Below are 57,671 nucleotides of genomic sequence, written 5' to 3' on the forward strand. Positions count from 1 at the left end.
CAACGAAACATAAGCCTCTCCTTTACCATAGTGAAAATCGAACTGCTTATTCATACATCACTGTTTTTATTACGAAACAGCATCAAGGTGATGCCGAACCGCTCGCGTTAAGATTTCACCTTCAGGTCATTCTTCACGCTTTTCACGCCTTCAATGGCTTTGGCGATTTTCTCAGCACGATCAGACTGTGCCTGAGTCGCCACGTTCCCTGATAACTGCACCACGCCGTCGTTGGTTTCCACCTTCACGTTGCGCGATGGCACAATGTCATCTGCTAAAAGCTTAGCTTTGATTTCACTGGTGGTTGCGGTATCACCCGCATAACCTTTCAATGTTGTCTCTTTGCTGTCTTTCACGTGTAGCTTGTCACTGACGGATTTCACACCCTCAACTTTTTGCACCAGCGCCACGGCTTTTTCCGCCTGGTCCTGTGAAGCGACAAAGCCGCTCAGCGTGACCACGCCCTGATGGGTTTTTACTGAGATATCCGTACTTTTAATCGCTTCATCATCCACCAGCGCTGCTTTGGCTTTGGCGGTGATGCCGCTGTCATCCATAAAACCATCGACTTTTTTCATAGAACTATCGATTTTGGAACCCGTGCTACTGGTATCCGCAGCCAACGCCGCACCACTCAGCAGGACCGAACTGGCGAGTGCAGCAATCAGGGTTTTGGCAATCTTAGTCTTATTCATCGATATCATCCTTCTATCAGTTAACTCACTCGCAACTGCGAATGCGTCAGCAACAAACGGCGTTGCTGCGTTGATTGGACGTAATGAAACCTAAAGGTCTCTTTTCTCGTCCGACAGGATAATCATAGTAGGGATTACAGGTTTTGCTGGCTTTTGTGGTTGATATCTCGCCAAAAAGCGATAAACGTAGCGTAAATAGGAGGAGTCTGTAGGAGAAAAACAGGGCCAGTGAAAACCACTGGCCCAGCTGTGAGGCGTGATTAATGCTCGCGCGTTTTGCGGAACGTCACATCAGGATAGCGTTCCTGAGTGATGTTGAGGTTAACCATGGTGGGGGCGATATAAGTGAGGTTATCACCGCCATCCAGCGCCAGGTTTACTTCGTTTTTGCGTTGGAAATCGTCAAATTTCTTCGCATCGCTGCATTCAACCCAGCGGGCAGTGGCGACGTTAATGGCTTCATAAATCGCTTCAACGTTGTATTCGCTTTTCAGGCGCGCCACAACCACTTCAAACTGCAGCACACCGACCGCACCGACGATCAGATCGTTGTTGTTTACCGGACGGAACACCTGTACTGCGCCCTCTTCCGACAGCTGAACCAGCCCTTTCAGCAGCTGTTTCTGCTTCAGCGGATCGCGCAGACGGATACGGCGGAACAGCTCCGGGGCGAAGTTCGGAATACCGGTGAACTTCATGTTCTCACCTTGGGTAAAGGTGTCGCCTATCTGGATGGTGCCGTGGTTATGCAGGCCAATGATATCGCCGGGGAAGGCTTCTTCCACGTGAGAACGGTCGCCGGCCATAAAGGTCAACGCATCCGAAATCACCACGTCTTTACCGGTACGCACCTGGCGCAGCTTCATGCCCTTCTCATACTTGCCGGAAACCACACGCATGAAAGCAACACGGTCACGGTGTTTTGGATCCATATTCGCCTGGATCTTAAACACGAAGCCGCTGAATTTCTCTTCGCTGGATTCCACCAAACGCGCATCGGTTTTACGCGGCATTGGCGTTGGCGCCCATGCCACTAAACCGTCGAGCATATGGTCAACACCAAAGTTGCCCAATGCGGTGCCGAAGAACACCGGGGTGATCTCGCCGCTCAGGAATAGCTCCTGATCGAACTCATGGGACGCGCCCTGCACCAGTTCCAGCTCATCACGCAGCTGCTGTGCCAGGTCTTCACCGACCGCGGCGTCGAGATCCGGGTTCGCCAGACCTTTAACGATGCGCACATCCTGAATGGTGTGGCCCTTACCGGTTTGATACAGGTAAGTTTCATCTTTGTAGAGGTGATACACGCCCTTGAACAGCTTACCGCAGCCGATTGGCCAGGTGATTGGCGCACAGGCGATCTTCAGCTCGCTTTCAACCTCATCCAGCAGCTCCATCGGATCGCGGATGTCACGGTCAAGTTTGTTCATAAAGGTGATGATCGGCGTATCGCGCAGACGGGTGACTTCCATCAGCTTGCGGGTACGATCTTCAACACCTTTCGCGGCGTCGATGACCATCAAACAGCAGTCAACCGCCGTCAGGGTACGGTAGGTATCTTCGGAGAAGTCTTCGTGTCCCGGGGTATCCAGCAGGTTCACCAGACTGTCGCGATACGGGAACTGCATCACCGAGGTGGTGATGGAGATACCACGTTGTTTCTCCATCTCCATCCAGTCGGATTTTGCATGCTGGCTGGAGCCGCGGCCTTTGACGGTACCGGCGGTTTGGATCGCCTGTCCGAACAGCAGCACTTTTTCGGTAATGGTGGTCTTACCGGCATCCGGGTGCGAGATGATCGCAAACGTACGGCGGCGCGCCACTTCATCTAAAAAGGAAGCAATAGACATGTGTGAATTCTTCTTCAAGGGCAGCACGCGGGCGGCGCGCTGCGAATAAATCGTTCCGGGCAAAGCCGGGGGATAACGGAACCAATGGTGACGCAGTGGCGTCAGTTCACAGCATGATGTGCGCGATCTACATTGGCGGCAGTCCGGTTATCCAGTGAGCGTTGAGGCGGCATAGCATACAATATTTCGGCAGACGGGGAAATCGTGGGATTGATTGAACGCCAAGGGCGTTTTGGTGCCAGCCGGGAGAGGTGTATAGGCGCCAAGGGGCATCCATGCCGCCTTGGCAAAGTGAAGGCCGTTAGCCCAACACGCGAACCACTGCTGCCTTAAAGATCTTCACCCCGATCTCCAGCGAACTCAGTTCAAAACGCATATCCGGATGATGCAGGCCCGGCACCAGATTCGTCCCTAAACCCCAAAAACCGGCTTTTACCTGCGGTTTTTTCACCGGATAGTAGAAGAAATCTTCACTACCTGGCGTGGTCTTGGTCTCCAGCAGCCCTTCTTCGCCCAGCACATCGACAATCGCTGCACGGATCACCGCCGTGGCTTCATCATGAATCTCTGCCGCAGGCATCTCTTTCAGTACCACCACTTCCGCCGTTGCGCCCAAGGCCGCCACGCTGTGCTGGATCGCCTGAGTGACTTTTTCCTTAAGCACATCCATTGGCCCGTTCTCCTGCGAACGCAGATCCCAGACCACACGAGCCTCATCCGGCACCGAATTGGTCACACCGGCATCGCACAGGAAACGCGTCGCTTTCACGCTCCAGGTTAAACCCGGTGCGAGATGGATACTGTTCACCGCCTGTACCGCTTGCACCGCAGCATCCAACGCGTTCACACCCAAATGCGGACGCGCGGCATGGGCTGGCACACCTTTAATCGTCGCTTCCAACGTGCTGCACGCCGAATAGAGCACCGCTGGCGTGGCTTGCCCGACATGGCACTCTTCCAGTGGACGCACATGGAAGCCGAGGATCATCTCGACATCATCCAGCGCGCCGCCTTCAATCATTGACAGCGCACCCGCCCCCAACTCTTCAGCTGGCTGGAATAACAGCTTAAGTTTGCCGCGCTTGATCGCACCCTCTTTCAGCAACTCCTGCGCTGCCGTCAGCACCACCGAAGAGTGCCCATCATGGCCGCAGGTATGGCGCGCACAGGCGACGCCGTTAATGATATGACCAAGTGCATCCATATCCGCACGCAGCGCCAGTACCGGCCCCGGCACGCCGCTGTCAATTTCCGCCACAATGCCGGTGGTGTTGTTAATGCCGCGCGTCACTTTGATGCCAGCCTGCTCAAGCTGGTCAGCGATATAGGCGGAAGTTTTGAATTCTTCGAATCCCAGTTCCGGGATTTCATGCAGGTAATGGTAATGATCTAATACGTTCGACACCGCTAAGCTCCTGACAAGTAAAGGCTCGCTCCAGCATCCACCGATGCGCGACTATAATCAATCCAGCTTGAATGAAAATGAGTCAAAACTGAGAATTCTTCGCATTCAATAAATGGAATAATTCCATTTACAATCAATAAGATAATTTCAACTTTTTAACGAAAAAGCCTTCACAAAAAAGTATAGATTGATGCATAATTCACCGTACTTCACCTGACAAATTAAAAAGGAATCAGCCATGTTAACTGCTGAAATGACCTCCCGCCTGAACGATCAACTGAACCTGGAATTCTTCTCTGCCAACCTGTACCTGCAGATGAGCGCATGGTGCAGCGACAAAGGTTTTGAAGGTGCCGCTTCATTCCTGAAAATGCACTCTCGCGAAGAGATGGAACATATGCAGCGCCTGTTCGATTACGTCAGCGATGCCGGATCTCTGCCGGTGCTGGGCAGCATTGCCGCCCCTGCCGTGAGCTGGAATTCACTGAATGACGTGCTGGAAGAAGCGCTGAAGCATGAGCAGCTGATTACCCAGCGCATCAACGACCTGGTGCACACGGCACTGATGTCGCAGGATTACTCGACGTTCAACTTCCTGCAGTGGTATGTGGCTGAGCAGCACGAAGAAGAGAAGCTGTTCAAAACCGTACTGGATAAACTGGCACTGGTGGGCAATAAAGGCGAAGGCCTGTTCCTGGTGGATAAAGACCTGGGACGTATGAACGTCGAAGGCCACGGCCAGTCATAACAAAGATTACACACAGCAAAAAACACAACGCCCGGCATTGCCGGGCGTTTTTTTATTCCAACGTTTTCAAACGCAGCTCGGAAGGCTGTGGGCGACCAAAGAAATAGCCCTGGAACAACGTACACCCCTCATCACGCAGTTTGGCGAACTGCTCACTATTTTCCACACCCTCAGCGGTGATCTGAATATCCAGACTGCGGCTCATACCGGTGATCGCCCGGATAATCGCCATGGCTTCACGGCTGTCACCCATATCGTTAATAAACGACTTGTCGATTTTGATCTTGTCGAACGGGAAGGAGCGCAGATAACTGAGCGACGAATAGCCGGTGCCGAAATCATCCAAAGCAATCTGTACGCCGAGCGTCTTCAGGCTTTGCAAGGTGCGGATATTGCCCAGCGTATCGTCAAGCAGTACCGATTCGGTGATCTCGACTTCGAGGCGATGCGGTGCCAATCCTGACTCACGCAGCGCGCCTTCCACCACTGAGACCAGTGAGCTGTTCTTAAACTGCAACGGTGACAGGTTGACGGACACCGATTGCTCCGTGCCCCAGCTCTGTGCCTCGCGACAGGCTTCATACAAGGCATAGGCACCGAGCATATGAATCAGCCCGGTCTCTTCGGCAATCGGGATGAAGTCATTCGGCATGATCAATCCCTTGATCGGATGGTGCCAGCGCATCAACGCTTCGTAGCCAATAATGCCTTCTTCGTTGGTGATCGGCTGATAGTAGAGTTTCAACTGACGGCCAGTAATCGCGTCACGCAGATCGTTCTCAATCACACGGCGACTACGCGCCACGTCATCCATCTCCAGCGTGAAGTGTTCAAAGCGATTACGCCCATTACGCTTGGCCTCGTACAGCGCCATATCAGCACAGCGCAGCATATGCTCCGGCGTGTTAGTAGCCTGCGAGGTTAACGCGATCCCGACACTGAGCCCCACAGAGAGATTGTGCCCCTCCACGTTGATCGGCGGTCGAATCGCCTCGATCAAGCGTTGTGCCACCACTGCCGCTTCTTGGGCATTGTTGATACTGGGCAGCACAATGGCAAACTCATCTCCACCAATACGTGCCAGCGTGTCCTGATCGCGCAGCGCAGTGCGCAGGCGTTTCGCCACCACTCGCAGTAGATCATCACCAATCTGATGCCCCAGCGCGTCGTTAACGTTTTTGAAGTTATCGAGATCGAGGCACAAGGTGGCACTCAGCGAGTTGCGCTGATTATCCACCCGCAGCGCTTCGCTCAGCTTCTGTCGGAACAGAATACGGTTAGGCAGGCTGGTGAGATTATCGTGATGCGCCATATGATGGATACGCGCGTCAGCTTCACGCTGATCGGTCACGTCCTCCACAATCAGCATCACGTAATTCTGCCGCATATCTTTACCGCTGATGGTGGTGGCGCGGGTATGCAGAATACGCTCTCCGGCAGCGGTCAGCAGCAGCTGCTCACGCGAATGAAGACCTTCGCTGCGCAGCGCGATATCCGCCAGGCTGTTGAAATAGTCGCTTAGCTCCGCAGACATACATTCGTGCGGGCGTTTGTGCATAATCAGCGACTTACTGACGCCAAACAGCTGCTCCGCTTTGTCATTCACCATCAGAATTTCGCGGCTGATGGCATCTTCAACAATCACGCATGACGGGATGCTGGAGATGATGGTGTCGAGGAAGGTGGAAAGCTCCGACATTTTTACGTTTTGCGCCTGCGCCAAATCCCGCGCTCGCAGCAGTTGCTGCTCATTCTCACGGCGTTCAGTGACATCACGGGTGATTTTGGCAAAGCCAATCATCTTACCCTCTTCGTCATGAATCGCGTCGATCACCACATGCGCCCAAAACGCCGAACCATCTTTGCGATAGCGCCAGCCTTCATCCTCGAAGCGACCGGTTTTCAACGCAATGCCGAGGTTAGCTTCCGGCGTATTGGCGTTACGCTCCTGTGCACCATAGAACACGGAGAAGTGTTGCCCGACGATCTCTTCAGACAGATAGCCTTTGGCGCGCTGTGCGCCGGCATTCCAGTTCACCACCCGGCCCTGTACGTCCAGCATGTAGATGGCGTAATCCGTAACGCCCTCCACCAGCAGACGGAAGGTTTTTTCATGTTCACGCTGTTTACGCTGCAACTCGCGCTGCTCGGTGCAGTCACGGGTAATTTTGGCGTAGCCAATCAACTTGCCAGAATCATCACGAATCGCATCAATGATGACATGTGCCCAAAACGCGCTGCCATCTTTACGGTAACGCCAGCCTTCGTCTTCAAAACGTCCGGTCTTGAAAGCGGTAGTGAGGTTCTTTTCTGGGATATGATTTTTGCGGTCTTGCGCGCTGTAGAAGCGCGAGAAGTGCTGGCCGACGATCTCCTCAGCCACATAGCCTTTGGCACGCTGTGCTCCGGCATTCCAGTTTTCGACGTTGCCGTCGAGATCAAGCATATAGATGGCGTAGTCCGTTACGCCTTCAACTAATAAACGGAAACGTTGCTCCTGTTCCTGCTGCTTGCGCTGCTGCTCCTGCTGGATAGTGCAGTCGCGGGTGATTTTGGCAAAGCCGAGCAGCTCGCCGAAGTCGTCGCGAATCGCATCGATCACCACATGCGCCCAGAAGGCGCTGCCATCTTTGCGATAACGCCAACCTTCCGTCTCGAAGCGCCCCACCGCTGTCGCTACAGAAAGCCCACGCTGCGGTGCGCCATTTTTCCGATCTTCTTCGCTATAAAACAGCGCGAAGTTTTTGCCGACGATTTCGTCCGGCGTGTAACCTTTGGCACGCTGTGCCCCAGCATTCCAGTTTGCTACGGTGCCATCGGGTTTGAGCATGTAAATGGCATAATCCACCACGCTCTGCACCAGTAGCCGGTACATGACGTCAGAGTTATTATTCATTGTTGTTCGCCTATTGCTGGCCTGGTATTGGTGCTTATTAAGAAAATTCTTAATCTCTGTGCAGACTTAAACGCAAAAGCGCTTGGCTTACAAGCGCTAATCGCCCACAGACAAAAGTTGGTAGTCAGGTTATCGGCAATGGCTAAAAAACATTCAGCGGGATACTCAAAATATTGTGCTGCGTTGACGCTGTTCCTGTGGGAAGCGCGGGCTGTCGAGATGGCATTGCAGAGGGATATGCGACTGCCAGCATAACGGCGCACTGGCGGCCAACTGCGGGCATTCACTGGCGGCGACAAATGCCGGGATAACACGCTGCGCGCCGGTTTTGCCAATCAACCATAACTGATCGTCCAGGGTGGGGTGCACGTTCCACGGCAGCCAACGCGCCTGCTGGGTGGCCAGCAAATCGGCCGCGTGTGTGCCCGGTGCTACATGGCTGCTGAAAATCAGGCGAAAACCGGGTTGACCACTGAGCTGTGCAGCTAACCCCTTATCGGCGACCGCATCAGCAGCCACAATCACACTGGAAGGCAACCATTGTTCCGGCTGCGGCTGCTTTAACAGGCGCACCAAGCCCAACGCCGTGGTGGCTGGCAACTTGTCCATCGCCAGCAACTGTGTCACTTCGCTGCGAATTTGTGGACACAGCTGCACCGCAAGCCCGCGCGCTACCAGCTGTAAAGCCACTTCCGGCCCGCGCCCGTGTTCTGGTACGGCGATCACGGCACCCTGGCTAGCGGCGATGGCTAACGCATCCATCTGTTCACTCAAACGTTGTGAGCGGTCACCGTAGGAGGCGTCAGTAATCAGCAGCTTCGCCTGCGGTGGACAGTCAAAGGGCAGCAGCAGCGCCTCGCGGCTCCAGTCCCCCATATAAGTGATACCGCCCGCCACGGGCAGGTGAAACCACACCGAACCGGGAGAATGACCACTGCGACCGGTGAACAGATTAAGCGGGCCAATGGCGCTCTCGCCGCGCAATGGCAGCAAACGACGCGCATACATTGGCACATCCACATTTCCCAGCTGCAGCCAGGTTTGTTCAGTGGCATACACCGGAGGCGAACCAATTTGCGCCCAGCAATCGAGTGAAGCGGCGTGATCAATATGCGAATGTGTCAGGCAGAGCGCATCAACGCGCCCGATAGCATCGATGTCGGGACGCACGCCAGGCTGTGGCCCCGCCCCCAAATCCAGTAATACGCGATAGCCTTCCATCTCCAGCAAAAATGCTGCGGGCAGTTTGCCGCCGACACCGCTGATCACCGTTACGCTTGCCATGGTAAAACCCCTTGCGGCAGTCGCCGCGCCAGCCGTGTTGCCAATCCCATCAGCAAACAAACGACCAGAATCATCAGGCAGCCTACCGCGGCCGCCAGCGAGGCGGAGCCCCCTTCGTCAAGGAACACGATGGTGGGTCCGATGGTCTGGGTTTGCGACGTCACCAACAATACCGAGACCTGGATTTCATTGAGTGCGGTGAGGAACACCAGCACCGTGCCAGCCAGCGCAGAAGGCGCCGCCAGCGGCAGTAAGATGTCACGCATGCGGCGGATAAAACCGGCCCCGCACAGTCGCGCGGCTTCGTCGAGTGCCGGCTCCAACTGGGCAAAACCTGCCAGCGTCGGTCGCAAGACCAGCGCCAGAAAATTGGCCAAATAGGCCGCCAGGATGATCCACACTGTGCCATACAGCGACACGTTGATGATCGGTAGCGGACGCAGGAAAAACAGTATCGCGGCGACACCGGTGACAATACCCGGAAGTGCATACGTCAGTTCACTGGCCAGCCACAGGCCGCGTACTAGCTTGGTGCGCCGCCAGCTGAGGAAATAGGCGAGAAACAGCGCGGTGGCGGTCAGGATGATCGCCGCCAGCGTGGTTAAGCCAAGGCTGGTCATAAACGCATGCCGCACCGCCGGATAACCCCACAGCGCGCTGCGGAAGTTCTCCAGTGTTAACGTTTGCCACGTCAGTGCCTGACCAAAACCACGGGTGAGCGCCGTCATCAACAGTGCGCTTACAGGCAGCAACAGCGTCAGCGCCATCCACAGCCAGGCAACACCTTCAATCGCGATACGTCCACGTCCTAGCGATTGTTGCCACAAGCGCGGCGCACCGTTGACGCGTACATCGTGGCGGCCGCCAAGCCAGGCGCTGGCCGCCATGCCCGCCAACGTGATCACCGCAATCAACAGCGCGTACACCGCGGTATTCGGCAACGCGCTGGGACCGATGCCGTTGAGCTGTTGATACACCAGTGTGATCAGCGTTGGTACACGTGCCGGAATGCCCAACATCGCCTGGATACCGAAATTACCGGCCGCAGCCACAAAGGTCAGCGCGGCTCCGGCAAAGATCGCGGGACGGGCCAGCGGCAGAATGATGGTGAACAACACGCGCATGCGTGAAGCCCCGCTCACTTGAGCAGCTTCTACCAAATCAGCGGGCAAACGACGTAAACCAGCACGCACGGTGAGAAACACCAGCGGTGCATTATGGGTGCCGAGCAACAGCACAATGCCGCTCAGCGAATAGAGTGGCTGCTCGCCAGGGGCAAACCACGGCAGTCCGAGTGCGCCAAACAACAGCGCCAGCGGACTAGAAGGCGCCAGCGCCTGTAACCAGGCGAGCGCCGTTACCTGCGGTGGGATCATCAGCGGCAAAATAAACGCGAATACCCAAGCGATTTTGGCGCGCAGATCGCTGAGTGCCACCAGCCAGGCGGCGGCTGTGCCGAGCAGCACGGAAATCAGCGTCGAGCTAAAGGCGATGAGCAAGGTGTTGCCACTGGCGATCAGTACGCGATCGCTGGCAATCAGGCGCGTCAAGCGTGCCAGGTCCGGCACGCCCTGCGGCGCAATCGCCGTCCACACCAGTCGCAGCAGTGGCGCGACCGACAGCAAGCCAATCAGTAGCACCATTAGCGCTAAGATCAGTTTCTCACTGTTGAGACGGAAACGTTGACCGCCGCGCGCCAGTTGGCGCCACTCGTTGCTCACCACGCTCATGCTTAGCCGCCAAACAGCGCGGTGAACTGATCGCGCACCGTGGCATCTTCCTTGATGGCTTTCGCCACATCCGGCGTCAGCAGTTTAATTTTGTTGATGGGCGTGAAGCCTGCGGGCGCAGAAACGCGATCGTCCACCGGACGGTTGCCCTGCTCGACCACCAGCTTCTGACCTTCCTCGGACAGCATAAAGTTCACGAAAGCTTTAGCGGCGGGCAGGTTATGCACCGATTTCATGATCGCCACTGGCTCGGTCACGTAAGACACGCCCTCTTTCGGGTACACCAGATCGACTGGCGAGCCCTTTTTCTTCGCCAAAATCACGTCTGCGTCAGTGATGATGCCGTATTTATCCAAGCCGCTGGCGACAGCTTTCAGCGCCGGGCCGTTACCGCCTTGCGGTGCCACGCCAATCGCTGCCAGCTTCTTGTAGAAGTTCCAGCCGATGGTTGGCGTGTTGATGTCGGTGTGCAGCTTGTACAGCGCCGCGCCAGAGTACAGCGGGCTTGGCACGGCGATCTGGCCTTTGTTGGCTTCTACGGCCAGCGCGTTCCAGCTATCAATCGGCTGCGCGTGTTGGGTGTTGTAGGCGATGACCGTGGCGATGATTTTGGTGCCGAAGAAGGTTTTATCTTTGTCGTAGAATGACGGATTGATATGGCTCAGCGGCGCGTCGGTGTAGCTGTAGAGCTGGTTCTGATTTTTCAGCGCTCCCAGGTTGATGGCATCGGCAATCAGCAGCACATCCGGCTTCGCACCACCACTCATCATCTCGGTCTGCAACACGTTCATCAACTGGGTGGTGCCGTTACGCGTCCACTCGACCTGCACGTTGGGATAAGCGGCTTTAAACGCGTCCACGGTTTGCTGCGCGATTTCCGGCGCCTGCGAGGTGTAAATCACCAGCTTACCTGAGGGGGCATCTTCCGCCTGGCTGGTGGCGGCAATCAGTAATCCACTGGCTAACATCAAAGCGTTAAACGACGTGCGCATAGCAATTTCCCTAAGTATCTAAACGTTATGAAGGAAGGATCCAGCCGTCGCGCAGCGCCACACCAAGAGTCGCGTCAACAACGGGTAAAAGGGTATCGGACACCTGTAGCGTGATGCTGGTGTCGGGTGCCGCGACGGGCGCGACATCAATCTGGTAATGGCTGCCGCGATAGATCACGCGCTGCACACGGACGGCAAACTGGGGTTCGTCCGGCTCGGCTAAGCGGAAATCCACCGCGTGAAAACTGGCTTGGCCGTTTGGCAGCGGACGCTGCTCGGGGGCGCAACGCAAGGTAACGCGCACGCCACACAGCGTGGCGAAAGCGCGACCGTCGCCGCAGGGTTCGATATCGCTAACTGGCAGCACTTTGCCGTCATCAATAAATCCGGCGACCATTGCATTGGCCGGTTCACGCCACAGGGTTTGCGGCGTGGCGAATTGCATCACGCGGCCTCCGTCCATCACCACAATGCGGTCGGCCAGCGCCATCGCTTCGTGCTGGTCGTGGGTGATGTAGAGCAAAGTGGCGTGGCTGTGGCGATGGAAGCGGCGGAACTCCTCTTCCATGGTGGCGCGCAGATGTACATCCAGGTTGGCAAGCGGCTCGTCCAGCAGCACCAGCGTCGGCTGGGCAACCAGACAACGAGCGAGCGCCACACGCTGACGCTGACCGCCAGAGAGATCGGCTGGACGGCGCGCGGCAAAATTTTCCAATCCCACCAGCTCCAGCGCCTGCTGCGTACGGCTGTCACGCTCATGGCGGGCAACACCATTGACCTTCAGGCTATAGGAGACGTTTTCTGCCACCGTCATGTGCGGCCACAGTGCGTAGCTCTGAAACACCACGCCAAGCTGACGATCCTCCGGTGGCAAATGCACACCCGGTGCAGCAAAGCAGCGTTCGCCGACGTGGATTTCACCGGCATCAGCGGTTTCAAAGCCTGCCAGCAGACGTAATAAGGTGGTTTTTCCGCAGCCCGAAGGACCGAGCACGGCGATAAATTCGCCCTGCGCAATCTGCAGAGAGATATCCTGAAGTACCGGCTGGGCGGCGAAGGATTTGCACAACCCGCGAAGTGTGATCGTTGCCATGTTTCTGGCCTTTATCTGACAGTCCGGCTAAGACCCTACGACACGACGATGACGATTACATGACATTGGCAAGTGATGTTGATTGCGCTTAAAAGGACCTACATTTTGTGGATGATATTAGGTAGTGTGCTGAACGAGACGCCATTCGTTTCACTGGACAAAATTAATCCAGACTAACAAGGGACTAAGATAAATGCCGAAGGATTACGCAGCTAAAATGCGGATAGGAAAGCGCATCATGTACAGCCTGATCGACGCTTCCGGTTCGATACTGGGTGGAGCATTAGTCATGCTCTGCTGCTACTGGTTTTTCCATTTCGAAAGCTGGCATGAGCGCTTTATTGCGATCGGGCTGTCAGTTTTAGTGGTGTATATTATTGGAAAAATTTTGCCTGAGCGGCCCAATCAGTAACAAAAAAAATCCGTATTCAAGCTGACTTGAGTACGGATTTCCAGATGCTATAAAGCAAAGCCCCTAGGGTTTCCCCTGCCTCTATTCCGCGCTCTCAGCCTGCAGATGCATACCGATATAGCGCTCATATCGTGATGGCTTGACGCGTGACAGATCCACCAGCACCAGCCCGTCGATACAGTTGTTGAAATCGGGATCGCTGCCGAAATCGATAAACTGCACGCCGCCCGGTTCGCACACTTCGGAGTATTGCTTGTAGAGCGTGGGAATCGCGGTGCCGAGGTTAGCCAGCAGATGTTTAAGGCGGCGCAAATCTTCCGTGTAATTGTCGCCGGTGAACTGCGCCAGCACTTCCGGCAGCGAAGCTGGGTAAGGACGACGTGACTTCGCCAGCGGTAGCTCCGTGGGGAAATACATGCGGTAGAACGCCACTAACAAATCGCGTGCCGCCAAGGGCATGCCGCCAGAGATCGACACCGGGCCAAACAGATAGCGCGTTTCAGGGTATTTGGCGATGTAGGCACCAATCCCCATCCACAGGTAATCCAGACCGCGTTTACCCCAGTAAGCGGGCTGGATAAAGCTGCGCCCCAGTTCCAGCCCCTGATTGATGATCGGCAGCATGCGCTCGTCATAGTGGAACAGGCTGTCGCTGTAGATACCTTCCAGACCACGACGCTCCAGCTGCTCAGCGCCCGGAATAAAGCGGTAAGCCCCCACGATCTCTAGCGCATCGTCATCCCATAAAATCAGGTGGTAGTAATCGTCATCGTATTTGTCGAGGTCACGGCGGCGACCGCTGCCCTCGCCCACGGCGCGGAACGCGATTTCACGTAAGCGACCCAGTTCACGCAGCAGCGGCACCCAAGTCGCGCCGTTACGACGCCACAGGTAGATCTGTTTGCCATCCGGCAGCGAGCCCAGACGCTCACTCTCCATCAGCGCCTTTTTCAGTTCGGCCCGGTCTTCCGGGCGCGCAATCGCCGCTTCGGTCTGGAACAGGCCGCGCCGTCCCTGACCGATGCGATAGAGATGCTTGCGCAGCCGCTTCGCCAACTCTTTACCTGGCGTGTGACCATCGTGCCAGTTAGCAAATGGGATCTGCTCGCCAATGTGCAGCTTGATGCGAGAACCCCGCTGGCGGAACATCTCGCGCACCAGCATCAGCAGTGCCAGCGGTGAGGCAATTTTTGCCGCTGCGTAAAAGGCGAGACTATTACGCCCGACCACATGTACCGGAACAATCGGAGCACGCGCACGCGCAGCCAGACGCAGGAAGCTATGGTGCCACTGATTATCACGCACGCCACGACTCGAAAGACGTGACACTTCCCCCGCAGGGAAGATAATCAGCGCACCTTGATTGTCGAGGTGCTGCTGCATGCGCGTCAGCTGTTCACGACTGGTGCGGTTACCCATGTTATCTACGGGCAACATCAGGTTGTTGATCGGTTCCAGCATCATCAGCATGCGGTTAGCGACGATCTTCACGTCGCGGCGCACCTGCGAAACCGCCGCCAGCAGTGCCAGGCCGTCCAGTGCCCCCAACGGATGGTTCGCGATAATCACCAGCGGGCCGCTGGTGGGGATCTGCTCCAAATCGCGTTCACTCAGCTCACAGCGCACATCCAGGTGCTCCAGTACTTGCTCGACCATATCCACCCCTTTCAGGTGGCGATAACGGTCAGCAAAGGATTGGAATTCATGTTCGCGAACGGCCCACTTCAGCAGGTTTTTCTGCCAGTTCGCGGGGTGATGGCCTGGCCAGTAAGTATCGAGAAGCTGATCAACAGAGAACATCTTTCACCTTTTGTGCGCAGCGGTTTATGGCACCGAAGTTAAAGGGGCTTGTTTTCAGATTTATGACCAGTATAGAAGCGGAGCGGAAAAAGCGTGGGCGAGAAGGTTGCGCGATAAATTGCGTAATGCCGTTCACTTAAGCCAATGAGTGATTATTTAGCCCGGTACGCATGAATGCGTACCCTACGAAAATCACACGGAACAATGTAGGGTCGCCATTAATGGCGACCGAAACGCACCTAAGCCAGTGAGTGTGTATTTAATTACAGTTTTAACGGCGGCAGCTGAGAGAATACGCTCAGCAAACCTTTGCTCCACAACTGACGAATCTGCGAAAAATAGGGATGCTGTTCAGTGATGTGATGCTGCTCGTTATCGCTGAAACTGTCGGTGTGATAGACCATCACATCAAGGGGTAATCCCACAGAAATATTACTCGCCAACGTCGAGTCCATGGAAATCAGCGCGCACTGCATCGCCTGGCTGAGCGGGGTTTCATAGCGCAGCACGCGATCAATAATCGGCTTACCGTATTTGCTTTCACCAATCTGAAAGTACGGGGTATCGACGCTGGCTTCGATGAAATTGCCCTGCGGATAGATTTGGAACAAGCGAGGCTCTTCACCGCGAATCTGGCCACCCAGCAACAGCGTGCCGCCAAACTCTTCACCATCGCGCTTGATCACCTCGCGCAGTGTTTCGCCCACCAGCAGTGCAATGTCATACAGCGATCGTCCATTGAGTAAATTGGGCTGATCGTTGTCGTGGCTATTACGCCGCAGCAGGCTCATCACGCTTTGCGTGGTCGCCAGATTACCGGCGCTTTGCAGCACCAGCGTGCGTTCATCATCTACCTGAAACACGTGCAATTTACGGAACGAGGAAATATGGTCGACGCCCGCATTGGTGCGTGAATCCGACACAAAAATCATCCCTGACGATAAACGCATTGCCACACAATAAGTCATAGTCACGCCTGCAAAAAATTACTGCTGCGCATGCACCTGCTGCACCGCGGCCACCGCCAGCATATCTTCACCGCCACCACCCAGACGCATACCGCGTACCGGACAAGCATCGAGATAATCGACGCCCACTGCCAGACGCAAATGCTGACGCGTGCTGCGGGTGTTATTGGTGATATCAAAGCTGTGCCAACTGCCATCGAGCCAGGCTTCAACCCAGGCATGCGTGGCAACGTGTTCAACGTTATCAGTATAGAGATAACCGCTGACATAGCGCGCCGGAATACCCAAGCTTCGACAGCAGGCTAAAAACACGTGGCTGTGATCCTGGCAAACACCGCTGCCCGCCGCAAATACTTTCGCTGCGGTATCACTCACCTGCGTGCTGCCGGGCTGATAAGGCATTTTCAGCAATAGCTCGCCCATCAGTTTTTCCAGGCTCATCAATGGTTTCTCAGCGTGCCAGTAACGCAGCGCAAAGTCGCGAATGGCAGCATCTGGCAAGGTCAGCGGCGTCGCACGTAAAAAGACTAACGGTGAGAGCGTAGACTCCGGATCGGGTGACAGTTCCCCGGCATCCAGAATCTCCACCACACCGCGCGCCGCAATCTCCAGCTGCTGATGTGGCGTATCCAGCGTCAGCACATGCATCACGTTGCCATAGGCATCCAAGGTGCGCGTGGCTTCACATGGCAGATCAAGATCCCATGACAGGATCTGCTGGTGCACCGAGTTTTGCGGCGTCAGGCGCAGATACTGGGTGCTGAGTTTCACCTGCTGCTCATAGGCATACCAGGTTTTGTGCTCGATGTTCAGTCTCATTTCGCCTCCAGATAGGTTTGATTGATGCTTTCCGCCAGCGCATTGATCTGCGAAAGAAAGTGGTTAAGCCAGCTGTACAACCCTTCTCGCGTCAAACTTTCCCAAGTGCTGAAGCGCATTTCGGCCAGCAGCACCGTGACCAGATAGCGTGGGCGATCCTCGCCACTGCTGCCGATCTGCTCCAGTTGGATCGCGATCTCTTCAATGCAGGAGTGCAGCGAGCGCGGGCTTTCACTGCGCAGGATCAGCATCTCATTCACCAGATCCGGCATCAGTTGCTGCTTGAAGATCGCGTTGTAGGCTTCGCGCGCCGACACCGCGCGTAGCAGTGAGTCGAGGCAATAGTATTCGCGCACCGAGTCTGGATTTTGCTCCAGTAGCTGCTGATTCACACTCAGCAGCCGCGCGGTGCCGTCACTGCGCTCCATCAAGGTACCGATGCGAATAAAACTCATCGCATCGCCACGCAGCAAGGTGCCAAACATCGCACCACGAAACAGATGCGAGCGCTCTTTTACCCAGTCAAAAAAGCTGTCGGCATTGGCGCTGGTAATGCCGCGCCGCCGCATATTGCGCATCTCGATCCACGTCGAGTTAATGCTCTCCCACACCTCCGATGACAAGCTGCCGCGCACGGCATGGGCGTTATTCCATGCCTCCTGCCAGCAGCAAAAAATACTGCTGGGATTGCGATCGTCGAGCGCAAAGAAGTTGAATAACTGCGGCATAGTGAAACGCCCGTTAATGGTTTCAAATAGCTGTCGCGTGCCGGTGAGATTGAGCGGTAACAGCAACTCATCAGCGTGGCTATTTCGCACCGGCATCAGCGAAAGCCGGTTGGTGACATCCAACACCCGCGCGAGTTGTTCTGCGCGCTCCAGATAGCGCGCCATCCAATAGAGGCCACTGGCCGTGCGGCTTAGCATGATGCGTCATCCTCCAGAACCCAGGTGTCCTTGGTGCCGCCGCCCTGCGACGAGTTCACCACCAGCGAACCTTCGGTCAGCGCCACGCGGGTCAACCCGCCAGGCACTAAACGAATATCCGCACCGCATAAGGCAAAGGGACGCAAATCGATATGGCGCGGCGCGAGGCCGTTGTCGATAAAGGTTGGGCAGGTGGAAAGCGAAAGCGTGTCCTGTGCGATGTAGTTGTCCGGTCGCGCTTTCAGCCGTTCTCGGAAATCACTCAACTCTTGCTGGCTGGCCACCGGGCCAATCAACATGCCGTAACCGCCTGCACCGTGTACCTCTTTCACCACCATTTTGCTGAAGTTGGCCAGCACGTAGGTGAGATCCTGCGGTTTACGGCACTGCCAGGTTGGCACGTTGTTGAGGATCGGATCTTCATCGAGATAGAAGCGGATCATGTCGGGTACATAGGGATAGATCGACTTGTCATCGGCGACGCCAGTGCCAATGGCATTCGCCAACACGACGTTGCCGGATCGATATACCGACAATAAGCCTGGCACGCCGAGCATCGAATCCGCGCGGAACGCCAGCGGATCGAGGAAGGCATCATCGACGCGGCGATAGATCACATCGACTTTGCACGGCCCAGCGGTGGTGCGCATCAGCACCGCACCATCTTTGACGAACAGATCGGCGCTTTCCACCAGCTCCACACCCATCTGCTGCGCGAGGAAGCTGTGCTCAAAATAGGCACTGTTAAAACGACCAGGCGTCAACACCACGACCACCGGGTCGTTCACTGGGGAGCTTTCACGCAGCGTTTGTAGCAGGTGTGATGGATAGCGCTCAACCGGGGCCACATGCTGTTCCGCAAACAGCTCTGGATAGAGCCGCATCATCATCTTGCGGTTCTCCAGCATGTAAGAGACACCTGAAGGCGTGCGCAGGTTGTCTTCCAGCACGTAGTAATCGCCATCGCTGTTACGCACCATATCGACACCGGTAATGTGCGCATAGATGTTGCGATGCAAATCAACGCCTTGCATACAGGGTTGGTATTGATCGTTCACCAGCACCTGTTCGGCGGGTACGATCCCAGCTTTGAGGATGTGTTGTTGATGGTAAATGTCGTGGAGAAAGGCGTTGAGAGCTTGCACACGCTGGCGGATGCCACGATCGAGCATCGCCCATTCACCAGCCGGTATGATGCGCGGCACGCTATCGAACGGGATCAACCGCTCTGCGCCGCCATCGTCCCCATAGACGTTAAAGGTGATGCCCACGCGATGAAACAGCAGTTCCGCCTCTTCACGCTTACGCGCCACTGCCTCTTTATCCGCCTGTTGTAACCACTCCCAATAATGCTGATAGTGCGGGCGGTGTTGGCCATCGCTCAGCAACATCTCATCATAGAAGTGTGACGCTATCTGGTAGCTTTCTTTCATGATTTACCCGGCGCTTGTCAGAGGACCTGTATCCTCTCCTGCACAAAGTGTGCCAGAGGCTCATGCCCCAAACGGCACACGCGCCCCGATAGCGGAGCAGCGCCGGATAACCATGAATTGCACCTTACTGGTGCATTAACTGCTGCGCAATTGGCAGCCAGATATCCGTCATCGCTCCCTCGCCGCCGGTGAAGGGATCACGGTGTGGGAGCGGCACGCGCGCGATTTCATCTTTCGCGGCGCGCAAACGAGAAGGCTCATCACGCACAGTTTCAGGCGACATCCCTTCAGGATAGGCGCCAACGGCGAAAAAATCGTCCGAGGCAAACACCTGCTTATGGCCGACACCGGCCGGGATCAGCACCGCATCGCCTTCACGCAGCGTCACCATGCGGCCACTGTCACCGCCAAACAGGACTTCAGCCCAACCCGACGCCACACCCAGCACTTCATGGGTATTCGGATGGTAATGGGTGTAGGGAAAGATCGGTGCGCGCCAGGCTGCGGGCCAGCCGTTCTCCGTAAAGGTTTTTTCGAACCAGGCCGCGCTGTCACTTTGCTCTTCTTCATCATAGTCCGGCGCAATACCGGGCCAAATAATCAAGGGCAGTAAGTTATTAGGCACGCCACCAGAAGGTTGCGATAGCATCAGATGTTGCGGATTACTCGATGAACCTGCTGCAAAGGTACCGGCGGCGAAAGACATCAGTAACATCAGGCTGGAAGTGTTGGCAGTCATACTCTTTCTCCGGGAAGCCACGTTGCTTAATTGTGGCAAAGCCGGGCGGCATTGCAATGTGCGCCCACCGACAAAATTCACATAAAAGAATGATTTACCTTACTAAAGCCAAATTAGTTGGCAACATATTTAACATTTTGTGGCGGGCAAAAGTTGGCGCCATCCATCTTGAGAAACTGTTATAAAAAAACACGCCAGATCTGTATCTGATTCACTTCACTGTTATGTGCTTAACTGGCAGGCAGTGATAATTAGAGGTGAACAATGGACACGATCAAACAAATCCTGCTCGATGAAATCGCCACGCTGAACCGTGAAGGCCAGCGCGATAATCTGCCCCGCTTTAGCTTCTCTTTCCTGAAAACCCACCCTGGGCTATGGGCCATCATGTACCTGTGTTACGCGCTGTGCGTGGCGCTGATCTTCTCCACCGACATGCTCGGCTGGCCAGCATTCTGGTTTGCCACCGTGTTTGTGCTGGTGATGAGTTTTCTGATGCTGATGGATATCAATCCCAAATATCGCTTTGAGGATATCGACACCTTGGATCTGCGCGTTTGCTACAACGGTGAGTGGTATTACGTACAGCCAGTCTCACAGCAAGCGCTGGATAAGATTATTGATAATCCCGGTACGCCAGACAGAGTACGCAGCGGTATCGATCGTTTGATGAAGCAGAAAGGCGAAGTCGATTTTTACGATGTGTATTATCTGACATGGGGCCATAAGCAGGCTTCAACTGTCTGAATAATAGCCATTAATCGGAGGTGCGCATAAATGCGCACCCTACGACCGCATCAGCAATGTTTCCGGAATACGCACCTTACAATCGCATGAGCAATTTTCCGGATCGCCATTTAAGGCTGCCGCAGTTCGGCAATCAATTTGCCCAATGTTTCCACCGCCGCCTCGGCACGTGCATCCCATGGCCAGGCGGTATTGAAGCGGAAGCAGTGGCTGAATCCTTCGCTACCTGAAAAGAGCTGGCCCGGCGCGATACTGATGCCCTGCTTCAAGGCCAGATGATACAACTGCGTGGTGTTGATCTGCCCCGGCAGCGCAATCCACAGGAAATAGCCGCCGGGGGTATCGCTGATCTGGGTTTCCGCAGGTAACACGCGGCGCAGCGCCTGCTGTGCCTGCTGTTTACGCTTCGCCAGCGTCTGACGCAGCTTCTTCAGATGCGTGTCATAGCTGCGCGTGCTGAGGAAATCCGCCAGCGCCAGCTGCATCGGCGCACTGGTTGAAAGCGTGCTCATCAGTTGAATACGCTGGACGCGCTGCGCATGACGCCCGGCGGCGACCCAACCGACACGAAATCCCGCCACCAGATTTTTCGAAAAGCTGCCGCAGTGCAAAACATTGCCATCTTGATCAAAGGCTTTGGCGGGTAGCGGCTTGTCGTGCCCACTATAGAGATCGCTGTAAACGTCATCCTCAATCATCGCCACTTGATAGCGTGCCAGCAACGCCACCAGTTGCTGCTTACGTTCGACGCTGAGCGTGTACCCAAGCGGGTTTTGCCGATTGGTCATCAGCCAGCAGGCTTTTACCGGCCAACGTTGCAGCGCCTGCTCCAGCTCCGTGAGGTCGATACCCTGTTCAACATCGCTGGCGATGGCAATCGCGTTCAACTTCAGGCGTTCAATGGCCTGTAACGCACCGTAAAAGGAAGGATTCTCGATCACCACCCAATCACCCGGTTCTGTCACCGCCTGGAGGCTGAGATTGAGCGCCTCCATTGCACCGTTGGTGATGACAATATCGTCTGGCGACAGGGTAATACCCTGCTGTGCGTAGCGCTGGGCCAGTATTTTGCGCAGCGCTTCATTACCTGGTGGCAGGTTGTTAAGCGCATCGGTGGATTTAAGGCTGTGCGAGACTTTAACCAGCGAACGCATCAGTTGGCGTTGCGGAAAGAGTTCAGGATCGGGGAAGGCGGAACCAAACGGCATGATGGCCGGATCGCGCGTCGCTTGTAGCACGTCAAAGACGAAACTGTTGGTATCAGCCTGGTCGGTCTTCGCGATAGCTTGGGTAGGAAGTCGCGGGCGACTCTCCGCCGCGCGCGGTGCAACGTAGTAGCCAGACTGCGGTTTGGACAGGATCCAGCCTTGGCTTTCCAGCACTTCGTAGGCGTGCATCACCGTCATCAAACTCAGGCCACTCTGCTCCGCTTGCTGACGTAAGGAGGGTAGCTTTTCGCCAGGCGGCCAGATGCGCGCTTCGATTTGCGTCCGTAACTGGTCAACCAAATGCTGATATTTCGCCACCCGACCTCCGATGTATAGGATTTTGCGGGGCTATTTTCCCCTACCCAATCCTCTCCCGCAAGCGAGAGAGGGGATTGTTGGGCAAGGATTTTGACTACGAAAGCTGCGCCAGCTCCCGCTCATCTTCCACAAAATTCGGCAGTTCGTGGATACGGTCGGGCGGCACCGGTTTGCCTAAGAGATAACCTTGTAGCGTATCGCAGCCAAGACCGGTGAGAAACGCCTGCTGATCCTGCGTTTCCACTCCTTCCGCCACCACTTTGAGATCCAGCGATTGTGCCAATGCCACGATCGCCGAAACGATGGTGGCATCCTCGGATTTTGCCTGCAGCTCATTCACAAAGGCGCGGTCAATTTTCAACTCACTGGCCGGTAAGCGCTTGAGATAGAGCAGGCTGGAATAGCCGGTGCCGAAATCATCAATCGAGGCTTTCACCCCCATGTTGGTGAGTTCGGTAAGAATACGGACACTCTCTTCCGGATCACGCATGGCCGTGGTTTCTGTGACTTCCAGCGTCAGGAGCTCAGCCGGAATCTGATGTTTCGCCAGCGCTTGTGTCACGGTTTCCACCAGATTGCTCTGCTCGAATTGCAACGCAGAGAGATTCACCGCCACCGACCAGTGCGGATGGCCCTGCAGATGCCAGCTATGCAACTGACGGCAAGCTTCGTTGATCACCCAGTTACCGATATTGATGATCATGCCGGTCTTCTCAGCAATCGGCAGGAATTTATCCGGTGCCAGCAAACCACGCGTAGGATGTTCCCAACGTAGCAATGCTTCAAAGCCGATGATTGGGCCGCTCGGCGCACAATATTTCGGCTGATAGAACAGACGCAGTTCACCGTTGTCCAGCGCTTGCCACAAGTCATTGTTGAGCTGCAACTGGGACTGTGCCAGCGTGTTCATTGAGGGCTGGAAGAAGTTGTAACCGTTACGGCCGTTATTTTTCGTGTGGTACATCGCCGCATCAGCGTTGAACATCAATTCGCGTTCATCTTTGCCATCGCCAGGATAGACCGCAATGCCAATACTGAGTGACACCACCAGCTCATAACGTGAGATATCAAACGAGCGATCGACCGCTTTGACGAGGGCATCGGCCACGGCTGCCGCATCGTTGGGCTCATCGATCTCAATCAGCAGCACAAACTCATCGCCCCCCATACGCGCCAACGTGTAATGGCCCTTCATCTGACCAATCATGCGTTCGGCAACCGCAATCAACAGGTTATCGCCCACGTGGTGGCCGAAAGCATCGTTGACCGCTTTGAAACCGTCGAGATCCATAAACATCAACGCGAACTGCGACTTCTCGCGGTTGGCTTTATTGATAGCCTGTTCCAGACGATCTTCCAGCAAAATGCGGTTTGGCAGGCGCGTGAGATTATCGTGTAACGCCAACTGCGCCAGTTCACGATTCGCTTCTGCCAGCGAACGGGCGAGGATAGAGGTGCGTGCCTGCATCCGCGCGTCGAGCATCGAGACCAGCAGCGTGATCCCTAGAATCGCCAGTGTAACCACCGTGACCAGTATCGCCAGCCAGTTGCTATTCACCCCCATATGGGTAGCGTGGCTCATCATCGGGAAATCAGCCGCCGCCATGCCGGTATAGTGCATACCTGCAATGGCACAACCCATCACCACCGACGCACCGAGACGCAGAATCGTCACGCGTCCATGTCCTTCACGCAGGTTAAAGGCCAGCCATAGCGCGGCGCCCGATGCCACCAGCGCAATCACCACGGAAGCCGCAACCCAGCCCCAATTCCAGGTGATGCCCGGCGAGAACATCAGTGCCGCCATGCCGGTATAGTGCATCGCCACCACGCCAGAACCCAGTACAAAGGCGCCGCCGAGCAGTCGTCGCCACGGCAAATCACGTGATGAACACACCAGCCACAACGCAAAGATCGAGGCCAGTATCGCGACCACCATCGACGTTGCAGTCAGCAGCGGGTCGTAACTCATCACCATGTCGAGACTCATCGACAGCATGCCGATGAAGTGCATCGCCCAGATGCCCACGCCCATGGCGAATCCGCCGCCAAACAACCAAACCAGCGCCACCTTGCCGGTTGAGGAAGCTACGCGTCCTGCCATGTCTAGCGCAGTAAACGAAGCCAGCATTGCCACCAGAATCGAGACAATGACGGTAAACGAATCGTACGAAGTCACTAACATAGTGATTTCCCATGTTAAAGCCGTTCTAAATCAGCTGTGGTGTAATAAATAAAGAGTCAATTTAATTGGTTTTATTGTAGAAATTATCGGCAGGGTCGCTGCCGATTTGAGTCTTTGAACGATGAAACCTTCCGATGCGGAAGAAAAATAAAATTGTGGGTTACGCACCCGCCAACGGCAGCACAGTATCAGAAAATGCCAGCGGTACGTTAAGTGATGCGGTAAATTCACCGATGCGATCTGCCGGGGTCGGTTTGCCCAGTAAATAACCTTGCAACGTGTCAAAACCGAGGCCGGTCAGCAAACGTTGCTGCTCCTCTGTTTCCACCCCTTCTGCCACCATGCGCAGGTTAAGACTTTGCGCCAGCGTCAGCATTGCACTCACGACCGTGGCATCTTCGCTGTCAGCACGCAGGCTGTTGATAAAGGCACGGTCGATTTTCAGTTCGGTCGCTTCCAAATGCTTGAGGTGCAGCAGATTGGCGTAGCCAATACCAAAGTTATCAATCGCGACTTTCACACCAAGCCGATGCAGTTCGGCAATGCGTTGCTGGCTGAACTCCGGATCGCGCATGGCGATGTTCTCGGTGATTTCCAACATCAACGCCCCTTCCGGCAGTTGATGGCGCAGCAAAGCATGGCGGAGGGTGTCGATCAGATCGCGCTGATGAAATTGCAGTGCCGAAAGGTTGACTGACACACTCCACTCTTTGTTGCCTTCATCGTGCCACTGTTTCAACTGGCGACAGGCTTCGTTAATCACCCAGTTACCCAGCGCAACGATTTGCCCGGTTTTTTCCGCGCGAGGCAAGAACATGTCTGGCATCAGTAATCCGCGGCGTGGATGTTGCCAACGTAGCAAGGCCTCAAAGCCCATTAACACCGTGCCGCCAGCACGGAACTTTGGCTGATAGAACAGGCACATCTCTTGATATTCCAGCGCATTCCACAGGTCATTGGCCAGCGCCAACTGATGCTGTGCCACAGCGCTCATGACAGGTTCAAACAGGCACCAGCCGTTGCGGCCACTGTGTTTGGTGTGATACATGGCAGAGTCCGCATTGAACATCATCTCCTGCTGGCTGCGACCATGCTCTGGGAAGGTGACGATACCAATGCTGAGCGATACGCGCAGCGAATAGCGATCCAACTCAAAGGGGGCATCAATGGCACTAACCAGACACTGTGCCAGTGATGAGGCTTGCAGTGCGTTATATTGTGGGCAAAGCAGAACGAACTCATCGCCACCCAGTCGTGCCAGCAAAATATCCTCGCCAAGTTGCACACGCAGACGCTCAGCCACGGCGATCAGCAAGCGGTCACCCACGTGATGACCCCAGGTATCATTGACGGCTTTGAAACCATCCAGATCCATAAACATCAGCGCAAAGGTTTCGTCTTGCAGGGTCGCCTGTTTAATCTGCGCGTTGAGCTGCTGTTCCAGCATGACTCGGTTCGGCAGCGTGGTGAGATTGTCATGCATCGCCAGCTGACGCAGTTCATTGTTGGCACGTTTTAGTTTCGCGGCCAGTCGTGAGGCGCGCAGTTGCGCATCCAGCATCGAAACCAACAGCGTCAAACCGAGAATGGTTAAGGTAATGATGGTCACCCAGACCGCCAGCCCTTCTTCACTGACACCATGGAGATGGCTCATGGTGCTCGGCATCGCGTACTCTGCGGCTGCCATACCGGTGTAGTGCATGCCCGCGATAGCAATCCCCATCACTAACGCAGCGCAGACGCGCATCATCAGCACGCTCTCCCCCTGACGCAGATGGAAAGCCAGCCACAATGCCGCGCCGGAAGCCGCATAGGCAATGATCACCGACAGCGCCACGAGTAGCGCATCCCAGCGGATCGCCGGTTCAATCATCAGCGCGTTCATGCCGATGTAGTGCATTGCCACCACACCGCTGCCGAGTATCAAGGTGCCGCGCACTAACCGACGCCGAGTGAGATGGCTGCCCTGCACGCCCTGCGCAAAAGCAAAGATCGACGCCACAATCGCCACCAGCAGAGAAATCGCCGTAAGAGGGATGTCGTAACGCATTGTCATTGGCATCATCATGGCCAGCATGCCGATGAAGTGCATCGCCCAGATGCCAATTCCCATAGCCGTGCCACCGGCCGCCAGCCACAACTTCGCCAGACAGCCACGCGATACCGCCACGCGCCCGGCAGTATCCAGCGCAGTAAAGGCGGCAATAAAGGCCACAATCAGTGAAACCGTAACCAGAACGCTATCCCAGGTAACCAGCAGCATGTGCGCTCCTAAACTCCACCTGCCGCAGAGCAGGTGCTATAAAGTCAAAAAAGGTCAAAGAAGATGAGAACATTGATTAAGGGCGAGTAATGGCTGCACACGATGAAGCAGAGAGCAGAAACGATCCAGATAATTCTGCAGGTACCGCACTGTGTTTTTTTATTTTCATCATCTGTCGCAGCCAGAAAAATTAATAATATCTGATTAATGCACGAACATAGCATTGAACCGTGGGTCGCGGTAGAGGGTTAAATCACTGGTTGTTTAGTTTTTTTAACACGTCGTTATCCCTTGTAGACCCTAAGTTATCGGCGAAAAGTGTGAATTGATTAAGGAAAAATCTAAGCGCAGCATCACAACCACTGATTTACTGATCTATAGTAAAGAAAACTGATATAAATCATAAACCCACCAGCTAAGATTATTCTTAGGTGGTGGGGTCTTAACAAGTGCGCCTAATCGCGGCTTTTGAATGAATTTGGATTCAATCGATAAATGTGTCACCAGGTGGAAAAGCACTGACCTTGGATAATCAGTAAGGAATGATTATGAAACTCAAGCTTTTTCTTTTGGCTTCCAGCCTAACCATGGCGTTGCCTGTTACGACTTATGCAGCGTCAACCACCGGGACCATTGCCGCCACGCTGACGTTGACCACCGGGTGTTTGGTCAATGGTCAGTCCGCCACCACCGGCGTTAACTTCGGTAGCCTGAACTTCGGAACCAGCGCCGCAACCTTTGATTCATTGGGTGCGACATTAGTAGGTTCATCCGGCAACGGTATCTATGTGCGCTGCACCACTGGCCAAACCTTTAATGTGCAGGTGACGGGCAGTAACACGGCACCCGCCACGGTCTATGGTACGGTGAGCACGCAACCTCGTTATCTACGCCTCGGTTCGGACAATACCCAAGGGATCGCCTATACCATTTACAGCGATGCTGCTTACACCACCGCCATTGCCAACAATACTAACATTGCCGCCAGCGGCACCACGGACGCCACGCTCGGTACCAACTACGCCATCTATGGCCGAATTGTCGGTGGCGGTTACAACCCGATCATTCCAGCAGGTACCTACACGGATACCATCAACGTCTCCGTGAACTACTGATTTGGTCTATTGGAGTTAACCAGTGGCGTTAATCCGTCTGCGTTATACGCCGACCGTGATTCTGCTGCTGTGCAGTGCATCGGCCTGGGGGCTGCCGACGGCATCCTTCCAGGTCTCTGCCTCCATCGTAGCGGGATGCGTGGTCTCAGGCACGAATACCGGCGTGTTTGGTACGCTTGATTTTGGTACTCAATCGGGGGTTTCCAGCAGCAGTGTCAGTGCCAGTTATGTGCAAAGCACCACGATCACGCTCGCCTGTACACCCGGCACCAGCCTGAGCATGATGATCAATGGCGGGAGTAACTACACCACAACACGAAATCTAAAACAGGCAACGTACGGTAATACCGTCGCTTATTACCTCTACTCTAATGCCGCCCGGACGACGGCCATCCCTGTCAATCAGGCAGTTGCATTGACTTATAGCAACGCGAACAGCATTACGTTGCCGATTTATGGTCAGTTGCAGCTGCCTGGCCCTACGCGTGCAGGGAGTTACACCGATACGCTCACCGTGACCCTGAGTTGGTAACGGATTTATTGATGAAGGATTCTGACTATGAGATCGCACGCCCTCCTCCTTGTGTGTCTGGCTACATTGATGCCATTGGCGCATGCCGCTAACTCGGTCATGATTTGGCCGATAGACCCCGTGATCAACCCCGACGATAAAGCAGCAGAACTGTGGCTGGAGAATCGTGGTAATGCCACCACGATGATGCAGGTTCGCGTGTTTAGCTGGCAGCAGGTGAATGGCCATGACCAGTATCAGACACAGCAGCAGGTTGCCGCCAGCCCGCCGATGGTACGTATTGATGCAGGCCAGAAGCAATTGATTCGCCTGATAAAGCTGTCACCGGTACCTGCAGGCAAGGAGCAGGCTTATCGTGTGGTTTTGGATGAAATCCCTACGCCCAAAACGCCTTCGCCTAATCAGGCAGGACTCAATTTTCAAATGCGCTATTCAGTGCCACTTTTTACCTATGGCAATGGCATCACCGCCGAAAGCGCAAAACCACAGCTTAGCTGGCAACAAGTGACCCAGGACGGTAAGCGCTGGTTGCAGATCACCAACCAAGGTGATGGACATGCTCGCCTGAGTAATCTCAGCATTGGTGGCCGTGGGCAAGGTCAGGGCCTATTTGGCTATGTCCTGGCACACGGAAGCAATCGCTGGCCGCTGAGTACCGCCGTCAGTGGGGAATTGCAAACAGAAGTGAATAAAGGGCACTGGCGTGGTAACGCTAGCCAGTAAGCGCTGACCGATGCGGCCACTTCCTACTCCCTGTGCCTTAGCCGTTGGTAGCGTTTTGTGCTGCCTGTCGCCCGTTGCCGCGCTGGCAGAGTCTTATTCGGAACTGCCCCCTCCCCCCACGCTGGAAAACAATGCCAGTGGTCAGCAACTGCTGCTTGAGTTGGTAGTAAACCAGCAGGCACGCGGTCAGATTGTTCCCGTCAACGTACGCAACGGGGATTACTGGGTGCGCAGTGCCGATCTGCAACAGGCGGGGATACCGGCAGAGAAGCTGAATGGGCAGCAGGTCGATGTGAACCAACTACCAGGCAGCCAGGTGGAGTATGACAATCAACGCCAGCGGCTGCTGTTGAGCGTTCCTGCCGGTTGGCTGCCTAATCAGAATCTGGGAGGGGCCACCAATGGCCCTCGCTATCCAGGACGGAGCAGCAGTGGCTTGCTGTTTAACTATGACCTCTACGCGACGCGGACCGGCTCAGCGGGTTCACGCCTTTCTGGCTGGAATGAGCTGCGCTACTTTGGCAATCAGGGGCAAATCGCCACCACCGGCGTCTGGCAACAGCAGTTAGAGGGCGAAGCCATTGGTCAGAACAAAGGCTACATCCGCTACGACACCTGGTGGAGTAATGAGGATGAGAACAACATTGTCAGCTGGCGCTTAGGGGATCTAACCACCGATGCTCTTGGCTGGAGTAACAGTGTACGTCTGGGCGGCATACAGTTTGGTCGTGACTTTGGTCTGCGCCCAGATTTAATCACCTACCCGCTTCCGGCGTTTTCCGGGCAGGCAGCTGTCCCCTCAACGGTTGACCTGTTTATTAATGGCTATCGCTCTAGTCAAAATCAGGTGCAGGCAGGGCCGTGGTCAATCACGAATGTGCCCTTCGTCAACGGTGCGGGCGAGGCTGTGGTCACCACGACAGATGCCCTTGGGCGACAGGTCACCACAACGTTACCGTTTTACGTGGCCAGCACGCTGCTGAAAAGCGGGCTGTCAGATTACTCGGTAGCCGCCGGTGCGCTACGCCGAAATTACGGTTTTGAAAGCTTCGATTATGGCGCAGCCGCCGCCAGCGGATCCTATCGTTATGGCCTGACAGACTGGCTTACCGTGGAAGGCCATGCAGAAGGCAGCGATAGTCTTGCAACCGGCGGCGTCGGTAGCGTAGTCCGCCTCGGAAGTTTGGGCGTGGTTAACGGTTCTGTGGCAAAGAGCCAGATGTCGAGCCAGCCGGGCACGCAGTACAGCTGGGGCTATCAGTACAATAATTCCTGGTTCAATCTGGGGATGCAACAAACCCTACGCAGCAGCCAGTATGGCGATCTCGCCTTAGCGAGCAGCCAAGGGTATGACAGCACCAATAACAGTTACACCCTCGCACGGCGCAGCAGCCAGTATAACGCCAGCGTATCGCTGGCCGATTACGGCAGTCTTGGCGCGGCCTATATTGATATCTCATCCTCCGATGGTGAACGCACCCGGTTATGGAATCTTTCATGGAGTAAGAATCTCTGGGGTAACAGTAGCCTGTACGTCTCTGCCAGCCGCGATCAAAGCAGCGGTGAATGGAGTGGTGCCATTTCTCTGATGATTCCATTTGGGGAGCGATCTTCGGCGTCCTTCAGTGTTGAGCGTGACCAACAAGGTGGCAGTGCGCAGCGCGTTTCAGTATCACGTGCCATGCCAACCGACGGCGGCTTCTCCGCTGACGCTTCATGGGCAAACCAGAGCAGCGATAGCGGGCAGTATCGCCAGGCCAGCTTGCGCTGGCGCAATAATAAAATCGATACCTCGGCGGGCTTCTATGGCGACGATACCTACAGCACGCAATGGGCCGATGTGACCGGTTCACTGGTGATGATGGATGGCGGAATTTTTGCCGCCAACAGCATTAATGATGCCTTTGTGCTGGTTAAAACCGACTATCCCGACGTCACCGTGCGCTACGAAAACCAGTCAATGGGCCGCACCGACAAGCAAGGTTATTTGCTGGTGCCGTCAATTAGCAGTTATTACGCGGCGAAATACGATATCGACACACTGGATCTGCCTGCCGATATGACCGCGCCCAGAGTTGAGCAGCGATTTGCTGTCAAACGCCAGAGCGGCTATCTGCTTAACTTCCCAGTTGAGCGCTTGCGTTCCGCCAGTGTGATTTTGCACGACCAGACCGGCAAACCTCTGCCGCTCTCCAGCCAGGTATTGCGCGCCAATCATGGCACCGAATACATTGGCTGGGATGGCATTGTCTGGATGGAAGATCTCAGCGCACATAACCCACTGCAGGTTGTCACACCGGATGGCCGCAGCTGTGAAACCACGCTAGAGATTGCGAATGGGCAGCCCAAAGCGCTGCAAACTTATGGTCCATTGACGTGTTCATTACCGCCCCTGCCTGCAGGCGCGGCGGTGCCATCGAGCGCTGATGCTGAAGCCGGAATATCACCATGAAAAAGATGATGCTGTTGCTGATACTGTTAGTCTGCCCTGCGTTAAGTTACGCCGCCTGTACCACTGCGGCGGCCACGGCAACGTTTCCGGCTGTTAGCACCCTCACCGCCGCTTCGACAGCCAATCCCAGCTCCACCACAACGTATGTTAACTGTGGCGCATCGCTGCTGACGCTGGGGGCAGATAACTACATCGCTTATCAATTCAGTGCAGCCACCAATCTCTCAGGTACACGCGCAACGCTGAAAAAAGACACCACCACGGACAATATTCCCGTCAGGATGTGCATCGACAGTGCGTGCAACAATGAGTTAGTTTATGGCGGCACCTATACCTACAACTCGACGGCGCTGGGTGTGTTGTCAGGGGTAGCGGGAAGTCTGAACTTCCCTATTCCTCTTTATTTCACCACGGTCACTGGACAGACAGTCGCGGCAGGCACCTACACTGTGGGGATTACTATCACCGCGACCTATCGCGTCTGTGTCGCCGTGGGCTGTCTGATTGTACAAACGGGCACGCTCTCCATTCCCATCACGTTGACCTTGGTGCTCAGCAACGATTGTTCAACCATTGTTGCTCCCGCGTTGAGCTTTGGCAGCGCCCCCTTAGTCAGCAGCTTTTCTACTGTGAGTCAGACCATCAATGTGACCTGCAGCAAAGGAAGCACCTACACCGTGGGGTTAAGTAATGGCAGTTATTACAGCACCACGCGCAACATGGCCTCGGGCACCAATCGACTGGCTTATGAGATTTACAAAGGAACCAGTGGCACGAACCGCTGGGGGCCGAGCGGCACGGAACGCTGGAGCAGTACTACGGCCACCACACCTGCTACGACCGGTACCGTCAGCGCATTTACCTACACGGCGCAGATCCTTTCAACACAGCTCACGCCAGCAGCAGGGTCCTACACTGATAGCGTGACTGTGGATTTGTCATTTTAGTTACAGCGGAGCACTCACAGGCGTACCGGTATGGCGCGCCTGATACTGTTTCACCATACGGCCAATCAACAGCGTACCGATCAATCCGCATACGGCGGCGAATGACAGCCAAACGCCAGGCATCGCTTTATCCCCGGTGGCATGAATCAAATAGCTGGAGATCGCTGGGGTAAAGCCACCAAACAGGGCCGTAGCCAGGCTATAAGCCAATGAGAAGCCTGATGCGCGCACTTCGGCCGGCATGATTTCTGCCAGATAAACCACCATCGCGCCGTTATAGCTGGCGTACAGAAACGACAGCCACAATTCGGCTTCCACCAGGTGTGCGAACGTGGGTGAACCAACCAACCAATGCAGGACCGGCCAAGTGGTCAAAATCATCAGGATGGTGAAGATGATCAGTAGTGGGCGGCGGCCGACGCGGTCAGACAGTGACCCCATGACGGGCAGCCAGATTAAATTGGAGATGCCAACAAACAGCGTCACCATAAAGCTCTGTTCATCACTCATCATCAGCACGGTTTTACCGAACGTCGGGGTAAAGGCCGTGATCATGTAGAACATCACGGTGGTGGTCACCACCATCAACATTCCTGCCAGCACCAATGCCCAGTTCTGTCCCACAGAGCGCATAATTTGCCCCATGGAAGGATGATGCTTACGCTGACTGAACGCTTCAGTTTCTTCCAGCATGCGACGGATCCAGAACAGGAACGGCACAATCATGCAGCCCACCACGAACGGAATACGCCAACCCCACTCTGTCACGGCGTCCTTCGCCAGCAAATGATTCAGGCCAAGACCCAGCAGTGCAGCAAAGATGACCGCCACTTGCTGGCTACCAGACTGCCAACTGACATAGAAACCTTTACGCCCTTTTGGCGCCACTTCCGATAGATACACCGACACGCCACCCAACTCGACACCCGCCGAGAAGCCTTGCAGCAGGCGCCCGAGCAGAATCAGAATCGGCGCGGCGGCGCCCAAAGTGGCATAGCCGGGCACTAAGGCAATGGTTAGCGTCCCTACCGCCATCAAACCCAGCGTCAGCAGCAGCCCTTTACGACGTCCGTGATGGTCAATGTAAGCCCCAAGGATAATCGCGCCAAGCGGGCGCATCAGGAAGCCCGCACCAAAGGTCATCAGCGTGAGCATCAGTGAGGCAAAAGGATCATCTCCGGGGAAAAAGGTTTTGGCGATCGCGGTAGCGTAATAGCCAAACACCATGAAATCGTACATCTCAAGAAAGTTACCACTGGTAACGCTAAAGATAGTTTTGGCACCGCCTTGCGATGGCTTTTGTAAAGATTGACTCGCGCTCATATTGTCCTTCCTGGGTTTTTCTTCCGTTGTAGCGGGTTGCGCCAGGAATAGATGTGATCGCCTTCACCATTGCAGTTTACAAAGGTGAGACCAAAGGTAACAAGAAATTAACAACTTAGTATTAAGGCAAATAAAAAGGGCCGCTGTAAACAGCGACCCTTATGAGCAAGAAATTAATGAAGATTAACGCTTCACCGTTTCCATGCCCATCAAACCAATCTTCAAATAACCTGCTTCACGCAGCTGATCCATGACGCTCATCAGCGTTTCATAATCCACTGATTTGTCTGCCTGGAAGAAGATAGTGGTGTCTTTATTGCCTTCAGTTTGGGCCGTCAGCGCATTCACCAGCGTCTCTTTAGTCACTGCGTCGTTGCCGATGTAAATCTGCTTATCTTCTTTGATTGACAGATAAACCGGTTTTTCCGGACGCGGTTGCGGTGCACTGGTAGAAGCAGGCAGGTTCACGCGCACATCCACGGTGGCTAATGGCGCGGCGACCATAAAGATGATCAGCAGTACCAACATGACGTCGATAAACGGCGTCACGTTGATTTCATGCATTTCGCCATCGCCTACCGAGTCATCGTTTAAACGCATCGCCATAATACTTATCCTACGCGCAGTTTCTGTGCCGCCGCTGGACGGTTGGCTTCTTTCGCCGTGTCCACGTTGCCGAGATCCAAATCACGGCTCTGCAGCAGCATCACCTGAGCGGCAACATCACCTAACGAAGCTTTGTAGCTGGCAATCATGCGAGCAAACACGTTGTAAATCACAACCGCAGGGATCGCAGCGACCAGACCGATAGCCGTGGCCAGCAGTGCTTCTGCAATACCTGGCGCCACGACGGCAAGGTTGGTGGTTTGTGTTTTGGCGATACCGATGAAGCTGTTCATGATGCCCCACACAGTACCAAACAGACCGATAAACGGAGCAACCGAACCGATGGTGGCGAGGAAACCATTGCCACGACCGGCATGACGGCTAAAGGCCGCTACACGACGATCCAGACGGAAGCTGGTGCGCTCTTTAATCCCATCAAGATCTTCGGTACCGGCTGAGAGTTCCAGCTCGTTCTGTGCATCGTTCAGCAAAACAGCACTGTGGCTGTTGCTGGTGAAGCTTTCAGCGGCGCGGTAAGCATCGTTAAGGGATCGGGCTTCGCCCAGCGCCTGCTGTTCGCGTTTCAGGCGGCGTTTCGCCCCGCTCAGCTCAGCAAACTTGCCGAAGAAAATCGCCCAAGTGACAACCGATGCCAGTAACAGGCCAATCATCACAATTTTTACCACGATATCGGCATGCTGATACATGCCCCAAACGGAGAGGTCCGTTTGCATCAAATCACTGGCTACCACGCTGCATCTCCAACTTCTGTTGCACAGTTCACGATTGAAGCGCGGATCATAGCAAAAAAATTGAGCGAAGTGATAGTAGTTCTCATTACTATTTACAAACCTAAGATGCTTTTTTTGACCTCAATTTTGACAATGTTTTACAGAATGCTGGCTGCAATCTGATAATCCGCAATCAGGATCAACCCAGTGCGCCGTTTCATGGTAACGTGGATGTTTTGTAGCACGTGTCAGGAAAGGCAGTGATGGCAACGAATAAAATTGATACCACGCTGGTTAGCGCGGGACGCAGCAAACGTTACACTCAGGGCTCAGTCAACAGCGTGATTCAACGCGCTTCGTCACTGGTTTTTGACACGGTTGCTGACAAAAAACACGCGACGGCGGGTCGCGCTTCAGGTGAGCTTTTCTATGGTCGTCGCGGTACGCTCACACATTTCTCGCTGCAAGATGCCATGACCGAACTTGAAGGTGGCGCAGGTTGCGCGCTTTATCCGTGCGGTGCAGCAGCCGTTTCCAATGCCATTCTTTCTTTTGTTGAAGCAGGCGATCACATTCTGGTGAGTGGTGCGGTCTACGAGCCGACGCAGGATTTCTGCACCAAAATCCTCAGCAAACTGAATGTCACTACCACCTTTTTTGATCACTGCATCGGCAGCGAAATCAGTGAACTGATTCAGCCCAATACCCGTGTGGTGTTCCTTGAATCCCCTGCTTCCATCACCATGGAAGTGCAGGATATTCCGGCCATCGTTGCCGCAGTTCGCGCGAAAGCGCCTGACGCCATTATCATGATCGATAATACCTGGGCGGCGGGCGTATTGTTTAACGCGCTGGAGCATGGCATCGATATTTCTATTCAGGCCGGCACCAAATACATCATTGGTCACAGCGACGCGATGATTGGGACAGCGGTGGCCAATGAACGCTGCTGGCCGCAGTTGCGCGAGAATTCATACTTGATGGGGCAGATGGTGGACGCCGATACGGCGTATATGGCCAGCCGTGGATTGCGCACGCTCGGCACCCGTTTGCGCCAGCACGAAGAGAGTGGCTTACAGGTCGCCGAATGGCTGGCAGCCCAACCGGAAGTGGCGCGCGTCAATCACCCGGCTCTGCCGCAGTGCAAGGGCCATGAATTCTGGCAGCGAGATTTTAACGGCAGCAGCGGGCTGTTTTCCTTCATCTTGCATGACAAGCTCAGCCGTGAGCAGTTGGCAAATTATCTCGACCATTTCCACCACTTCAGCATGGCTTATTCATGGGGCGGTTATGAATCACTGATTCTGGCCAACCAGCCGGAAGAACTGGCAGAGATTCGCCCAGCAGGTGGTGTTGATTTTTCCGGTACGCTGGTGCGCTTGCACATTGGTCTTGAGCATGTCGATGACTTGCTGAGTGACCTGAAAGCGGGCTTTGCGCGCTTGAAACAGTAAAAAAGATAAACAAAAGCTAAACCGTTCCGTGCCATGCAGGAGAGATCAACAAATGCGATGGCACAGAGGGTTAAAATAGAAGCCTTGTGACTCGATGGGATAGCAGATGGGTGTTTTACATGAGATTGTCCACGCGCTCTGGCATCAGGACTTTGCCGCGCTGGCCAATCCGGATGTCGTGTGGGTTGTTTACGGCGTGATGTTTTTGACGCTGTTTCTGGAAAACGGTTTGCTGCCCGCCTCTTTTCTACCGGGTGACAGCCTGTTGCTGCTCGCGGGTGCCATGATTGCCAAAGGCGTAATGGATTTCGTGCCGACGATGGTGATCCTGACCACCGCTGCCAGTCTGGGATGTTGGTTGAGCTATCTGCAAGGTCGATGGCTCGGCAATACCCGTTTGGTGAAAAGCTGGTTGATGCACCTGCCCGCGCAATATCATCAGCGGGCGTGGAATCTGTTTAACCGTCACGGCCTGATGGCGCTGCTGGTCGGTCGTTTTCTGGCTTTTGTACGCACACTGTTACCGACCATGGCTGGCATTTCTGGCTTGCAGAATGGGCGTTTCCAGCTGTTTAACTGGCTGAGCGGCGCACTGTGGGTCGGTATTGTGGTCGCGATGGGGTACGGTATCAGTCAGGTGCCGTTCATCAAGCGCCACGAAGATCAGGTCATGGCCGTGCTGATGGTGCTGCCGATGGTACTGCTGTTTGTCGGATTAACCGGCAGCATTGTGGTGATTTGGAAAAAGCGCCGTCAGAAAATATCATGATTGATGGGCTTGCCCTCCATCACTGATATTTTCGGTCGCGGCGCGATTTAGGGCGCGGGATTCAGAGACACGCAATGAATTGCGCCGCAGCACCTTCAGGCGGCGTCAAACGGCAGCGTTTGGCGCACGCGACTGGCCTCTTCTCCCGGCGTTACGCCGAAATAACGTTTAAACTCCCGCGAAAATTGCGATGGGCTTTCATATCCCACGCGCACGGCCGCCGCACTGGCCTTCATCCCATCCTGTAACATCATTAATCGTGCCTGGTGCAGGCGATAACGCTTTAAGTATTGCAGCGGTGAAGTCTGCGTCACGGCTTTGAAGTTGTGGTGGAACGCTGAGACACTCATATTCACTTCCGCTGCCAGCACCTCTACGCTGAGGCTCTCAGCAAAATGATTTTCGATACGACGTAATGCGCGCGCGATCTGACTAAACTGCGTCTGACGGTTGACCAGTGACAGCAGCGCACCGCCAATCGGCCCGGTTAGCACGTAGTAAATCATCTCACGTACCAACTGTGGTCCTAGTACGCGTGCGTCTCGCGGTTTGTTCATCACATCCAGCAGACGTTCAGCCGCGCACAGCATCTCTTCACTCATAAACGCGGAATGGATACCCGATGTCTGGACCTGCGGCTGAAACTGTTCATCGTCGCCGATATCCATCAACAAATCCTGCAAGCTGGCAGTGTCCACGCTCAGGCACATCCCTGCCAACGGCTCCTGCACCGTGGCGACGGTTTCGCACTCGACCGGCAGCGGCACGGTGAGCATCAGGTATTTGGTGGCGTCGTAGTGAAATACCGTGCTGCCGAGATAGCCGGTTTTGCGTCCCTGAAACAGAATCACAATACCGGGCTGATACATCATGGGCGTTCGCGGCATTGTCTCGCAGGCGTAAATCAGCTTCACATTTTCCACTGCACACAGCGGCTGGTGCTGATCGTTAACTAACGTCACCACACGCTGCGCCAGCTGGCGGCAAAGGGCATCGTTCGGCATCACTCTCTCTCAGACAGCAAAAAAATTAGTTTGCCGTAATGCTGCTCAAAGCTCCACCACTCAGGAGAATCAGGCAAGATTCTGGCAGAAATGGCCAGGGAAAAAGGGCGACATGATTGCCACAATGATCCTCCGGTTAAGTTTGTTGACTAGACTTAACGGCAACGCTTTTAACGGTAAGTCACTGCGACAGATAAGGAGCAACTATGGCAGAGCAACCCATTATTAAACTGCACGACGGCAATATGATGCCGCAGCTTGGGCTAGGCGTGTGGCAGGCAAGCATTGATGATGCCCGCAACGCGATTGTTGAAGCGTTGAAAGTCGGTTATCGCTCCATTGATACCGCCGCCATTTATAAAAATGAGGAAGCCGTGGGGCAGGCGCTGCAGGAAACCGATGTCGCGCGCGATGACATTTTCATCACCACCAAATTGTGGAACGACGACCAGCAAAACTGGCAGGCAGCCATTGAAACCAGCCTGAAGAAATTGCAGCTCGAGACCGTCGATCTCTATTTGATGCACTGGCCGTGCCCAGAGAAAGATCACTACGTTGAAGCCTGGAAAGGACTGATTGAGCTGCAAAAGCAGGGGCTAACCAAAAGCATCGGCGTTTGCAACTTCCACGAGGCACACCTTAAACGTCTGATCGATGAAACGGGCGTCTCACCGGTGGTCAATCAGATTGAGCTGCACCCCATGTTACAGCAGCGCACGCTGCATGCGTGGAACGCATTGCATCAGATTCAAACCGAGTCATGGAGCCCGCTGGCGCAAGGCGGTAAAGGGGTGTTTGATCAGGAGATCATCCGTGAGTTGGCGAAGAAGTACGGCAAAACGCCTGCGCAGATTGTGATCCGTTGGCATCTGGACAGCGGATTAGTGGTGATTCCAAAATCCGTGACGCCAGAGCGTATTCGTGAAAACTTCCAGGTGTTTGATTTCCGATTGGAAAAAACAGAAATCAGCGAGATTACCAAACTGGATAGCGGTAATCGTTTGGGGCCTGACCCAGAGAAGTTTAACGGTTAAGTCAGTACGGTGCGCATTCATGCGCACCGTTTTCATACTCACCGCTAACTCAAGGCACCGGATTAACCTGCAACTGCCCCGCCGTACCGCGGTCCGCTAATTCCAGCGTCTGGCTATAGTAGACAAACGGGAAGTGATCTGAGGAACTCTGCGGGAAACTCACCAATAGCTCGACATCACCGTCCACCCACACCGTATCTTTCCAGCCGCGATCTTCACCCATGGGCTGCGCGCCATTCACGTTTTTCACCAGGAACATCACGCCCTGAATATGCAGCGACTGCGGGCGGTCGGCGTGGATGATCCAGCGCTCGAACGTGCCTTGCTGCACCGTGGTGTCGATACGGTTCATGTCCCATAACGCCCCGTTGATACCCGGAGCGCTATCGCCGATACGGAATTCGCGTGTACGTACCGCGACGCCATCCAGAATCTGATCCGCCAATAAACGCATCGGTAGATTATCCGTAACCAACGGCAGCAAACCGGTCGGGCGAAGGCTCAGCACCAGCGTGTTAGCCAGAATCGACGAGGGCTCAAACAGGCCGCGCAGGCGATCCATCAAACCTGCCGCGGTGCCTGCCGTAATGGAGACTTCATCACCCTGCGACATATCCACCAGCACTTCCCGGCGTTCGCCCGGAGCCAGTGACAGTGTTTGCACGGCAACCGGCGCAGGCAAGAAGCCCTGATCGCTGGCCACAACCGTAAACGGTCGATTGTCTGAGAAACTCAGATCAAAACGGCGCGCGTTTGAGGCATTTAGCAGGCGTAAACGCACCCAGCCACGAGACACTTCAACGTAGGGATTTTGCACGCCATTGACTAATAGCGTGTCACCGAGAAAACCGCCTTCGGATGGCGGGTTGTAGACCGGCGTCGCAAAATTATCGAGACGCTTGTCCTGAATAATCAGCGGGAAGTCATCCACGCCGTAATGCTTGGGCAGCGGCAGCGCTTTGCTGACCTCATCCTCAATCAACCACATGCCCGCCAAACCATTGTAGACATGCGGTGCCATACGGTTCGGCGTATTCGCGTGATACCACAGCGTAGCAGCGCCCTGGCGAATTGGCAGCACCGGTGCCCAGTCTACTCCCGCTGACATCATGCGTGGCGCGCCCCCCATTAATGCCCCTGGGACTTGTAGCCCGCTGACGGTCATAGCGACCGGTTCGTTGAGCCGGTTGCTGTAAATCAGTTTGACGTCATCGCCGCTATAAACACGCACCGTTGGACCCAGGTACAGCCCGTTAATACCCCATACCGGCGCTTTATTACTGTCGCCGCTGAATGACCAATGACTGCGTTGCAGCGTCAGAAACAGCGGCTGACCACGACGTGATTCAATCAAAGGTGGAATCGGAAGAGGCACATCGCCCGGCGGTGCCGCAGCGTGAGCGGCATAAGGCATGCTACTTGAAGCCAGCGCAACACCGGCGGAAAGCTGAATAAACTGACGTCTGCTGCAAGACATAAAACTTCAGACCTTTTGAGCGGGGCGTGAAGACGCCGTGTCCATGTTGTTCTTGTAAGTGAGTGATTGCTGTGATGAGCGCGGGGCAGAGTCTCTACCCCGCGGATTGTTAGATTTTACCGTTTTTTTCGCGTTCGGCGACTTCAGCGTTCAATTCTTCTAGCTTAGCAGACATTAATTCACGGCAATGCGTCGCTAGCTTACGCACGGAGGTGCTTTCGAACTGCTTGGTGTCCACGGGAGGCAGCATCTCAACAATCACCAAACCATTATTCCAGCGATTGAGCTTCACTTTACCGTGGGTGTTAGACACCACGACCGGGATGATCGGCACGCCCGCCGCCACCGCTGCGTGAAAGGCACCGGTTTTAAACGGCAGTAAGCCGCGACCACGGCTGCGCGTGCCTTCTGGGAACATCCAGAATGAGATTTTCTTTTTATTAAACTGCGCGACCAGTTCACCGATGGTGCCATGCGCTTTCGCCCGGTTATCACGGTCAATCAGCAGGTTGCCCGTCAGCCAATAGAGTTGACCAAAGAACGGGATCCACAACAGGCTTTTTTTACCCACGGTGACCGTGGTCGGCTGCACAATCTTCGCAGCCGTGATCATGTCGTAGTTGTTTTGATGGTTCGCGATGTAAATCGCGTTGCCATAGCTCCCCGCATCGGCTGGCTTACGTAGTTCAACTTTGACGCCAAAAACCGTCGAGAGGCGTCCCAACATATGGCCAAACGTCGCGACGTGACGCGGATTACGCGGTGAGAACAGACACCAGATACTGCCGAAGATACAGACCAAAATTGAATAAACGATAACAATAATCGTGCGTAAAATTAGTAACATAGCTTCCTCAAAGTTGGCATTCCATCGCCTGATCAGTTTTACTCTTCGCTACTCGCGTCACTCTTCGGGCGCGCTGGCGCGTTCACTTCCACGCTGTCAATGCGCTGCAAACCACGCGACACACTGCCGCGACGGCCGCGATCGGCACGGACTTTTTGCAGGTCCTCATCGCGCATAATCAGCTTACGCTTGCCGACATGAATAGTGATGGAGCTGCCTGGCGGCAGAATCAGCAGCCATTGCAGTTTATCCACACCTGCTGCGGCATCCGCTGACGGAATCGAGATGATTTTATTCCCTTTTCCTTTCGACATCTGTGGCAGATCGCCCACCGGGAACATCAGCATGCGGCCAGCTTGGGTAATCGCCAGCAGCATATCATCGCCCGAATGGACCGCCATCGGTGTCATCACCTTGGCGTTATCTGGCAACGTCAACAGCGCTTTACCCGCACGGTTACGGGAAATCAAATCTGCGAAGGTACAGATAAAGCCATAACCGGCATCCGAAGCCATCAGCAACTTCTGCTCATCCGGCTCCATCAACACTTGTTCAAATGCGGCACCCGGCGGTGGCGTCAGCTTACCGGTCAGCGGCTCGCCCTGACCACGTGCTGACGGCAGCGAAGTCGGGTCCAGGGTATAACTGCGGCCCGTTGAGTCGATAAAGGCCACCGGCTGGTTGCTCTTACCGCGTGCAGCGGCGAGGAAGCTGTCCCCTGCTTTGTAGCTCAAGCCGGAAGGATCGATATCATGACCTTTCGCACTACGCACCCAGCCCATCTGTGACAGAACGATAGTCACCGGCTCGGCGCTGACCAGCTCTGTTTCGCTCAACGCTTTGGCTTCTTCACGCTCACGCAGTGGCGAACGACGATCGTCGCCGTAAGTTTGCGCATCGGCCAACAGCTCTTTCTTCAGCAGGTTGCTCATCTTGCGCTCGGACGCCAGAATCGCCTGCAGCTGATCGCGCTCTTTCTCCAGTTCCGCTTGCTCACCGCGAATCTTCATCTCTTCCAGTTTGGCGAGATGGCGCAGTTTTAATTCGAGGATGGATTCCGCTTGCGTGTCGCTCAGTTCAAAGCGCGACATCAAGACCTGTTTGGGTTCGTCCTCAGTACGGATGATGTGGATCACTTCATCAATATTGAGGAACGCCACCAGCAAACCTTCGAGGATATGCAGGCGACGCAGCACACGATCCAGGCGGTAGTTCAGACGGCGCGTCACCGTATCGCGACGATAAACCAGCCACTCAGACAGGATTTCCAGCAGGTTTTTCACCGCCGGACGGTTATCCAGCCCAATCATATTCAGGTTAACGCGGTAGCTCTTTTCCAGATCGGTGGTGGCAAACAGGTGGTTCATCACCTGCTCCAGATCAACACGGTTGGAACGCGGCACAATTACCAGACGCGTAGGGTTTTCGTGGTTGGACTCATCACGCAGATCCTCAACCATTGGCAATTTTTTATTGCGCATCTGGTTAGCGATCTGCTCCAACACGCGCGCGCCAGAAACCTGGTGCGGCAGCGCAGTGATCACCACTTCACCGTCTTCTTTTTTCCACACCGCACGCTGACGGATGGACCCACGTCCGCTTTGGTATATCTTACGGATCTCGCTGCGTGGCGTAATGATTTCCGCTTCGGTCGGGAAATCCGGCCCTTGCACAATGTCCAGCAGCTCATCGAGCGAGGTATCGGGCTTGTCGATCAGCTTGACTGCCGCTTCCGCCACTTCACGCAGGTTATGTGGTGGAATGTCGGTGGCCATGCCGACCGCGATGCCGGTAGTGCCGTTCAGCAGGATATTCGGCAGACGCGCCGGCAACATTTTGGGTTCCTGCATGGTGCCATCGAAGTTCGGAATATAATCGACGGTCCCTTGCCCTAACTCCCCGAGCAGAATTTCAGCGTATTTGGACAGGCGCGATTCGGTATAACGCATCGCCGCAAAGGATTTAGGATCATCAGGCGCCCCCCAGTTCCCCTGTCCATCGACCAGCGGATAACGATAGGAAAACGGCTGCGCCATTAACACCATCGCTTCGTAGCAAGCGCTGTCGCCGTGCGGGTGATATTTACCCAACACATCACCCACGGTACGTGCAGATTTCTTAAATTTGGCGCTCGCATTGAGGCCCAATTCTGACATCGCATAGACAATGCGGCGCTGCACTGGCTTAAGGCCATCACCGATATACGGCAGTGCGCGGTCCATAATCACGTACATGGAGTAATTCAGGTACGCATTTTCGGTAAACTTGTGCAGGGCAAGACGCTCTGCACCATCCTGCGTCAATTCGCTCATTAAGCTCGCATCCTCACTTCGTGGCCCGCAACGGCGGGGCATCCGGCGGTCATTTGGCGAGGATAGTACCTTATTCGTGCGTGTTAGTCACAGGGAAGGCAGTGGCGATGGAAAGAATCCTGTGGCGTTAAATAACGTGACATTGGTTGGAAAAATAAAAAGGAATGCGAGCAATATCACAATTAATACGCCTATTAATATGTGAGCAGGATCGCAATTAAATTCCCATCATTTTAGGTGTATTACTGCTGTCCGTAATCATGGACAACATTTAGTATTGTTGCTTACGCCGTCCTTTCCTAAATTTATACTCCATAAGAAAAACTTTTTGCGCTCCTGGTTTCTGGCATCAAATAAATATATCGAGGAAATAATCTTAAAAACGATTGACCAAAATAAAGGGTGACCGAATGCAAATACTGACTTCGCGACAACACCGTTTAGTCAAAATACTGTTGCAACATGCCGCACAGCAGCCGATCAGAGAGTTAGCCTTACAACTGGGTGTGTCGGACAAAACCATTCAACGCGATTTACAGTGGCTGGAGAGCTGGCTGAGTAGTTGGTCAATGGTGCTGGAAAAGACACCGGGACGCGGCGTGCGATTGCGGGTCGATGATATCCAACAACGTTTGCAGTTGGAGCAGCAGCTGAATGGTGATGAAAGCAGTGCCGATGCGCTGGGGCAGAACAGCCGTAGAGTGAAAATTGCCTCACAGCTGCTGAGCGACGCACCGCGAGCCACCTCCATCAGCAAATTGTCAGAACGCTATTTTATCAGCCATGCCTCAATCGTGAATGACCTGAAAGTCATTGAGGAGTGGTTACAGCCCTTGGGTTTGACACTCCAACGCGGACCAGGGGGTACGCATATAGAGGGAAATGAGCAAACGCTGCGGCAGGCGATGGTTTCATTGATCAATGACGTGATGCAGCAAAACGTCGCCGGGACGCCGCTGTTACCGCGTCTCGATCCTGGTAGCCAGCAAGCGTTGGTGCATTATTTTGGCGATGAGGATGTGGCTTTTGTGCAGGCGCTGCTGCAACAGATGGAGCAGCAGCTCAGTTACCCCTTAAGCGACGCCTGGTACCTGAATCTCTGTACCCATATTCTGATCATGATGCATCGTATGGCGCAGGGGAATGCGCTGGCACTGACCACCCTGACCACCATGCAGGACCTCGACCAGCGTATTTTGGTTATTGCGCAGCAAATGGTGATGCAGATTGAGCAGCGTATGTGCTGCGCTTTGCCAACAGATGAAGTCGGATTTATTTATCAATATATTGTTTCATCCGGCATTGTGGTGGAAGAGCGTGGTGATAATGCGCCCGTGCACAATCAATTTTCTACGGCTGAATCCGTAAAAATAACCTGTGAATTAATTGATCGATTTTCCGCTTTTATTCAGCAGGACTTAGCGCAGGACCGCTTATTATTTGACGGATTGCTGGTACATATAAAACCGTTATTAAATCGACTCAAATATCATATTCATATTCGCAATCCGCTGCTGGAAGATATTCAACAGGAAATGAAGGGCATATTTTCTTTGACGCAACAAGCGATGCAATTGACGGCGCGAACCTTTGCCCTGTCACCCGTGGCGGATGACGAAATTGGTTATCTCTGCGTGCATTTTCAGGCGGCACTGGAGCGACAAATCGCCCACAAACGCATTCTGGTGGTGTGCTCAAGCGGTGTGGGCACTTCACACCTGTTGAAAAGCCGCATTTTGCGCGCCTTCCCTGACTGGGAAATTGCGGGCGTGGTGTCTGCCAGCAATCACGCGGCATTTTGCCAGAACCAGCCGGTAGATTTGGTGATTACCACTATCCATCTCGATGTCGGCACCATTCCGGCCGTATATGTGAGTGCATTTTTTAACGATGACGATATTCGGCGGGTCACTGACGCCATGATTGGCAGCCAGCTGCCGGACGGTGCGCCTTGCGCCCTGGTTGAACATTAATTGAATGAGGTAGAACCCATGGATATTTCCCGCATTCTGACGCCCCGTCGCGTTAACCTGGCGCTGACTGCCACCACCAAAGAAGAGGTGATTAATGAGCTCACCGACCTGCTTTATCAGGATGGCGCCATCACCGATCGGGCGGCGTTTATTGAAGATGTTTGGTTGCGTGAGGCCGAAGGATCAACCGGCTTTGAGAACCATGTCGCTATTCCACACGGCAAGTCTTCCGCCGTGCTCCATACCACGCTCGCCATTGGCCGTACCCAACAGGATATTCCGTGGGAAACGCTTGATGGTAGCCAGGTGCGCTGCATCATCCTGTTCGCAGTGCGACTGGAAGATCAGAACACCACCCATATTCGCCTGTTGTCGCAGGTGGCCAGCGCGCTGGCCGATGATGAGGTGATTGCCCAATTGCTGGTGGAAAACGACCCCAGCAATATCATCCGGCTGTTTAGTCAGTACGCCGAAACCGACCTCTGTTAACACCCTAACTCTCTGAGGTGACACATGAATATCGTCTGTGTAGCGGCCTGCACCGCAGGCATCGCGCATACCTATATTGCGCGTGAAAAACTGATCAAAGGCGCTCATGCACTGGGCCACACCATCCACGTTGAAACCCAAGGCACCATCGGCACCGAAACCGCGCTAACCCGTGAAGATATCGCCGCCGCTGACGTGGTGATCCTCGCCATTGATGTGAAGATCAACGGCGAAGAGCGCTTCCAGGGCAAACCCATCGTACGAGTGAAAACCGAAGTGGTGATCAAGTCACCGGTGAAATTCCTCGAAAAAGTGGCGGATTCACTGGCGCGTGCCTGAGGAGATCCATCATGAACGAGAACAAACGTCAGTACGGGCAGGAGATCAAAGGTCACTTACTCACCGGGATCTCCTGGATGATCCCGCTGATCGTCGCCGCCGGGATCTGTATCGCGCTCGGCCAGGTGATCGGCGGGCCGGATGTCGGTAAACACCCAGGCACCCTCGCCTGGATGTTGAACCAGATAGGCGGCTGGGGCATGGGGTTGATCGTACCTTTGATCAGCGCGGCGATCGCTTACTCCATCGCCGATCGTCCCGGCTTTGCGCCCGGTTTGATCGTGGGCTTTATCTGCGGCCAGATTGGCACCGGTTTTATCGGCGGCATGCTCGGTGGTTTCCTGGTGGGTTACACGGTGCTGCTGCTGCGCCGCATCATCAAGCTGCCACAATCGATGCAGGGGTTGATGCCGATTATGGTGCTGCCGGTGCTGAGTACCATCATCGCCGGGCTGTTAATGATGACCTTCATTGGTCAGCCAATTGTCTGGCTGCAAAAGGCGCTGATTCACTTGCTGGAGTCAATGCAGGGCGGATCGAAGTTTGTGCTGGGTGCGGTGCTGGGCGCGATGGCGACCTTTGACTTTGGCGGCCCGATCAACAAGACCATGTCACTGTTCGCTGACGGCATGCTGGTTGACGGCATTTACGGGCCCGAAGCAGTGAAGTTTGTCGGCTCAATGATTCCGCCGTTTGGTATCACGCTCTCTTATCTCCTGACCCGCCACAAGTACACCAAAGCGGAAAAAGAGGCGCTCAAGGCCGCCTTCCCGATGGGGATCTGCATGATCACCGAAGGGGTGATTCCGATTGCAGCACGTGACCTGCTGCGCGTGGTCGGCAGCTGTGTGGTGGCCTCTGCCATCGCCGGTGGGCTGATTATGGTGTGGGGCGTGGAAGCGCCGGTGCCGCACGGCGGGATGTTTGTGGTGCCGCTGTTTACCAAACCCTTGATGTTCTGTCTGGCGCTGGGTATCGGCACCGTGGTGTGCGGGGTGATGCTGTCGCTGATGAAAAAACCGGTGACGCAGGCAGATGAAGAGTTCGATGACGTGGAAGCCCCTGGCGTCCGCGATGAAGAGATCAAATTCACTCTGGAATAAGGAGCCACCATGTTTGCCATGATGAACGACCTGATTCAGGCCGCCGCCAAACAGCAGTATGCGGTGCTGGCGATCAACTGTTTTAACCTCGAAACGGCACGTGCTGCGATCCAAGCCGCCGAACAACAGCGCGCCCCGTTGATTCTCAATGTGTATCAGGGCCACAGCGCACACTTTCCTCCTGCTGTCGCCGTGCCGTTGGTGCAGGCGCTGGCCAGCGCCGCCACCGTACCTATTGCCCTGGCACTGGATCACGGCAAAGCCTTCCCGCTGATTGGTCAGGCGTTTCGCGCCGGATTTACCGGGCTGATGATTGATGCGTCCGCCGATCCGCTGGCGGAGAACATTCGCCAGACGGCTACGGTGGTGAAAATGGCGCACACCGCAGGCGTCTGTGTGGAAGGTGAACTCGGACATATCGCTGATGCCCCAACTTACGAGTTGGCGGACGCCTCAGTGAAGATGACGCAGGTTGCCGACGTGCTGCCATTTATCGAGCAAACCGACATCGATCTGCTGGCGATTTCGGTGGGTACGGCACACGGGCTCTATCCGGCGGGCGTGAAGCCGAAGATTGATTTCCAACGTTTACAGGAGCTGCATGCGGTCTCCACGCGTCCTCTGGCACTGCATGGCGGTTCGGGCACGCCCGCCGAGGATATTCGCCGCGTCAGTCAGCATGGTGTGGCGAAGATTAATGTCGGCGCGGCGGTGTTTGATGCCGGTAAAAATGCCGTCGAGCAGGCGCTGAAACAGCATCCACACGCAGAACTGGCCGACCTGCTCGGGCTGATGGAATCTGCCTGCCGCGAGGTGGTGATTGAGTATCTGAGCTGGTCGGGATCGGCTGGCAAAGCGTAGTTCGCGGACGCGCCAGATCACCATAAATGTCACCACTCCGGGGACCCGTAGGAGACGGATTTATGCATATCGTTGAAAAGAATACACGTGATTTGACGCATTAATACGCACCTGAAACGCCGCTTCGATCATCGCGATTCAAAGCAGCGGCAAGATAAAGCGCGATAAGTCGCGCAGCGACAGGAATCAGAAGCATTTCCCTTATATCCATCATCGGGTCGGCGCACGCGTCGGCTCTGGTAAAACTCACGTTGAGGAAATATTAACATGTTGATTTCAATGAAAGAGATGTTGGCACCGACTCGTGAACACCGCTACGCCATCGGCGCATTTAACGTGGCAGACAGCTGCTTTATCCGTGCCGTGGTGGAGGAAGCCGAAGCCACCAACACTCCGGCGATCATCTCGATTCACCCGAGTGAGCTGGAGTTTGTGACCGATGAATTCTTTGGCTATGTGCGGGAACGCACGCTGAAGAGCAAAGTCCCCTTCACCATTCACCTCGACCACGGCGCATCAATTGCGCAGGTGCTGCGCGCCATCCAATGTGGATTTACGTCGGTGATGATCGATGGATCACTGCTGCCGTACGAAGAGAACGTGGCGCTGACCAAAGAAGTGGTGAAACTGGCGCATTCAGTAGGCGTATCTGTTGAAGGTGAACTCGGCACCATCGGTGATACTGGCACCACGGTAGAAGGCGGCGTCAGCAAGGTGATCTATACCGAACCGGCGCAGGCTGAAGATTTTATCCAGCGTACCGGCGTCGATACCCTTGCCGTGGCGATTGGCACCGCGCACGGCATCTATCCAAAAGATATGAAGCCGGAACTGCAGATGCATATTCTGAAAGACATTGCCCAGCGCACTGATATTCCGCTGGTACTGCACGGGGGTTCCGCTAACCCGGATGCGGAGATTGCCGAGGCAGTGACGCTCGGCGTGGGCAAAATCAATATTTCCAGCGATATGAAGTACGCCTACTTCGCTAAACTGCGCGAGATTTTGGCGCGCGAAACCTGGTGGGACCCGAACGTGATTTACCCGGAAGCCATTACCGCTGCCAAAGCGGTGATTCGCTACAAGATGAATCTGTTTGGCGGATTGGGTAAAGCGAGTTTGTATCGCTGAGTGCAGGAATGGGGCCACGTTGCCCCTTTTAAGCCACGCACTAAACCGCGCCGCTCCAGTAGCGGCGCGATGCATCAGGCCTGAGTTTACTTAATCACACCCAGCCACTGCGAGGCGATCTGCGCATATTCGCCGGTGGCGGTGCTGAGATGCAGCCACTGATCGACGTACAGTTTCCAGCTCATATCATCACGCGGGATCATGTAGGCTTTCTCACCGTATTGCATCGGCTTATCCGGATTGATGGCGCACAGCGTCGGGTAATGCTTCATCTGGAACAGCGCTTCGGACGCATCCGTGATCATCACATCGGCTTTCTTATCCACCAACTGCTGGAAAATACCGACGTTATCGGCCAGTTGCAGCGTTGCCTGCGGTAAATGACTGTGCACAAAGGCTTCATTGGTGCCGCCAGCCGGTTCGATCACCCGCACACTCGGCTTATTGATCTGCTCTACCCTTTGATACTTATCTTTGTCATCGCAACGTACCAGCGGGATTTTACCATCCACGCCCAGCGGCTGCGCGAACCAGGCAATCTGCTGGCGTTTTAAGGTAACGGAAACGCCACCCAACGCGATATCACACTGCTTGGCGACAAAGTCGTCACTCATGGTTTTCCAGGTGGTGGGTACCCACTGCACTTTCGCGCCCAGACTCGCCGCCAGTGACTGCGCCATGCTGATATCCAGCCCTTCATACTGCCCATCACTGCGCAGATAGCTGTAAGGCTTGTAGTCACCGGTGGTACAGACTTTAAGGGTTTTGCTGCTACGAATTTCATCGAGGTGGGACTGCGCCGACGCAGCGCCCGTCACCAGAAGTAATGCACTCAGTATCGCGGTTTTCATGGGTTCTTCTTTTTTTGTTGATGTTGGTTTGCGTGCGGATTGTTTCATGAACGTCCGCATTATTGCTTTATTAGCAAAAGTCTTGTGATCAATCACGCATTTTTCTGCTTCGCCTGCGCGCGTACAGTGTGCGCCATTACAGGAAACGGAGCGAATCATCCATGAGCAATATTTTCATTATCGACGGCGGTAAAACCTTCGCCCACTCCAAAGGCGAACTGAACCATACCCTGACTGACGTTGCCGCCAGCCAACTGCGTGATTTGGGCCATAACGTGCAGATCACCGTTGCCGATAGCGACTACAACGTAGCAGAAGAAGTGCAGAAATACCTCGATAGCGATGTGGTGATCTACCAGATGCCAGGTTGGTGGATGGGCGAGCCGTGGACGGTTAAAAAGTACATTGATGACGTGTTCACCGAAGGCCACGGTTCACTGTATGCCAGTGACGGCCGTAGCCGCAGCGATGCGGGCAAGAAATACGGTTCGGGCGGTCTTATCCAGGGTAAAAAATATATGCTGTCGCTGACCTGGAATGCGCCGCTGGAGGCCTTTACCGATCCCGATCAATTCTTTGAAGGCGTGGGCGTTGATGGCTTATATCTGCACTTCCATAAAGCCAACCAGTTCCTCGGAATGGAAGCTCTGCCGACCTTTATCTGTAACGATGTAATTAAGATGCCTGATGTGCCACGCGATATTGAACGTTATCGGACTCATCTCAGCCAGATCTTTGCTTAACTTAAAGCACACCGGGAAAAGAGGAAGCACTATGTTAACTGTCGTTGCAGAAATTTGTATCAAGCCAGGTCGCCGCCATGTGGTACTGGAAGCCATCAACAAGCTGATCCCTACCGTGCTGGAAGAGGACGGGTGCCATCAGTACGATGCGCTGGTTGACCATCAGGCACAGGTGCCGTGGAAGCAGAATTCGCCAGATTCCATTTTCATGCTAGAGCAGTGGGAATCGCTGCGTCATCTCGAACAGCATCAGCAGATGCCACATATGGATGCACACCGCGCCATCATCAAAGATGAAGTGGTCGATGTGAAAATCCTGGTGTTGGAACCGGCTCGCTAATCGCGTGAAGCCTCTGCGTGGGCAGAGGCTTTGGTATTACAGCAGCTGATTTTCCAGAATTTTTTCGCGTAAGAAATCCAGAAAACAGGTAATGCGAGAAGTCAGAGATTGGTTGCGGTAATACACGGCATGGATCGGTAAGCACAACTCGCGCGTTTCCTGCTCCAAAACCTGCACTAAATCTCCGCGCGCGCGATCCTCTCGACTGACAAAATCCGACAAGCGAGCAATTCCCTGCCCCGCTAACGCTAGCTGACGCAACGTCTCACCACTCGAGGCCGATAGCGTCGGTTTAATTTGCAAATACTCCCCCTCCCTTTGCCACACCGGCCAGACATTGTGCGCATCTAACTGACTGAAACCGAGCAGTTGATGTGATGACAATGACTCCACCGTTTCCGGGGTGCCGTACTGCTGCAGATAGGCCGGGCTTGCCACTAAGCGCGTCGCACTGCTGCCCAGCACGCGGGCGCGCAGCGTGGAATCACGCAGCTCACCGACGCGGATGGCAATATCCGTCTGCTGCTCCAGCAGATCGATCATGATGTCGTCGGTGTTCAACTCCAGCTGAATCTGCGGATAGCGCTGTCGGAACTCTGCCACCAGCGGAACGATGACATGCAGCATAAAAGGTGCGTTGGCGTTTACACGCAATCTGCCTGACGGAATATCTCGGCGCTGGGCGATCTGCTCTTCCGCCAGCTCTACCGACGAGAGGATCTGGCGTGCGTGATCGAGGAAAATTAATCCTTCTTCCGTAAGGGCCAAACGACGAGTGGTGCGATGCATAAGCGTGGTTTTCAGCTTGCTTTCCAGTCGACTCAGCGCACGACTGATGCCTGAACTGGTTTGATCGAGCTGATCGGCCGCCGCCGTGATCGATCCGGTGTCCACCACCGCCACCCAGGCGCGCAACTCTTCCAGTGTGATTTTCACGTTCCTGTCTCCGGGACTCGCCCCAAATAACAAGGGACGCCGTAGCGTCCCCTGTGATTAAGCTTCCAGGTCGGCGAGGTCGCCTTTTTCCTGTAGCCAGTTACGGCGATCTTCAGAACGCTTTTTCGCCAGCAGCATATCCATCACACGCAGCGTCTGCTCGACATCATCATCGCTGACTGTCAGCTGTACCAGACGGCGCGTGTTAGGGTCGAGCGTGGTTTCACGCAGCTGCAGCGGGTTCATTTCACCCAAGCCTTTAAAGCGCTGCACGTTAGGTTTACCTTTCTTGCGCTTCAATTGCTCAAGCACGCCTTCTTTCTCGTCTTCATCCAGCGCGTAAAAGACTTCTTTACCGAGATCAATGCGATACAGCGGTGGCATAGCCACGTAAACATGGCCGTGTTGCACCAGCGAGCGGAAATGCTTCACAAACAGCGCGCACAGCAAGGTAGCGATGTGCAGTCCATCGGAGTCCGCATCCGCCAGGATACAGATCTTGCCGTAGCGCAGCTGACTCAGATCTTCACTGTCAGGATCGATACCGATCGCCACCGAAATATCGTGTACTTCCTGCGATGCCAGCACTTCGTCTGACGACACTTCCCAGGTGTTGAGGATCTTACCCTTCAGCGGCATGATCGCCTGATATTCACGATCGCGCGCTTGCTTGGCCGAGCCACCTGCTGAGTCCCCTTCCACCAGGAAGAGTTCGGTACGATTCAGATCCTGTGCGCTACAGTCTGCCAGTTTGCCTGGTAGTGCCGGTCCGCTGGTGAGCTTTTTACGCACCACTTTCTTGGCGGCACGCATACGACGCTGGGCGCTGGAGATGGCCAATTCGGCCAGCATTTCTGCGGCCTGCACATTCTGGTTCAGCCACAAGCTGAACGCATCTTTCACGATAGCAGAGACGAAGGCCGCACACTGACGTGAAGAGAGACGCTCTTTGGTCTGACCGGCAAACTGCGGATCCTGCATTTTCACCGACAGCACGTAAGCGCAGCGATCCCAGATATCTTCCGCCGACAGTTTTACGCCACGCGGCAAGATATTGCGGAATTCACAGAATTCACGCATCGCATCCAGCAAGCCCTGACGTAAGCCGTTAACGTGCGTACCACCTTGCATGGTGGGGATCAGGTTGACGTAGCTTTCCATCAACAGCTCGCCACCCTCAGGCAGCCACAGCAGCGCCCAATCCACCGCTTCAACATCACCCGCAAAGCTGCCGACAAAGGGCTTCTCCGGCAAGGTGGGCAAGCCGTTTACGGCTTCACTCAGGTAATCTGAAAGACCACCGTGATACAGCCAGGTCTGCTCGGTATCGTTCACCTTGTCTTTGAAGACAATTTCCACGCCCGGACAGAGAACCGCTTTGGCTTTCAAGACGTGCGTCAGGCGCGAAACAGAGAAGCGTGGGCTGTCGAAGAAACTTTCGTCCGGCCAGAAATGAACGCGCGTACCGGTGTTACGTTTGCCAACTGTACCGGTGACGGTGAGATCCTGCACTTTATCGCCATTTTCGAAGGCGATGTCATACACTTCGCCGTTACGACGTACGGTGACTTCGACACGTTTTGACAGGGCGTTAACTACAGAAATCCCCACGCCATGCAAGCCGCCGGAGAACTGATAGTTTTTATTAGAGAATTTGCCACCCGCATGCAATCGGCAGAGGATCAGCTCAACCGCGGGCACGCCTTCTTCGGGGTGGATATCCACCGGCATGCCACGACCGTCATCGATCACTTCCAGCGACTGGTCAGCATGAAGTATGACTTCCACGCGTTTGGCGTGACCTGCCAGCGCCTCATCGACGCTGTTATCGATCACTTCCTGGCCCAGATGGTTAGGGCGCGTGGTATCGGTGTACATCCCTGGACGACGACGCACCGGTTCAAGGCCGGTTAAGACCTCAATGGCATCGGCATTATAACTTGATTGGCTCATCGTAACTGTCTGATTAGCAATAGAAATAAGGGCCCATCTCGCAGCAATCAGGGAGCATTTAATCCCAAGAAATCAATCATCTGCGCAAAATGGCGTTCGAATCCGATATAGGCATGATTGCCACCCTCTTCGACCGTCTGGCGGCATGCGCTGTAGTATTCCAGCGCCTGGCGGTAATCGAGCACTTCATCGCCGGTCTGTTGCAGCAGCCAGAGTAAATCGGGCGCTTCGAGAGGGTCAATCTGCATGACTTTCAGATCGTAAATGTGGCGAGACTCTAACACATATTGTTGGCCGGTGTAGGGATTCCGGTTTTCCCCGAGATAATCGACCAGCAGTTCGAAGGGCCGTACCGCCGGATTGACCACCACCGCCGGCAGCATAAAGCATTGCGATAACCAAGTGGCGAAGTAGCCACCCAGCGACGATCCCACTAAACCTAAGGGCTCGCCCGCGTACTGCATCACCAACTCTTCCAGCATACTGGCCGCTTCTGCAGGGAAAGTGGGCAATTGAGGCACCATCACATTGATATGCGGATGGTGCAGATTAACCCATTGTTGCAGCTGAGTGGCTTTGGCCGATTGCGGTGAACTATTGAATCCATGCAGATAGATCAGCGCCGCCATCGTTTAGTAGCCCTCAGAATCAAGATCGGGGCGGAACATGTCGCTTTGCAGGCGGTTGACTTCCGTTTCCAGCGAACCATCGGCTTTCAGGGTTAACCAGCGCCAGCCCGGTGCCACATTATCAATAGTGAAATTGGTGCAGTGCGGTTTGAACTGGACACAGGTAGAGGGTGACGTCAGCACGCGGCGACCATGCCAGTCCAGATCCAACTCTTGATGAATATGGCCACACACCAGATTTCGCGCTCGCGGAAAGTGTTGCAGCACGGCCTCTAACTGATGCGGATTACGCAGGCTGTGTTGATCCAGCCAGGTACAGCCAGATGCCAGCGGATGGTGATGCAGTAACACCAAGGTGTGGCGTTCAGGGTGCTTACGCAGTGCGGTATCGAGCCATTCCAGTTGGTATTCGCTTAACATGCCATGCGGCACACCAAATACCTGACTATCCAGTAACACCAGTTGCCAATGTTCGCCCAACAAGACGTGTTTATCTGCAGCAATCCCTGCATCAGCCAGCGTATCGACCATGGCCGGTTGGAAATCGTGATTACCCGGCAACCAGACACAGGGTTTCGGCAGGCGTGTGATGCCCGCAACAAAGTGCTGATAAGCTTCGACGGTGTGATCCTGGGCGAGATCGCCAGTGGCGATAGTCAGATCGTAATCGCGCTGTTGCGCCATGATGGCGTCCAGCACCGCATCAAAACTCGACCAAGTATTTACCCCAAGCAGCGATTGATGTTTTCCTGCAAAAAGATGGGTATCCGTGATTTGTAAAATCCTGATATCGGCCCCATTTGCCGCAGGAAGAGTGAGCAGGCTATCCAAAGCGTTTCCTTTATCTCCACGCCATATACGCTATCAACAAACCGGCACTGCCACAGCGCCGTGCGCCAGACAATATCTCAACCAATCTGCAAGAAACTGGTTAATCTGATGTTTTTCATCGCGCTGATGCAGTTTTTTATTAGGATAATCATAGCGCGCTTTGAAACGATAGATCTGCTGAGTGGAACACACTTCAGCGACCATCGCATCATGATAGAGCCGTACCGACATGGAAGGTAGGCTCCAGTAACTGACTGCAGGGGCCACCTGGCGAACTTCGACCAGCGTAGTGTAACGCGTAGACTCTTCAATAGTGAGCTGATAACTGGCGCCGTTCACCTGATAGATCACCGACGCGCCTGCCTCGTCATTGCGCGGCAGCAGGCGACGCAGCTGGGCGAAATTGGTTTCGCACAGGCGCATCATTTCGGGAAAGTCAGGGGTATAGCGCTGTTTCATTTTAGCTTCCACTCTTGTCGTAGTTTCTCATGGTGCAACGCCAGCCATTGCAAGGCGATGACAGATGCCGCGTTATCAATAATCCCCTCTTCCACCCAGCGATAAGCCTGTTCGCGGCTGACCACATGGACAAGAATATCCTCATTCTCTTCCTCCAGCCCGTGATTTCCTTCTGCCAGGCTGGCATCCACTTCGCCCACCAGCACCGACAAACGCTCAGATGTTCCGCCGGGGCTGGCTAAGTAATTCACTATCGGTTTCACGCGGCCAACCTTGAGGCCCGCTTCTTCTACCGCTTCACGTCGCACCACATCTTCCGGGGTTTCACCCGGCTCGATGATACCGGCCACCATTTCCAGCAACCAGGGCGTTGGGCTGGAATCAAAAGCCGGGATGCGGATCTGTTCGATCAGCACCACTTCGTCACGTAAGGGATCATAGGGTAGCAGCACGGCGGCGTGTCCGCGCTCAAAAACTTCGCGCACCACTTCACCGCTCATCTCGCCATCAAAGCGGCGGTGGCGGAAACGGTAGCTGACAATGGAAAAAAAACCATCGTAGCGTGTTTCTCGTGCAATAATTTCTACATCGTTTTTTGTGAAAGTCACAGGGGATTTTTTTTCACCCGCCATCATCTGGTTCCTTATGCAGATTGGGATGGAGCGAAGAAAAGCCAACCCTAGTGCTCCGTCCGAGTGGTTCTTTCTGAATTATTTACGTAAATTAGGGGGAGAAGGCACGTTCAGCCAACTTATCTGTCATGCCGCCTCTGTAGAATCGGCGATTATTTTTTGGCTTACCTGCAGCACTACCAGTGCAATTTGCTGCATCAAAAGGAATGCAAATGAAAAAACTGCTCCCACTTTTTATTGGACTGAGCTTGGGCGGATTCAGCCTTGCCAGCCAGGCAGAGAACCTGTTGCAGGTCTACCAGCAGGCGCGCCTGAGCAACCCGGATCTGCGTGCTTCGGCCGCTGACCGCGATGCCGCCTTTGAGAAAATTAATGAAGCGCGTAGTCCATTATTGCCGCAGTTAGGCTTGGGCGCAGATTATACCTATAACAACGGCTACCGTGACAGCAGCGGTCTCCATTCCAACACGACCAGCGCTTCTCTGCAATTAACTCAAACTATTTTCGACATGTCGAAATGGCGTGCGCTGTCATTGCAGGAAAAAACCGCCGGGATTCAGGACG

52 protein-coding genes (2 of these 52 cut by a window edge) are annotated in these 57,671 nt (G+C 54.6%); 20 read left to right on the forward strand and 32 right to left on the reverse strand.

The window, feature by feature from the left end:
- The 4 genes from F3J38_RS17665 to F3J38_RS17680 form a co-directional block, all read right to left on the reverse strand.
- On the reverse strand, positions 1–11 hold the beginning of the coding sequence (locus tag F3J38_RS17665; RefSeq protein ID WP_007893192.1) for a DUF1328 domain-containing protein. It extends 151 nt beyond the left edge of the window; the window shows 11 of its 162 coding nt (coding positions 1–11); the start codon lies at positions 9–11; its stop codon lies beyond the left edge, outside the window.
- Between the two features lie 96 nt (positions 12–107).
- Entirely contained in the window at positions 108–695 is a 588-nt protein-coding gene (gene osmY, locus F3J38_RS17670) for a molecular chaperone OsmY (protein WP_167140608.1), read from the reverse strand.
- A gap of 260 nt (positions 696–955) precedes the next feature.
- Positions 956–2,545 carry a peptide chain release factor 3 gene (gene prfC, locus F3J38_RS17675; RefSeq protein ID WP_167140609.1) on the reverse strand — a complete coding sequence of 530 codons (1,590 nt, stop codon included), beginning with the start codon at positions 2,543–2,545 and terminating at the stop codon, positions 956–958.
- 301 nt (positions 2,546–2,846) lie between these two features.
- Positions 2,847–3,950: a M20 peptidase aminoacylase family protein gene (locus tag F3J38_RS17680; protein WP_167140611.1), complete on the reverse strand. Its 1,104-nt coding sequence runs from the start codon at positions 3,948–3,950 to the stop codon at positions 2,847–2,849.
- Positions 3,951–4,188: 238 nt separating this feature from the next.
- Here F3J38_RS17680 and ftnA point away from each other — a divergent pair, with 238 nt between their 5' ends.
- Positions 4,189–4,698, forward strand: coding sequence for a non-heme ferritin (gene ftnA / locus F3J38_RS17685; RefSeq protein WP_038644750.1), 510 nt, complete (start codon positions 4,189–4,191; stop codon positions 4,696–4,698).
- A gap of 52 nt (positions 4,699–4,750) precedes the next feature.
- Here ftnA and F3J38_RS17690 read toward each other — a convergent pair whose 3' ends face one another.
- The 5 genes from F3J38_RS17690 to F3J38_RS17710 form a co-directional block, all read right to left on the reverse strand.
- Complete coding sequence (locus F3J38_RS17690; protein ID WP_167140613.1) at positions 4,751–7,594, reverse strand: sensor domain-containing protein; 2,844 nt, start codon at positions 7,592–7,594, stop codon at positions 4,751–4,753.
- 165 nt (positions 7,595–7,759) lie between these two features.
- A complete protein-coding gene (locus tag F3J38_RS17695; protein ID WP_167140615.1) occupies positions 7,760–8,878 on the reverse strand; it encodes an MBL fold metallo-hydrolase in 1,119 nt (372 codons plus the stop codon).
- Positions 8,866–10,608 (reverse strand): ABC transporter permease, encoded by a 1,743-nt coding sequence (locus tag F3J38_RS17700; protein ID WP_167140617.1) that lies wholly within the window; start codon positions 10,606–10,608, stop codon positions 8,866–8,868. The genes F3J38_RS17695 and F3J38_RS17700 overlap by 13 nt, the downstream gene beginning before the upstream one ends.
- A gap of 2 nt (positions 10,609–10,610) precedes the next feature.
- Positions 10,611–11,600, reverse strand: coding sequence for an ABC transporter substrate-binding protein (locus F3J38_RS17705; protein WP_167140619.1), 990 nt, complete (start codon positions 11,598–11,600; stop codon positions 10,611–10,613).
- A 25-nt stretch (positions 11,601–11,625) separates the two neighbouring features.
- Positions 11,626–12,693, reverse strand: coding sequence for an ABC transporter ATP-binding protein (locus tag F3J38_RS17710; protein WP_167140621.1), 1,068 nt, complete (start codon positions 12,691–12,693; stop codon positions 11,626–11,628).
- A gap of 193 nt (positions 12,694–12,886) precedes the next feature.
- On the opposite strand from F3J38_RS17710, the gene F3J38_RS17715 reads away from it, so the two are divergent.
- Positions 12,887–13,105, forward strand: coding sequence for a hypothetical protein (locus F3J38_RS17715; RefSeq protein WP_167140623.1), 219 nt, complete (start codon positions 12,887–12,889; stop codon positions 13,103–13,105).
- Positions 13,106–13,186: 81 nt separating this feature from the next.
- Here F3J38_RS17715 and olsF read toward each other — a convergent pair whose 3' ends face one another.
- The 6 genes from olsF to F3J38_RS17745 form a co-directional block, all read right to left on the reverse strand.
- Positions 13,187–14,905, reverse strand: a complete 1,719-nt coding sequence (olsF, locus tag F3J38_RS17720; protein ID WP_167140625.1) for a bifunctional ornithine lipid synthase OlsF — start codon at positions 14,903–14,905, stop codon at positions 13,187–13,189.
- A 263-nt stretch (positions 14,906–15,168) separates the two neighbouring features.
- On the reverse strand, positions 15,169–15,873 hold the full coding sequence (locus F3J38_RS17725) for a proteasome-type protease (protein WP_167140627.1): 705 nt from the start codon (positions 15,871–15,873) through the stop codon (positions 15,169–15,171).
- An 18-nt stretch (positions 15,874–15,891) separates the two neighbouring features.
- The gene (locus F3J38_RS17730) at positions 15,892–16,692 is read right to left on the reverse strand and encodes a transglutaminase family protein (RefSeq protein ID WP_167140629.1); all 801 of its coding nucleotides are present in this window, start codon (positions 16,690–16,692) and stop codon (positions 15,892–15,894) included.
- Positions 16,689–17,618 (reverse strand): alpha-E domain-containing protein, encoded by a 930-nt coding sequence (locus F3J38_RS17735; protein ID WP_167140631.1) that lies wholly within the window; start codon positions 17,616–17,618, stop codon positions 16,689–16,691. The genes F3J38_RS17730 and F3J38_RS17735 overlap by 4 nt, the downstream gene beginning before the upstream one ends.
- Positions 17,612–19,051 carry a circularly permuted type 2 ATP-grasp protein gene (locus F3J38_RS17740; protein WP_167140633.1) on the reverse strand — a complete coding sequence of 480 codons (1,440 nt, stop codon included), beginning with the start codon at positions 19,049–19,051 and terminating at the stop codon, positions 17,612–17,614. Before F3J38_RS17740 ends, F3J38_RS17735 begins: the two co-directional genes overlap by 7 nt.
- 124 nt (positions 19,052–19,175) lie before the next feature.
- Entirely contained in the window at positions 19,176–19,790 is a 615-nt protein-coding gene (locus F3J38_RS17745; RefSeq protein WP_167140636.1) for a cupin domain-containing protein, read from the reverse strand.
- Between the two features lie 264 nt (positions 19,791–20,054).
- On the opposite strand from F3J38_RS17745, the gene F3J38_RS17750 reads away from it, so the two are divergent.
- Entirely contained in the window at positions 20,055–20,537 is a 483-nt protein-coding gene (locus F3J38_RS17750) for a YlaC family protein (RefSeq protein WP_167140638.1), read from the forward strand.
- A 110-nt stretch (positions 20,538–20,647) separates the two neighbouring features.
- Here the strand turns inward: F3J38_RS17750 and F3J38_RS17755 are convergent, their stop codons facing one another.
- From F3J38_RS17755 to F3J38_RS17765, 3 genes are all read right to left on the reverse strand, one after another.
- A complete protein-coding gene (locus F3J38_RS17755) occupies positions 20,648–22,063 on the reverse strand; it encodes an aminotransferase-like domain-containing protein (protein ID WP_167140640.1) in 1,416 nt (471 codons plus the stop codon).
- A gap of 94 nt (positions 22,064–22,157) precedes the next feature.
- On the reverse strand, positions 22,158–24,248 hold the full coding sequence (locus tag F3J38_RS17760; RefSeq protein WP_167140643.1) for a putative bifunctional diguanylate cyclase/phosphodiesterase: 2,091 nt from the start codon (positions 24,246–24,248) through the stop codon (positions 22,158–22,160).
- A gap of 160 nt (positions 24,249–24,408) precedes the next feature.
- A complete protein-coding gene (locus tag F3J38_RS17765) occupies positions 24,409–26,511 on the reverse strand; it encodes a putative bifunctional diguanylate cyclase/phosphodiesterase (protein ID WP_167140645.1) in 2,103 nt (700 codons plus the stop codon).
- A gap of 548 nt (positions 26,512–27,059) precedes the next feature.
- Between F3J38_RS17765 and F3J38_RS17770 the strand changes: the two genes are divergently transcribed.
- The 5 genes from F3J38_RS17770 to F3J38_RS17790 are packed head-to-tail and all read left to right on the forward strand — an operon-like array spanning position 27,060 to position 32,280.
- Complete coding sequence (locus F3J38_RS17770) at positions 27,060–27,626, forward strand: spore coat protein U domain-containing protein (protein ID WP_167140647.1); 567 nt, start codon at positions 27,060–27,062, stop codon at positions 27,624–27,626.
- A gap of 55 nt (positions 27,627–27,681) precedes the next feature.
- Positions 27,682–28,158, forward strand: coding sequence for a Csu type fimbrial protein (locus tag F3J38_RS17775; protein WP_370661732.1), 477 nt, complete (start codon positions 27,682–27,684; stop codon positions 28,156–28,158).
- A 27-nt stretch (positions 28,159–28,185) separates the two neighbouring features.
- A complete protein-coding gene (locus F3J38_RS17780; protein ID WP_167140651.1) occupies positions 28,186–28,881 on the forward strand; it encodes a fimbrial biogenesis chaperone in 696 nt (231 codons plus the stop codon).
- 10 nt (positions 28,882–28,891) lie between these two features.
- Positions 28,892–31,333, forward strand: coding sequence for a fimbria/pilus outer membrane usher protein (locus tag F3J38_RS17785; protein WP_167140653.1), 2,442 nt, complete (start codon positions 28,892–28,894; stop codon positions 31,331–31,333).
- Positions 31,330–32,280: a Csu type fimbrial protein gene (locus F3J38_RS17790; protein ID WP_167140655.1), complete on the forward strand. Its 951-nt coding sequence runs from the start codon at positions 31,330–31,332 to the stop codon at positions 32,278–32,280. The genes F3J38_RS17785 and F3J38_RS17790 overlap by 4 nt, the downstream gene beginning before the upstream one ends.
- On the opposite strand, the gene F3J38_RS17795 is transcribed toward F3J38_RS17790, so the two are convergent.
- From F3J38_RS17795 to exbB, 3 genes are all read right to left on the reverse strand, one after another.
- The gene (locus F3J38_RS17795; RefSeq protein ID WP_167140657.1) at positions 32,281–33,603 is read right to left on the reverse strand and encodes an MFS transporter; all 1,323 of its coding nucleotides are present in this window, start codon (positions 33,601–33,603) and stop codon (positions 32,281–32,283) included.
- 183 nt (positions 33,604–33,786) lie between these two features.
- On the reverse strand, positions 33,787–34,209 hold the full coding sequence (gene exbD, locus F3J38_RS17800) for a TonB system transport protein ExbD (RefSeq protein WP_167140659.1): 423 nt from the start codon (positions 34,207–34,209) through the stop codon (positions 33,787–33,789).
- A 5-nt stretch (positions 34,210–34,214) separates the two neighbouring features.
- Positions 34,215–34,943, reverse strand: coding sequence for a tol-pal system-associated acyl-CoA thioesterase (gene exbB, locus F3J38_RS17805; protein ID WP_205298319.1), 729 nt, complete (start codon positions 34,941–34,943; stop codon positions 34,215–34,217).
- A 260-nt stretch (positions 34,944–35,203) separates the two neighbouring features.
- Between exbB and metC the strand changes: the two genes are divergently transcribed.
- On the forward strand, positions 35,204–36,394 hold the full coding sequence (metC, locus tag F3J38_RS17810; RefSeq protein ID WP_167140661.1) for a cystathionine beta-lyase: 1,191 nt from the start codon (positions 35,204–35,206) through the stop codon (positions 36,392–36,394).
- A 106-nt stretch (positions 36,395–36,500) separates the two neighbouring features.
- Positions 36,501–37,163, forward strand: coding sequence for a DedA family protein (locus tag F3J38_RS17815; protein WP_167140663.1), 663 nt, complete (start codon positions 36,501–36,503; stop codon positions 37,161–37,163).
- A 95-nt stretch (positions 37,164–37,258) separates the two neighbouring features.
- Here F3J38_RS17815 and F3J38_RS17820 read toward each other — a convergent pair whose 3' ends face one another.
- A complete protein-coding gene (locus F3J38_RS17820) occupies positions 37,259–38,167 on the reverse strand; it encodes an AraC family transcriptional regulator (protein WP_167140666.1) in 909 nt (302 codons plus the stop codon).
- 206 nt (positions 38,168–38,373) lie between these two features.
- Between F3J38_RS17820 and dkgA the strand changes: the two genes are divergently transcribed.
- Entirely contained in the window at positions 38,374–39,201 is an 828-nt protein-coding gene (gene dkgA / locus F3J38_RS17825) for a 2,5-didehydrogluconate reductase DkgA (protein ID WP_167140668.1), read from the forward strand.
- A gap of 49 nt (positions 39,202–39,250) precedes the next feature.
- On the opposite strand, the gene ftsP is transcribed toward dkgA, so the two are convergent.
- The 3 genes from ftsP to parC form a co-directional block, all read right to left on the reverse strand.
- Positions 39,251–40,678, reverse strand: coding sequence for a cell division protein FtsP (ftsP, locus tag F3J38_RS17830; RefSeq protein ID WP_167140670.1), 1,428 nt, complete (start codon positions 40,676–40,678; stop codon positions 39,251–39,253).
- 109 nt (positions 40,679–40,787) lie between these two features.
- The gene (locus F3J38_RS17835; RefSeq protein ID WP_167140672.1) at positions 40,788–41,525 is read right to left on the reverse strand and encodes a 1-acylglycerol-3-phosphate O-acyltransferase; all 738 of its coding nucleotides are present in this window, start codon (positions 41,523–41,525) and stop codon (positions 40,788–40,790) included.
- A 38-nt stretch (positions 41,526–41,563) separates the two neighbouring features.
- The gene (parC, locus tag F3J38_RS17840) at positions 41,564–43,837 is read right to left on the reverse strand and encodes a DNA topoisomerase IV subunit A (RefSeq protein WP_167140674.1); all 2,274 of its coding nucleotides are present in this window, start codon (positions 43,835–43,837) and stop codon (positions 41,564–41,566) included.
- A 410-nt stretch (positions 43,838–44,247) separates the two neighbouring features.
- Here parC and F3J38_RS17845 point away from each other — a divergent pair, with 410 nt between their 5' ends.
- From F3J38_RS17845 to F3J38_RS17870, 6 genes are all read left to right on the forward strand, one after another.
- Positions 44,248–45,810, forward strand: a complete 1,563-nt coding sequence (locus F3J38_RS17845; protein WP_167140676.1) for a BglG family transcription antiterminator — start codon at positions 44,248–44,250, stop codon at positions 45,808–45,810.
- A gap of 18 nt (positions 45,811–45,828) precedes the next feature.
- The gene (locus tag F3J38_RS17850; RefSeq protein WP_039328602.1) at positions 45,829–46,299 is read left to right on the forward strand and encodes a PTS sugar transporter subunit IIA; all 471 of its coding nucleotides are present in this window, start codon (positions 45,829–45,831) and stop codon (positions 46,297–46,299) included.
- A 24-nt stretch (positions 46,300–46,323) separates the two neighbouring features.
- Complete coding sequence (locus F3J38_RS17855) at positions 46,324–46,638, forward strand: PTS fructose transporter subunit IIB (protein ID WP_034828411.1); 315 nt, start codon at positions 46,324–46,326, stop codon at positions 46,636–46,638.
- Between the two features lie 11 nt (positions 46,639–46,649).
- Positions 46,650–47,741 carry a PTS fructose transporter subunit IIC gene (locus tag F3J38_RS17860; RefSeq protein WP_167140678.1) on the forward strand — a complete coding sequence of 364 codons (1,092 nt, stop codon included), beginning with the start codon at positions 46,650–46,652 and terminating at the stop codon, positions 47,739–47,741.
- A 9-nt stretch (positions 47,742–47,750) separates the two neighbouring features.
- Positions 47,751–48,602, forward strand: a complete 852-nt coding sequence (locus tag F3J38_RS17865) for a class II fructose-bisphosphate aldolase (RefSeq protein WP_167140680.1) — start codon at positions 47,751–47,753, stop codon at positions 48,600–48,602.
- 267 nt (positions 48,603–48,869) lie between these two features.
- Positions 48,870–49,733 carry a ketose-bisphosphate aldolase gene (locus tag F3J38_RS17870; RefSeq protein WP_034828403.1) on the forward strand — a complete coding sequence of 288 codons (864 nt, stop codon included), beginning with the start codon at positions 48,870–48,872 and terminating at the stop codon, positions 49,731–49,733.
- An 86-nt stretch (positions 49,734–49,819) separates the two neighbouring features.
- Here F3J38_RS17870 and F3J38_RS17875 read toward each other — a convergent pair whose 3' ends face one another.
- Entirely contained in the window at positions 49,820–50,584 is a 765-nt protein-coding gene (locus F3J38_RS17875; protein WP_205298309.1) for a transporter substrate-binding domain-containing protein, read from the reverse strand.
- 161 nt (positions 50,585–50,745) lie between these two features.
- On the opposite strand from F3J38_RS17875, the gene F3J38_RS17880 reads away from it, so the two are divergent.
- A complete protein-coding gene (locus tag F3J38_RS17880; protein WP_167140685.1) occupies positions 50,746–51,327 on the forward strand; it encodes an NAD(P)H-dependent oxidoreductase in 582 nt (193 codons plus the stop codon).
- Between the two features lie 31 nt (positions 51,328–51,358).
- The gene (locus tag F3J38_RS17885; RefSeq protein WP_167140687.1) at positions 51,359–51,667 is read left to right on the forward strand and encodes a putative quinol monooxygenase; all 309 of its coding nucleotides are present in this window, start codon (positions 51,359–51,361) and stop codon (positions 51,665–51,667) included.
- A 36-nt stretch (positions 51,668–51,703) separates the two neighbouring features.
- Here the strand turns inward: F3J38_RS17885 and F3J38_RS17890 are convergent, their stop codons facing one another.
- The 6 genes from F3J38_RS17890 to nudF are packed head-to-tail and all read right to left on the reverse strand — an operon-like array spanning position 51,704 to position 57,107.
- Positions 51,704–52,603 carry a LysR substrate-binding domain-containing protein gene (locus F3J38_RS17890; protein WP_167140689.1) on the reverse strand — a complete coding sequence of 300 codons (900 nt, stop codon included), beginning with the start codon at positions 52,601–52,603 and terminating at the stop codon, positions 51,704–51,706.
- Positions 52,604–52,660: 57 nt separating this feature from the next.
- Positions 52,661–54,556 carry a DNA topoisomerase IV subunit B gene (gene parE, locus F3J38_RS17895; RefSeq protein WP_167140691.1) on the reverse strand — a complete coding sequence of 632 codons (1,896 nt, stop codon included), beginning with the start codon at positions 54,554–54,556 and terminating at the stop codon, positions 52,661–52,663.
- Between the two features lie 47 nt (positions 54,557–54,603).
- Positions 54,604–55,185 carry an esterase YqiA gene (gene yqiA, locus F3J38_RS17900; RefSeq protein WP_167140693.1) on the reverse strand — a complete coding sequence of 194 codons (582 nt, stop codon included), beginning with the start codon at positions 55,183–55,185 and terminating at the stop codon, positions 54,604–54,606.
- 3 nt (positions 55,186–55,188) lie between these two features.
- Positions 55,189–56,016: a 3',5'-cyclic-AMP phosphodiesterase gene (cpdA, locus tag F3J38_RS17905; RefSeq protein WP_167140695.1), complete on the reverse strand. Its 828-nt coding sequence runs from the start codon at positions 56,014–56,016 to the stop codon at positions 55,189–55,191.
- A gap of 33 nt (positions 56,017–56,049) precedes the next feature.
- Entirely contained in the window at positions 56,050–56,475 is a 426-nt protein-coding gene (locus F3J38_RS17910) for a DUF1249 family protein (RefSeq protein WP_167140697.1), read from the reverse strand.
- Complete coding sequence (nudF, locus tag F3J38_RS17915; RefSeq protein WP_167140933.1) at positions 56,472–57,107, reverse strand: ADP-ribose diphosphatase; 636 nt, start codon at positions 57,105–57,107, stop codon at positions 56,472–56,474. The genes F3J38_RS17910 and nudF overlap by 4 nt, the downstream gene beginning before the upstream one ends.
- 212 nt (positions 57,108–57,319) lie before the next feature.
- Here nudF and tolC point away from each other — a divergent pair, with 212 nt between their 5' ends.
- On the forward strand, positions 57,320–57,671 hold the 5' portion of the coding sequence (tolC, locus tag F3J38_RS17925; RefSeq protein ID WP_167140699.1) for an outer membrane channel protein TolC. 1,121 nt of this gene lie beyond the right edge of the window; the window shows 352 of its 1,473 coding nt (coding positions 1–352); the start codon lies at positions 57,320–57,322; its stop codon lies off the right edge, out of view.

This window comes from Candidatus Pantoea formicae, assembly GCF_011752625.1.
Classification (GTDB): domain Bacteria; phylum Pseudomonadota; class Gammaproteobacteria; order Enterobacterales; family Enterobacteriaceae; genus Pantoea; species Pantoea formicae.

Coding starts and splice junctions, on each gene's coding strand:
- F3J38_RS17790 (WP_167140655.1), top strand. CDS start 31,330: ATGAAAAAGATGATGCTGTTGCTGATACTGTTAGTCTGCCCTGCGTTA.
- F3J38_RS17870 (WP_034828403.1), top strand. CDS start 48,870: ATGTTGATTTCAATGAAAGAGATGTTGGCACCGACTCGTGAACACCGC.
- F3J38_RS17865 (WP_167140680.1), top strand. CDS start 47,751: ATGTTTGCCATGATGAACGACCTGATTCAGGCCGCCGCCAAACAGCAG.
- F3J38_RS17740 (WP_167140633.1), bottom strand. CDS start 19,051: ATGAAAGAAAGCTACCAGATAGCGTCACACTTCTATGATGAGATGTTG.
- F3J38_RS17765 (WP_167140645.1), bottom strand. CDS start 26,511: ATGCTGCTGGTTACCTGGGATAGCGTTCTGGTTACGGTTTCACTGATT.
- F3J38_RS17835 (WP_167140672.1), bottom strand. CDS start 41,525: ATGTTACTAATTTTACGCACGATTATTGTTATCGTTTATTCAATTTTG.
- F3J38_RS17705 (WP_167140619.1), bottom strand. CDS start 11,600: ATGCGCACGTCGTTTAACGCTTTGATGTTAGCCAGTGGATTACTGATT.
- F3J38_RS17725 (WP_167140627.1), bottom strand. CDS start 15,873: ATGACTTATTGTGTGGCAATGCGTTTATCGTCAGGGATGATTTTTGTG.
- F3J38_RS17880 (WP_167140685.1), top strand. CDS start 50,746: ATGAGCAATATTTTCATTATCGACGGCGGTAAAACCTTCGCCCACTCC.
- F3J38_RS17850 (WP_039328602.1), top strand. CDS start 45,829: ATGGATATTTCCCGCATTCTGACGCCCCGTCGCGTTAACCTGGCGCTG.
- F3J38_RS17815 (WP_167140663.1), top strand. CDS start 36,501: ATGGGTGTTTTACATGAGATTGTCCACGCGCTCTGGCATCAGGACTTT.
- F3J38_RS17750 (WP_167140638.1), top strand. CDS start 20,055: ATGGACACGATCAAACAAATCCTGCTCGATGAAATCGCCACGCTGAAC.
- F3J38_RS17700 (WP_167140617.1), bottom strand. CDS start 10,608: ATGAGCGTGGTGAGCAACGAGTGGCGCCAACTGGCGCGCGGCGGTCAA.
- F3J38_RS17820 (WP_167140666.1), bottom strand. CDS start 38,167: ATGCCGAACGATGCCCTTTGCCGCCAGCTGGCGCAGCGTGTGGTGACG.
- nudF (WP_167140933.1), bottom strand. CDS start 57,107: ATGGCGGGTGAAAAAAAATCCCCTGTGACTTTCACAAAAAACGATGTA.
- dkgA (WP_167140668.1), top strand. CDS start 38,374: ATGGCAGAGCAACCCATTATTAAACTGCACGACGGCAATATGATGCCG.
- F3J38_RS17795 (WP_167140657.1), bottom strand. CDS start 33,603: ATGAGCGCGAGTCAATCTTTACAAAAGCCATCGCAAGGCGGTGCCAAA.
- F3J38_RS17730 (WP_167140629.1), bottom strand. CDS start 16,692: ATGAGACTGAACATCGAGCACAAAACCTGGTATGCCTATGAGCAGCAG.
- F3J38_RS17760 (WP_167140643.1), bottom strand. CDS start 24,248: ATGTTAGTGACTTCGTACGATTCGTTTACCGTCATTGTCTCGATTCTG.
- F3J38_RS17690 (WP_167140613.1), bottom strand. CDS start 7,594: ATGAATAATAACTCTGACGTCATGTACCGGCTACTGGTGCAGAGCGTG.
- F3J38_RS17780 (WP_167140651.1), top strand. CDS start 28,186: ATGAGATCGCACGCCCTCCTCCTTGTGTGTCTGGCTACATTGATGCCA.
- F3J38_RS17710 (WP_167140621.1), bottom strand. CDS start 12,693: ATGGCAACGATCACACTTCGCGGGTTGTGCAAATCCTTCGCCGCCCAG.
- ftsP (WP_167140670.1), bottom strand. CDS start 40,678: ATGTCTTGCAGCAGACGTCAGTTTATTCAGCTTTCCGCCGGTGTTGCG.
- F3J38_RS17845 (WP_167140676.1), top strand. CDS start 44,248: ATGCAAATACTGACTTCGCGACAACACCGTTTAGTCAAAATACTGTTG.
- parE (WP_167140691.1), bottom strand. CDS start 54,556: ATGAGCCAATCAAGTTATAATGCCGATGCCATTGAGGTCTTAACCGGC.
- metC (WP_167140661.1), top strand. CDS start 35,204: ATGGCAACGAATAAAATTGATACCACGCTGGTTAGCGCGGGACGCAGC.
- osmY (WP_167140608.1), bottom strand. CDS start 695: ATGAATAAGACTAAGATTGCCAAAACCCTGATTGCTGCACTCGCCAGT.
- F3J38_RS17695 (WP_167140615.1), bottom strand. CDS start 8,878: ATGGCAAGCGTAACGGTGATCAGCGGTGTCGGCGGCAAACTGCCCGCA.
- F3J38_RS17885 (WP_167140687.1), top strand. CDS start 51,359: ATGTTAACTGTCGTTGCAGAAATTTGTATCAAGCCAGGTCGCCGCCAT.
- olsF (WP_167140625.1), bottom strand. CDS start 14,905: ATGTTCTCTGTTGATCAGCTTCTCGATACTTACTGGCCAGGCCATCAC.
- F3J38_RS17715 (WP_167140623.1), top strand. CDS start 12,887: ATGCCGAAGGATTACGCAGCTAAAATGCGGATAGGAAAGCGCATCATG.
- yqiA (WP_167140693.1), bottom strand. CDS start 55,185: ATGGCGGCGCTGATCTATCTGCATGGATTCAATAGTTCACCGCAATCG.
- F3J38_RS17785 (WP_167140653.1), top strand. CDS start 28,892: ATGCGGCCACTTCCTACTCCCTGTGCCTTAGCCGTTGGTAGCGTTTTG.
- F3J38_RS17735 (WP_167140631.1), bottom strand. CDS start 17,618: ATGCTAAGCCGCACGGCCAGTGGCCTCTATTGGATGGCGCGCTATCTG.
- F3J38_RS17875 (WP_205298309.1), bottom strand. CDS start 50,584: ATGAAAACCGCGATACTGAGTGCATTACTTCTGGTGACGGGCGCTGCG.
- prfC (WP_167140609.1), bottom strand. CDS start 2,545: ATGTCTATTGCTTCCTTTTTAGATGAAGTGGCGCGCCGCCGTACGTTT.
- F3J38_RS17745 (WP_167140636.1), bottom strand. CDS start 19,790: ATGACTGCCAACACTTCCAGCCTGATGTTACTGATGTCTTTCGCCGCC.
- exbD (WP_167140659.1), bottom strand. CDS start 34,209: ATGGCGATGCGTTTAAACGATGACTCGGTAGGCGATGGCGAAATGCAT.
- exbB (WP_205298319.1), bottom strand. CDS start 34,943: ATGCAAACGGACCTCTCCGTTTGGGGCATGTATCAGCATGCCGATATC.
- parC (WP_167140674.1), bottom strand. CDS start 43,837: ATGAGCGAATTGACGCAGGATGGTGCAGAGCGTCTTGCCCTGCACAAG.
- F3J38_RS17770 (WP_167140647.1), top strand. CDS start 27,060: ATGAAACTCAAGCTTTTTCTTTTGGCTTCCAGCCTAACCATGGCGTTG.
- ftnA (WP_038644750.1), top strand. CDS start 4,189: ATGTTAACTGCTGAAATGACCTCCCGCCTGAACGATCAACTGAACCTG.
- F3J38_RS17860 (WP_167140678.1), top strand. CDS start 46,650: ATGAACGAGAACAAACGTCAGTACGGGCAGGAGATCAAAGGTCACTTA.
- F3J38_RS17855 (WP_034828411.1), top strand. CDS start 46,324: ATGAATATCGTCTGTGTAGCGGCCTGCACCGCAGGCATCGCGCATACC.
- F3J38_RS17910 (WP_167140697.1), bottom strand. CDS start 56,475: ATGAAACAGCGCTATACCCCTGACTTTCCCGAAATGATGCGCCTGTGC.